This is a genomic window from Amycolatopsis iheyensis (assembly GCF_024703995.1).
GTDB classification, from domain to species: Bacteria; Actinomycetota; Actinomycetes; order Mycobacteriales; family Pseudonocardiaceae; genus Amycolatopsis; species Amycolatopsis iheyensis.
Window position 1 is genome coordinate 1 of sequence record NZ_JAMXQV010000039.1, and the last position, 56,376, is coordinate 56,376.

At 71.0% G+C, this 56,376-nt stretch carries 54 protein-coding genes and 1 rRNA gene (1 of these 55 only partly in view); 19 read left to right on the forward strand and 36 right to left on the reverse strand.

The features are described from left to right. From M8542_RS45060 to argC, 11 genes are all read right to left on the reverse strand, one after another. A 16S ribosomal RNA gene (locus tag M8542_RS45060) occupies positions 1–110 on the reverse strand; the annotation flags it as partial. A 345-nt stretch (positions 111–455) separates the two neighbouring features. Continuing rightward, on the reverse strand, positions 456–1,730 hold the full coding sequence (gene tyrS, locus M8542_RS45065) for a tyrosine--tRNA ligase (RefSeq protein WP_257926563.1): 1,275 nt from the start codon (positions 1,728–1,730) through the stop codon (positions 456–458). 32 nt (positions 1,731–1,762) lie between these two features. Further along, on the reverse strand, positions 1,763–2,392 hold the full coding sequence (locus tag M8542_RS45070) for a DNA-3-methyladenine glycosylase (RefSeq protein ID WP_257926564.1): 630 nt from the start codon (positions 2,390–2,392) through the stop codon (positions 1,763–1,765). Between the two features lie 37 nt (positions 2,393–2,429). Next, a complete protein-coding gene (gene argH, locus M8542_RS45075) occupies positions 2,430–3,845 on the reverse strand; it encodes an argininosuccinate lyase (RefSeq protein WP_257926565.1) in 1,416 nt (471 codons plus the stop codon). 30 nt (positions 3,846–3,875) lie between these two features. After that, positions 3,876–4,139 (reverse strand): argininosuccinate synthase, encoded by a 264-nt coding sequence (locus M8542_RS45080; RefSeq protein ID WP_257926566.1) that lies wholly within the window; start codon positions 4,137–4,139, stop codon positions 3,876–3,878. Then, positions 4,136–4,636 (reverse strand): arginine repressor, encoded by a 501-nt coding sequence (locus M8542_RS45085; protein ID WP_257926567.1) that lies wholly within the window; start codon positions 4,634–4,636, stop codon positions 4,136–4,138. The genes M8542_RS45080 and M8542_RS45085 overlap by 4 nt, the downstream gene beginning before the upstream one ends. Then, a complete protein-coding gene (gene argF, locus M8542_RS45090; RefSeq protein ID WP_257926568.1) occupies positions 4,633–5,559 on the reverse strand; it encodes an ornithine carbamoyltransferase in 927 nt (308 codons plus the stop codon). Before argF ends, M8542_RS45085 begins: the two co-directional genes overlap by 4 nt. Further along, a complete protein-coding gene (locus M8542_RS45095; RefSeq protein ID WP_257926569.1) occupies positions 5,559–6,761 on the reverse strand; it encodes an acetylornithine transaminase in 1,203 nt (400 codons plus the stop codon). The genes argF and M8542_RS45095 overlap by 1 nt, the downstream gene beginning before the upstream one ends. Next, positions 6,758–7,675 carry an acetylglutamate kinase gene (gene argB, locus M8542_RS45100; RefSeq protein ID WP_257926570.1) on the reverse strand — a complete coding sequence of 306 codons (918 nt, stop codon included), beginning with the start codon at positions 7,673–7,675 and terminating at the stop codon, positions 6,758–6,760. Before argB ends, M8542_RS45095 begins: the two co-directional genes overlap by 4 nt. Next, the gene (gene argJ / locus M8542_RS45105) at positions 7,672–8,832 is read right to left on the reverse strand and encodes a bifunctional glutamate N-acetyltransferase/amino-acid acetyltransferase ArgJ (protein WP_257926571.1); all 1,161 of its coding nucleotides are present in this window, start codon (positions 8,830–8,832) and stop codon (positions 7,672–7,674) included. The genes argB and argJ overlap by 4 nt, the downstream gene beginning before the upstream one ends. Next, positions 8,829–9,857: an N-acetyl-gamma-glutamyl-phosphate reductase gene (gene argC / locus M8542_RS45110; RefSeq protein WP_257926572.1), complete on the reverse strand. Its 1,029-nt coding sequence runs from the start codon at positions 9,855–9,857 to the stop codon at positions 8,829–8,831. The genes argJ and argC overlap by 4 nt, the downstream gene beginning before the upstream one ends. Before the next feature lie 83 nt (positions 9,858–9,940). On the opposite strand from argC, the gene M8542_RS45115 reads away from it, so the two are divergent. After that, entirely contained in the window at positions 9,941–10,906 is a 966-nt protein-coding gene (locus M8542_RS45115; RefSeq protein WP_257926573.1) for a helix-turn-helix transcriptional regulator, read from the forward strand. A 129-nt stretch (positions 10,907–11,035) separates the two neighbouring features. Here M8542_RS45115 and M8542_RS45120 read toward each other — a convergent pair whose 3' ends face one another. Together M8542_RS45120 and M8542_RS45125 are read right to left on the reverse strand one after the other, a co-directional pair. After that, entirely contained in the window at positions 11,036–11,533 is a 498-nt protein-coding gene (locus tag M8542_RS45120; protein ID WP_257926574.1) for a helix-turn-helix domain containing protein, read from the reverse strand. A 204-nt stretch (positions 11,534–11,737) separates the two neighbouring features. Continuing rightward, complete coding sequence (locus M8542_RS45125; protein WP_257926575.1) at positions 11,738–13,315, reverse strand: alpha/beta hydrolase; 1,578 nt, start codon at positions 13,313–13,315, stop codon at positions 11,738–11,740. Between the two features lie 193 nt (positions 13,316–13,508). Between M8542_RS45125 and M8542_RS45130 the strand changes: the two genes are divergently transcribed. Continuing rightward, complete coding sequence (locus M8542_RS45130; RefSeq protein ID WP_257926576.1) at positions 13,509–14,198, forward strand: DNA alkylation repair protein; 690 nt, start codon at positions 13,509–13,511, stop codon at positions 14,196–14,198. A 68-nt stretch (positions 14,199–14,266) separates the two neighbouring features. Here the strand turns inward: M8542_RS45130 and pheT are convergent, their stop codons facing one another. The 7 genes from pheT to infC form a co-directional block, all read right to left on the reverse strand. After that, on the reverse strand, positions 14,267–16,828 hold the full coding sequence (gene pheT / locus M8542_RS45135; protein WP_257926577.1) for a phenylalanine--tRNA ligase subunit beta: 2,562 nt from the start codon (positions 16,826–16,828) through the stop codon (positions 14,267–14,269). Then, entirely contained in the window at positions 16,828–17,889 is a 1,062-nt protein-coding gene (pheS, locus tag M8542_RS45140; protein ID WP_257926578.1) for a phenylalanine--tRNA ligase subunit alpha, read from the reverse strand. Before pheS ends, pheT begins: the two co-directional genes overlap by 1 nt. 124 nt (positions 17,890–18,013) lie before the next feature. After that, positions 18,014–18,847, reverse strand: coding sequence for a DUF6159 family protein (locus tag M8542_RS45145; protein WP_257926579.1), 834 nt, complete (start codon positions 18,845–18,847; stop codon positions 18,014–18,016). A 50-nt stretch (positions 18,848–18,897) separates the two neighbouring features. Continuing rightward, the gene (locus M8542_RS45150) at positions 18,898–19,713 is read right to left on the reverse strand and encodes a TrmH family RNA methyltransferase (protein ID WP_257926630.1); all 816 of its coding nucleotides are present in this window, start codon (positions 19,711–19,713) and stop codon (positions 18,898–18,900) included. After that, positions 19,710–20,084, reverse strand: coding sequence for a 50S ribosomal protein L20 (gene rplT, locus M8542_RS45155; RefSeq protein ID WP_257926580.1), 375 nt, complete (start codon positions 20,082–20,084; stop codon positions 19,710–19,712). The genes M8542_RS45150 and rplT overlap by 4 nt, the downstream gene beginning before the upstream one ends. 70 nt (positions 20,085–20,154) lie before the next feature. Next, complete coding sequence (rpmI, locus tag M8542_RS45160) at positions 20,155–20,349, reverse strand: 50S ribosomal protein L35 (RefSeq protein WP_086672342.1); 195 nt, start codon at positions 20,347–20,349, stop codon at positions 20,155–20,157. A gap of 68 nt (positions 20,350–20,417) precedes the next feature. Beyond that, positions 20,418–21,035 (reverse strand): translation initiation factor IF-3, encoded by a 618-nt coding sequence (gene infC, locus M8542_RS45165; RefSeq protein WP_257926581.1) that lies wholly within the window; start codon positions 21,033–21,035, stop codon positions 20,418–20,420. A 199-nt stretch (positions 21,036–21,234) separates the two neighbouring features. Between infC and M8542_RS45170 the strand changes: the two genes are divergently transcribed. Genes M8542_RS45170 through M8542_RS45180 form a run of 3 tightly spaced genes read left to right on the forward strand, consistent with a single transcriptional unit; the run spans position 21,235 to position 23,279 of the window. Beyond that, entirely contained in the window at positions 21,235–21,594 is a 360-nt protein-coding gene (locus tag M8542_RS45170) for a DUF1844 domain-containing protein (protein ID WP_257926582.1), read from the forward strand. Between the two features lie 48 nt (positions 21,595–21,642). Then, positions 21,643–22,287 carry a GntR family transcriptional regulator gene (locus tag M8542_RS45175; protein ID WP_257926583.1) on the forward strand — a complete coding sequence of 215 codons (645 nt, stop codon included), beginning with the start codon at positions 21,643–21,645 and terminating at the stop codon, positions 22,285–22,287. Then, entirely contained in the window at positions 22,284–23,279 is a 996-nt protein-coding gene (locus M8542_RS45180; protein WP_257926584.1) for a 1-aminocyclopropane-1-carboxylate deaminase, read from the forward strand. The genes M8542_RS45175 and M8542_RS45180 overlap by 4 nt, the downstream gene beginning before the upstream one ends. Before the next feature lie 15 nt (positions 23,280–23,294). On the opposite strand, the gene M8542_RS45185 is transcribed toward M8542_RS45180, so the two are convergent. Genes M8542_RS45185 through M8542_RS45195 form a run of 3 tightly spaced genes read right to left on the reverse strand, consistent with a single transcriptional unit; the run spans position 23,295 to position 25,368 of the window. Further along, positions 23,295–23,678: a RidA family protein gene (locus tag M8542_RS45185; protein WP_257926585.1), complete on the reverse strand. Its 384-nt coding sequence runs from the start codon at positions 23,676–23,678 to the stop codon at positions 23,295–23,297. After that, the gene (locus M8542_RS45190) at positions 23,678–24,436 is read right to left on the reverse strand and encodes an IclR family transcriptional regulator (RefSeq protein WP_257926586.1); all 759 of its coding nucleotides are present in this window, start codon (positions 24,434–24,436) and stop codon (positions 23,678–23,680) included. The genes M8542_RS45185 and M8542_RS45190 overlap by 1 nt, the downstream gene beginning before the upstream one ends. Then, positions 24,433–25,368 carry a sugar kinase gene (locus tag M8542_RS45195; RefSeq protein ID WP_257926631.1) on the reverse strand — a complete coding sequence of 312 codons (936 nt, stop codon included), beginning with the start codon at positions 25,366–25,368 and terminating at the stop codon, positions 24,433–24,435. Before M8542_RS45195 ends, M8542_RS45190 begins: the two co-directional genes overlap by 4 nt. Before the next feature lie 151 nt (positions 25,369–25,519). Here M8542_RS45195 and M8542_RS45200 point away from each other — a divergent pair, with 151 nt between their 5' ends. From M8542_RS45200 to M8542_RS45235, 8 genes are all read left to right on the forward strand, one after another. After that, positions 25,520–26,827 carry an amino acid deaminase gene (locus M8542_RS45200; protein ID WP_257926587.1) on the forward strand — a complete coding sequence of 436 codons (1,308 nt, stop codon included), beginning with the start codon at positions 25,520–25,522 and terminating at the stop codon, positions 26,825–26,827. Next, positions 26,827–28,413 carry an N-acyl-D-amino-acid deacylase family protein gene (locus M8542_RS45205; RefSeq protein ID WP_257926588.1) on the forward strand — a complete coding sequence of 529 codons (1,587 nt, stop codon included), beginning with the start codon at positions 26,827–26,829 and terminating at the stop codon, positions 28,411–28,413. The genes M8542_RS45200 and M8542_RS45205 overlap by 1 nt, the downstream gene beginning before the upstream one ends. Then, positions 28,410–29,798 carry a GntP family permease gene (locus tag M8542_RS45210; RefSeq protein WP_257926589.1) on the forward strand — a complete coding sequence of 463 codons (1,389 nt, stop codon included), beginning with the start codon at positions 28,410–28,412 and terminating at the stop codon, positions 29,796–29,798. The genes M8542_RS45205 and M8542_RS45210 overlap by 4 nt, the downstream gene beginning before the upstream one ends. A 46-nt stretch (positions 29,799–29,844) precedes the next feature. After that, a complete protein-coding gene (locus M8542_RS45215; RefSeq protein WP_257926590.1) occupies positions 29,845–30,966 on the forward strand; it encodes a lactonase family protein in 1,122 nt (373 codons plus the stop codon). Positions 30,967–31,044: 78 nt separating this feature from the next. Further along, positions 31,045–32,328 (forward strand): extracellular solute-binding protein, encoded by a 1,284-nt coding sequence (locus M8542_RS45220; protein ID WP_257926591.1) that lies wholly within the window; start codon positions 31,045–31,047, stop codon positions 32,326–32,328. Next, positions 32,328–33,272, forward strand: coding sequence for a carbohydrate ABC transporter permease (locus M8542_RS45225; protein ID WP_257926592.1), 945 nt, complete (start codon positions 32,328–32,330; stop codon positions 33,270–33,272). Before M8542_RS45220 ends, M8542_RS45225 begins: the two co-directional genes overlap by 1 nt. Then, on the forward strand, positions 33,263–34,111 hold the full coding sequence (locus M8542_RS45230) for a carbohydrate ABC transporter permease (protein ID WP_257926593.1): 849 nt from the start codon (positions 33,263–33,265) through the stop codon (positions 34,109–34,111). The genes M8542_RS45225 and M8542_RS45230 overlap by 10 nt, the downstream gene beginning before the upstream one ends. 1 nt (position 34,112) lies before the next feature. Continuing rightward, complete coding sequence (locus M8542_RS45235) at positions 34,113–35,483, forward strand: beta-N-acetylhexosaminidase (RefSeq protein WP_257926594.1); 1,371 nt, start codon at positions 34,113–34,115, stop codon at positions 35,481–35,483. Here M8542_RS45235 and M8542_RS45240 read toward each other — a convergent pair whose 3' ends face one another. The 3 genes from M8542_RS45240 to M8542_RS45250 form a co-directional block, all read right to left on the reverse strand. Beyond that, the gene (locus M8542_RS45240) at positions 35,484–37,232 is read right to left on the reverse strand and encodes a M64 family metallopeptidase (protein WP_257926595.1); all 1,749 of its coding nucleotides are present in this window, start codon (positions 37,230–37,232) and stop codon (positions 35,484–35,486) included. Between the two features lie 68 nt (positions 37,233–37,300). After that, positions 37,301–37,969 (reverse strand): response regulator, encoded by a 669-nt coding sequence (locus M8542_RS45245; RefSeq protein WP_093951962.1) that lies wholly within the window; start codon positions 37,967–37,969, stop codon positions 37,301–37,303. Further along, complete coding sequence (locus M8542_RS45250) at positions 37,966–39,540, reverse strand: sensor histidine kinase (protein ID WP_257926596.1); 1,575 nt, start codon at positions 39,538–39,540, stop codon at positions 37,966–37,968. The genes M8542_RS45245 and M8542_RS45250 overlap by 4 nt, the downstream gene beginning before the upstream one ends. Before the next feature lie 151 nt (positions 39,541–39,691). On the opposite strand from M8542_RS45250, the gene M8542_RS45255 reads away from it, so the two are divergent. Beyond that, entirely contained in the window at positions 39,692–41,050 is a 1,359-nt protein-coding gene (locus M8542_RS45255; protein ID WP_257926597.1) for a cation:dicarboxylate symporter family transporter, read from the forward strand. 142 nt (positions 41,051–41,192) lie between these two features. On the opposite strand, the gene M8542_RS45260 is transcribed toward M8542_RS45255, so the two are convergent. Continuing rightward, positions 41,193–41,594 carry a winged helix-turn-helix transcriptional regulator gene (locus M8542_RS45260; protein ID WP_257926598.1) on the reverse strand — a complete coding sequence of 134 codons (402 nt, stop codon included), beginning with the start codon at positions 41,592–41,594 and terminating at the stop codon, positions 41,193–41,195. Positions 41,595–41,716: 122 nt separating this feature from the next. On the opposite strand from M8542_RS45260, the gene M8542_RS45265 reads away from it, so the two are divergent. Next, positions 41,717–43,132 (forward strand): MFS transporter, encoded by a 1,416-nt coding sequence (locus M8542_RS45265; RefSeq protein WP_257926632.1) that lies wholly within the window; start codon positions 41,717–41,719, stop codon positions 43,130–43,132. A 109-nt stretch (positions 43,133–43,241) separates the two neighbouring features. Here the strand turns inward: M8542_RS45265 and M8542_RS45270 are convergent, their stop codons facing one another. From M8542_RS45270 to M8542_RS45285, 4 genes are all read right to left on the reverse strand, one after another. Then, complete coding sequence (locus tag M8542_RS45270) at positions 43,242–43,685, reverse strand: SRPBCC family protein (RefSeq protein ID WP_257926599.1); 444 nt, start codon at positions 43,683–43,685, stop codon at positions 43,242–43,244. Beyond that, a complete protein-coding gene (locus M8542_RS45275) occupies positions 43,682–44,404 on the reverse strand; it encodes an anti-sigma factor family protein (protein ID WP_257926600.1) in 723 nt (240 codons plus the stop codon). Before M8542_RS45275 ends, M8542_RS45270 begins: the two co-directional genes overlap by 4 nt. Then, complete coding sequence (locus M8542_RS45280; protein ID WP_026469270.1) at positions 44,401–44,952, reverse strand: sigma-70 family RNA polymerase sigma factor; 552 nt, start codon at positions 44,950–44,952, stop codon at positions 44,401–44,403. Before M8542_RS45280 ends, M8542_RS45275 begins: the two co-directional genes overlap by 4 nt. Positions 44,953–45,097: 145 nt before the next feature. Then, a complete protein-coding gene (locus M8542_RS45285) occupies positions 45,098–45,601 on the reverse strand; it encodes a hypothetical protein (RefSeq protein WP_257926601.1) in 504 nt (167 codons plus the stop codon). A 222-nt stretch (positions 45,602–45,823) separates the two neighbouring features. Between M8542_RS45285 and M8542_RS45290 the strand changes: the two genes are divergently transcribed. Then, positions 45,824–46,366 carry a fibronectin type III domain-containing protein gene (locus M8542_RS45290; protein WP_257926602.1) on the forward strand — a complete coding sequence of 181 codons (543 nt, stop codon included), beginning with the start codon at positions 45,824–45,826 and terminating at the stop codon, positions 46,364–46,366. Between the two features lie 3 nt (positions 46,367–46,369). Here the strand turns inward: M8542_RS45290 and uvrA are convergent, their stop codons facing one another. Both uvrA and M8542_RS45300 read right to left on the reverse strand, forming a co-directional pair. After that, positions 46,370–49,231, reverse strand: coding sequence for an excinuclease ABC subunit UvrA (uvrA, locus tag M8542_RS45295; protein WP_257926603.1), 2,862 nt, complete (start codon positions 49,229–49,231; stop codon positions 46,370–46,372). Between the two features lie 90 nt (positions 49,232–49,321). Next, positions 49,322–50,527, reverse strand: coding sequence for an acyltransferase family protein (locus M8542_RS45300; RefSeq protein WP_257926604.1), 1,206 nt, complete (start codon positions 50,525–50,527; stop codon positions 49,322–49,324). A gap of 110 nt (positions 50,528–50,637) precedes the next feature. Between M8542_RS45300 and M8542_RS45305 the strand changes: the two genes are divergently transcribed. The 3 genes from M8542_RS45305 (at position 50,638) to M8542_RS45315 (ending at position 54,303) form a co-directional block, all read left to right on the forward strand. Further along, the gene (locus tag M8542_RS45305) at positions 50,638–51,315 is read left to right on the forward strand and encodes an MBL fold metallo-hydrolase (RefSeq protein ID WP_257926605.1); all 678 of its coding nucleotides are present in this window, start codon (positions 50,638–50,640) and stop codon (positions 51,313–51,315) included. 128 nt (positions 51,316–51,443) lie between these two features. Continuing rightward, positions 51,444–53,696: a UvrD-helicase domain-containing protein gene (locus M8542_RS45310; RefSeq protein WP_257926606.1), complete on the forward strand. Its 2,253-nt coding sequence runs from the start codon at positions 51,444–51,446 to the stop codon at positions 53,694–53,696. 118 nt (positions 53,697–53,814) lie between these two features. After that, positions 53,815–54,303: an AMIN-like domain-containing (lipo)protein gene (locus M8542_RS45315; RefSeq protein WP_257926607.1), complete on the forward strand. Its 489-nt coding sequence runs from the start codon at positions 53,815–53,817 to the stop codon at positions 54,301–54,303. Here M8542_RS45315 and M8542_RS45320 read toward each other — a convergent pair. The 3 genes in view from M8542_RS45320 to M8542_RS45330 are tightly spaced (at most 20 nt apart) and all read right to left on the reverse strand, a layout consistent with a single transcriptional unit that may run on beyond the window. Beyond that, complete coding sequence (locus M8542_RS45320; protein ID WP_257926608.1) at positions 54,300–55,085, reverse strand: DUF1684 domain-containing protein; 786 nt, start codon at positions 55,083–55,085, stop codon at positions 54,300–54,302. The two genes, M8542_RS45315 and M8542_RS45320, sit on opposite strands and share 4 nt — an antisense overlap. Before the next feature lie 20 nt (positions 55,086–55,105). Then, entirely contained in the window at positions 55,106–55,720 is a 615-nt protein-coding gene (locus tag M8542_RS45325; protein ID WP_257926609.1) for a hypothetical protein, read from the reverse strand. 7 nt (positions 55,721–55,727) lie between these two features. Further along, positions 55,728–56,376 carry the 3' portion of a hypothetical protein gene (locus M8542_RS45330; RefSeq protein WP_257926610.1) on the reverse strand. The gene runs 317 nt beyond the window's last position, so the window shows 649 of its 966 coding nt (coding positions 318–966); the start codon falls outside the window, past its right edge; the stop codon is at positions 55,728–55,730.

The window sequence follows — 56,376 nt, forward strand, 5'->3', positions numbered from 1 at the left end:
ACTCACCCGTTCGCCACTCATCCCCGGCCGAAACCGGTTCAGCGTTCGACTTGCATGTGTTAAGCACGCCGCCAGCGTTCGTCCTGAGCCAGGATCAAACTCTCCAACAATGAACAGTTTAATCGAGACAATTTAATGCTCTCAAAGGAACCTCATACGAGGTTCAATACATAAGCTCTACTGGCTTAGTTCACTAGCACACTGTTGAGTTCTCAAGCAACACACCCCGAGTTCGCCGCGATCAAGCGGCTCGCTCGAAGCGAGTCATTCCTAGCAGTTTTTGGTGGGACACCCACTCAATCGCTTCTGCGAGAGCTTGGTTCGTGTCCCGGTCGGCCACCCGGTTTCCCTGGCGACTTGGAGAACTTTACACCCCGCCAGAGGGCCCGAAACAGGGGGGTACCTTAACCGCGTTCCCGCAGGTCAGGCCCCTGTTTCGGGCCACGGGAGGCCGGTCAGCCGCCGAGTGCGACGCCGGCGACGTTCCGCTTGCCCTTGCGGACGACGAGCCACTTGCCGTGCAGGGCGTCGCCCGGCGCCGGCTTCCACTCCTCGTCCGCGATCTTCACGTTGTTGACGTACGCGCCGCCCTCCTTGAGCGTGCGGCGGGCCGCCCCCTTGCTGTCCACCAGTCCGCCGGCGAGCAGCAGGTCGACGATCGTCGCGTCGCCGGCGGAGTCGACCTTGCCGTTCGGCACCTCGGCCATCGCCGCGTCGAGGGTGCGTTCGTCCAGCTCGCCGAGCTCGCCGCGGCCGAACAGCGCCTGGCTGGCGTTGATCACCTGCCGGGTCTGCTCCTCGCCGTGCACCAGGATCGTGAACTCCTCCGCCAGCCGCTTCTGCGCGGCCCGCAGGTGCGGACGCTCCGAGGTGTCCTCGGCCAGCGCCGCGATCTCCTCCTGGCTCAGGAACGTGAACATCCGCAGGTACCGGATGACATCGGCGTCGCCCACGTTCACGAAGTACTGGTACCAGGCGTACGGCGAGGTCATGTCCGGGTCGAGCCAGAGGTTGCCGCCGCCGGTGGACTTGCCGAACTTGCGCCCCTCGGCGTCGGTGACCAGCGGCGCGGTCAGCGCGTGCACGCCCGCGCCGTCGGTCCGGCGGATCAGGTCGACCCCGCCGACGAGGTTGCCCCACTGGTCGGACCCGCCGACCTGCAGCTTGCAGTCGTACTTGCGGTGCAGCTGCAGGTAGTCCTGCGACTGCAGCAGCAGGTAGCTGAACTCGGTGTAGGACATCCCGTCGCCTTCGAGGCGGCGCTTGACCGTCTCCCGGTTCAGCATGACGTTGATCGAGAAGTGCTTCCCGACGTCGCGCAGGAACTCCAGGGCGGTCTGCTGCCCGGTCCAGTTCAGGTTGTTCTCGACGATCGCGCCGGTCGTGGAGTCGTCGAAGTCCACGAACCGCTCGAGCTGGCCGCGGATGCGCCCGGCCCACTCGGCGACGACGTCGAGGGTGTTCAGGGTGCGCTCACCGGTGTCACGCGGGTCGCCGATCATCCCGGTCGCCCCGCCGGCCAGCACGATCGGCCGGTGCCCGGCGCGCTGGAACCGCTTGAGCATGAGCAGCGGGACCAGGTTGCCGGCGTGCAGGCTGGGCGCGGTCGGGTCGAAACCGCAATAGAGCGTCACGGGACCCTGGTCGAGCTCGCGCCGGAGGGCGTCGATGTCGGTGGACTGCGCGATGAGGCCGCGCCAGGACAGCTCGTCGAGGATGTGTTCGCTCACGCCTGTAGATCCTCCCGCACCTGGTCAACCGACTAACTGGCGGGTCGGACCCGGCGCTTCCCGCCGCGGCGGTAGGTGGACACGGCAGGCGAGCCGTCGACCCAGAACCGCCACGGCGTGTCCATCGCCATCGCGACGCCGACGCGTGGGCCGGTGCGGACCAGCTCGGCCGGCACGCGCTCGCCGACGTACAGCCGCACCGGCGACGCCGGATCGGTCAGGTCGACGCCGTTCTGCGCGCGGTCGACGCGCAGCACCGACGTGAGGATGGCCGGGCCCTTGGCCAGCTCGCCGGTGCCGCGTGCGTTCGGGCGCCGCTTGCGGACGAGGTCGAGGCCCGTGACGACCTCCCCCGCCCGCAGCAGCACCGCGCCGGGCATGCCCTCGTGGGTGCCGACGATGTTCGCGCAGAAGTGCATCCCGTAGACGAAGTACACGTAAAGGTGCCCGGCCGGCCCCCACATGACGGCGTTGCGCGGGGTCTTGCCCCGGTAGCAGTGCGACGCCGGATCGTCCTCGCCGCGGTAGGCCTCGACCTCCACGAGCCGGACGCCGACGGTGCCGTCGGGCCCGTCGGCCTCCAGGACCGAGCCGAGCAGCAGGTGGGCCAGGTCGACGGGGTCGAGCGCCAGCTCGTCACGGGTGAACAGCCGGTCGCGCACACCATCTCCCCTCACCCCGCCGAGCCTAGCCACCGGCTCAGTTCAGCCACGTCCGGGACGCGGTGACCCGCTCCTCGAGCCGCGCGCGCTGTTCGGCCACGCGCTCCGGCGCGGTGCCGCCGCGGGCGTTGCGGGACTTGACCGAGCCTTCGACGGTCAGGACCGCGCGCACGTCGGGGGTGAGCGCCGGGTTGATCTTCTCGAACTCCTCGTCGGTCAGCTCGTCCAGGCCGACGCCGCGGGCCTCGGCGACGCGGACGCTCTCGCCCGCGGCCTCGTGCGCGACGCGGAACGGGACGCCCTGGCGGACCAGCCACTCCGCGATGTCGGTGGCCAGCGTGAACCCGGCCGGGGCCAGCTCGGCGAGCCGGTCGGTGTGGAAGGTCAGCGTCGCGAGCATGCCGGCGATGGCCGGGAACAGGAGCTCGAGCTGCTCGACCGAGTCGAACACCGGCTCCTTGTCCTCCTGCAGGTCGCGGTTGTAGGCCAGCGGCTGCGCCTTCAGCGTGGCCAGCAGGCCGGTGAGGTTGCCGATCAGCCGGCCCGCCTTGCCGCGGGTCAGCTCCGCGACGTCCGGGTTCTTCTTCTGCGGCATGATCGAGCTGCCAGTGGCCCAGGCGTCGTCGAGCGTCACGTAGCCGAACTCGGCGGTGTTCCAGATGATCACCTCTTCGGCGATCCGGGACAGGTTCACCGAGAGCATCGCGACGGCGAAGGCGAACTCGGCGACGAAGTCACGCGAAGCGGTGCCGTCGATGGAGTTCTCGACGCTGGTCGCGAAGCCCAGTTCCTCGGCGACGGCCTCGGGGTCGAGCCCCAGCGACGAGCCGGCGAGCGCACCCGAGCCGTACGGCGACTCGGCCGTGCGGGCGTCCCAGTCCTGCAGCCGCGAGACGTCGCGCAGCAGCGCCTGGCCGTGGGCCATCAGGTGGTGCGCGAGCAGCACGGGCTGGGCGTGCTGCAGGTGCGTGCGGCCGGGCAGGATCGCGTCCGGGTGCCGCTTGGCCTGCGACACCAGCGCGTCGACGACCTCCAGCGTGCCGGCGACGATACGGCGGGCGGCGTCGCGCAGCCACATGCGGAACAGCGTGGCGACCTGGTCGTTGCGCGACCGGCCGGCGCGCAGCTTGCCGCCGAGGTCGGTGCCCGCGCGCTCGAGCAGGCCGCGCTCGAGGGCCGTGTGGACGTCCTCGTCGGCGATCGTCGGGGTGAACTCCCCCGACGCGACGTCCTGGGCGAGCGCGTCCAAGGCGGTCAGCATGCCGGCGAGCTCGTCTTCGGTGAGCAGGCCCGCCTTGCGCAGCACCCGGGCGTGCGCGCGGGACCCGGCGATGTCGTAGGGCGCCAGCCGCCAGTCGAAGTGCGTCGACGCGCTCAGCGCGGCCATGGCCTCCGCCGGACCGCTGGCGAACCGGCCGCCCCAGAGCTGCACCGGCTGCTCGTTCCCGCTCACTGTTCTCGCTTCTCCTCTGAGTTCGTGTGTTCAGGCGACCGTGATCCGGCCGTCGTACAGGACCAGGCGGACACTGGCACACCCGCCGCCCGTCCGCCGTTCGAGTGCGGCGCAGGCTTCGCCGCGTCCGATTCTCTGCGCTTCGCCACGTGCGCTCAGCATCCGGCGGGCTTCGGCGACGGAGACGGTCTCTCCGTCGATCGCCACCGGGATCCCGTGGTCGAAGGTGATCACGACCTCGTCCGGCGCGAGGAACTCGCCCTCGGCCGGGAAGATGTCGGCGATCGCGGTCATGGCGATCCTTCGTCCGCCGATCGCTGCGCGAGTGCGGCGAAGCGCTCCGCCAGTCCCTTGCCCGTCAAGGGTTCCCGGGCGATCACGGCGACGGTGTCGTCGCCCGCGATCGAGCCGACGACCTCTTCGAGCGCCGCCCGGTCGATGGCGCTGGCCAGGAACTGCGCGGCGCCCGGTGGTGTCCGCAGGACCGTCAGGTTGCCCGACGAGTCGGCCGACACCATCAGTTCGGCCAGCAGCCGGGAGAGCCGGGAGGTGCCGCCCTGCACCCCGCGGACGGGACTGCCGTCCTCGGGGATCACGTAGACGGGCGCGCCCGAGTCCGGCCCGCGCAGCTTGACCGCGCCCAGCTCGTCGAGGTCACGCGACAGCGTTGCCTGCGTGACCTCGATGCCTTCGGCGGCCAGCAGCTTGGCCAGCTCGGTCTGGCTGCGGATGGTCATCGTCGCGACCAGCTCGGTGATCCGCGCCTGCCGCCCCACCCGGCTGCTGGTCATCGTCGGCTCTCTTCGAACAGCCAGACGAGCAGGGCCTTCTGGGCGTGCAGCCGGTTCTCGGCTTCGTCCCACACCGCGCTGGCCGGGCCGTCGATCACCTCGTCGGTGATCTCCCAGCCGCGGTGCGCCGGCAGGCAGTGCAGGACGATCGCGTCGTCCGCGGCCTTCTTCAGCAGCTCGGTGTTGACCTGCAGGGCGCGGAACGGGCCGACCCGGTCGAGGCCGTCGTTCTCCTGCCCCATCGACGTCCACGTGTCGGTGACCAGCACGTCGGCGCCCGCGACCGCCTCGTACGGGTCGGTGAAGACGGTGGCCGTGCCGCCGGTCTCCTCGCCGCGCTTCTTCGCGTCGAGCATGACCTGCTGGTCGGGCTGGAACCCGAGCGGCGAGACCACGCGGACGTGCATCCCGGCGGTGACCCCGGCGAGCAGCAGCGAGTGCGCCATGTTGTTGGCGCCGTCGCCGAGGTAGACGAGGGTGAGGCCCTCGAGCTTCCCCTTGCGCTCGCGGATGGTCATCAGGTCGGTGAGGGCCTGGCACGGGTGGAACTCGTCGGTCAGCGCGTTGACCACCGGGATCGACGCGGCCGACGCCATCGCCTCGATGCGCTTCTGGGCGAAGGTGCGCCACACGATTCCGTCGACGTACCGCGACAGCACGCGCGAGGTGTCTTCGATGGTCTCTTCGCGGCCGAGCTGCATCGAGCGGCCGTCGACGATCACCGGGTGCCCGCCGAGCTGGCTGATGCCGACCTCGAAGGAGAACCGGGTGCGGGTCGAGTTCTTCTCGAAGATCGCCGTGATGGACTTGCCGGCCAGCGCCTTGGTGCCGAGCGGATCGGCCTTGAGCCGGTCGGCCCGGTCGAGGATGGCTTTCTGCTCGGCGGGACTGACGTCGTCGTCGCGGAGGAAGTGGCGGGGCATCAGTCGGAGTCCTTCGTGGTGGAGTCGAGCGCGTTCGGGAGGGCGGCGAGGAAGCCTTCGGCCTGGCCGGCGTCGAGCACGAGCGGCGGGGCGAGCCGGATCGTGTCGGCCGCGACCGGGTTGACGAGGTAGCCGGCGTCCTGGGCGGCCTTCGCCACCGCCGCCGAGACGGGCTTGCGCAGCGCGAGGCCGAGCAGCAGGCCCGCGCCACGCACCCCGGCGACCAGCGGGTGGTCCAGCGCCTCGACGCCCGCCGCGATGTCCTTGCCCAGCGCGGAGACGTGGTCGAGCAGGCCGTCCGCGGCGATCGTCCTGATGACCGCCAGGCCGGCGGCGCAGCACACCGGGTTGCCGCCGAAGGTGGTGCCGTGCTGGCCCGGCTTGAGCAGGTCGCCCGCCGCGCCGACACCGATCACCGCACCCAGCGGCAGCCCGCCGCCGAGGCCCTTGGCCAGGGTGATCACGTCCGGCACGACGCCGGCCTGCTGGTAGCCGAACCAGGTGCCGAGGCGGCCGAGGCCGGTCTGCACCTCGTCGAGCACCAGCAGCGTGCCGGTGGCCTTGGTGATCTCGCGGGCGGCCTGCAGGTAGCCGTCCGGCGCCGGGATCACGCCGGCTTCGCCGAGCACCGGCTCCAGGAAGACGGCCGCGGTTTCGGTGTCGACGGCGGCCTTCAGCGCCGCGACGTCGCCGTACGGGACGTGCTCGACGCCGGGCACCAGTGGTTTGAACGGGTCCCGCTTGCCGGGCTGGCCGGTGAGCGTCAGGGAGCCCATGGTGCGGCCGTGGAACGCGCCCTCGCAGGCGACGACCTTGGTGCGCCCGGTCAGCCGGCTGATCTTCAGCGCGGCTTCGTTGGCCTCGGCGCCGGAGTTGACGAAGAGCACCTTGCCGTTGCCGGTCAGGCCCGCGACGTCGAGCAGCGCCTCGGCGAGTTCGACGGTCACCGGGTTCACGTAGAGGTTCGAGGTGTGGCCGAGCTGCTTGATCTGCGCGGTGACGGCCTCGACGACGGCCGGATGCGCGTGGCCGAGCGCGTTGACGGCGATGCCGCCGACCAGGTCGACGTACTCCGTGCCGTCGGCGTCCCACACCTTGGCGCCTTCGCCGCGCACGAGGGTCAGCGCCGGGGTGCCGTAGTTGTCCATCAGGGCGGACTGCCAGTGCTGCTGGCCGTCCACATTGGACTTGAGGTCGGTCACGGGAGCTCCGTTTCGGGGAAGACCATGGTGCCGATGCCGCGGGAGGTGAAGACCTCCAGCAGCACCGAGTGGGCGAGGCGGCCGTCGATCACGTGCGCCCGGCGCACGCCGCCGCGGATGGCGCGCACGCACGCCTCCATCTTCGGGATCATGCCGCTGGCCAGGGTGGGCAGCATCGGCTCGAGGTGGTCGACGCGGATGCGATCGATCAGCGACGAGCGGTCCGGCCAGTTCGCGTAGAGGCCTTCGACGTCGGTGAGCACGACGAGCTTTTCCGCGCCCAGCGCGGCGGCGAGCGCCCCCGCGGCGGTGTCGGCGTTGACGTTGTGCACGACGCCGTCGATGTCCGGCGCGACGGTGGAGACCACCGGGATGCGCCCGGCGTTGACGATGTCGAGCACCGCGTCCGGGTTGACCTCGGCGACCTCGCCGACCAGGCCGATGTCGACCTGCTCACCGTCCACAGTGGCCTGCTTGCGCTCGGCGGTGAACAGCCGGGCGTCCTCGCCCGAAATGCCGACCGCGTACGGGCCGTGGGCGTTGATCAGCCCGACGAGCTCGCGGCTGACCTGCCCGGTGAGCACCATCCGGACGATGTCCATCGTCTCCGGCGTGGTGACGCGCAGGCCGCCCTTGAACTCGCCCGCGACGCCGAGGCGCTTGAGCATCGCGGTGATCTGCGGGCCGCCGCCGTGCACGACCACCGGGCGCAGGCCGGCCAGCCGGAGGAACACCATGTCCTCGGCGAAGGCCGCCTTCAGGGTGTCGTCGATCATCGCGTTGCCGCCGTACTTCACCACCACGGTGGCGCCGTGGAAGCGCTGCAGCCACGGCAGCGCTTCGATGAGGACTCCGGCCTTCTCGGCCGCCGTCGCCAGTCTCTCGTCCGCGGAAATCAGAGCCTCCTGGTTCATGAGGAGTACGCGCTGTTCTCTTCGACGTAGCCGTGCGAAAGGTCCGTGGTGTAGATCGTGGCGGCCTCGCCGCCGACGTTGAGGTCGACGACGATCTCGATGGCCCGGCCGGTGAGGTCGGCCTCCGTGCGGTCCGCCGCGGGCATGCCCTGGGCGAACAGGGTGACGCCGTTGATCGTGATCGACACCTGCTCCGGGTCGATGCGAGCCGGGACCCGGCCGAGCGCCATGGCGATCCGGCCCCAGTTCGGGTCGGAGCCGAACAGCGCCGTCTTCACCAGGTTGTCCTCGGCGATGGTGCGGGCGACCGCGATCGCGTCGGTCTCGGACTCCGCGCCCTGGACGGTGACGTTGACGTCCTTCGTCGCGCCTTCGGAGTCCGCGCGCAGCTGGAGGACCAGGTCGAGGCTGACCCTGGTGAGCAGCTCGGTGAGCTCGGCGTCGGTGGGTTCGACGCCGCTCGCGCCGGAGGCGAGGACCAGGACGGTGTCGTTGGTGGACGTGCCGCCGTCGACGTCGAGGCGGTCGAAGGTGACGTGGGTGGCCGAGCGCAGCGCCCGGTCGAGGGCCTCCTTGCTCACCACGGCGTCGGTGGTCAGGACCGAAAGCATGGTGGCGAGGTTCGGGGCGAGCATGCCGGCGCCCTTGGCGAAACCGCCGACGCTCCAGCCGCTTTCGGCCTTCGCGAAGGCCTGCTTCGGCTTGGTGTCGGTGGTCATGACGCCCCGGGCGGCGTTCAGGCTCGCCTCGTCGCTCGCGTCGAGGGCCTTGACCGCGGTGTCCACCCCGGACAGGACCGCGTCCATCGGGAGCCGCTCGCCGATCAGGCCGGTGGAGCAGACGGCGACCTCGATCGCCCCCGTGTGCAGGACCTCGGCGACCTTCTCGGCCGTGGCGTGGGTGTCCTGGAAGCCGCCGGGACCGGTGGCCGCGTTGGCGCCGCCCGAATTGAGGACGACGGCCTTCAACCGCTGCTGCTTGAGCACCTCCTGCGACCACAGCACCGGCGCGGCCTTGATGACGTTGCGGGTGAACACGCCGGCCGCGACGTCGAGCGGGCCGTCGTTGACGACCAGGGTGAAGTCGAGCGCGCCGGAGGCCTTGATCCCGGCGGCGATGCCGGCGGCGCGGAAGCCCTGGGGGCCGGTGACGGTCACGGTGCGACTCCTACGGTGGAAAGGCCGGTGATCTCGGGGAGGCCGAGGGCCAGGTTCATCGACTGGACGGCACCGCCGGCGGTGCCCTTGGTGAGGTTGTCGATCGCGGCGACGACGACCAGGCGCCTGGCGTCGGCGTCGACCGTGACCTGCAGCTGGACGTTGTTCGAGCCGAGCGTCGCCGACGTCGTGGGCCAGGCGCTGGCGGGCAGCAGCTGGACGAACGGTTCGGCGTCGTAGGCCTTCTCGTACGCCGCGCGGGCCGCGGCTTCGTCGACGCCTTCCTTCAGCGGGGCGCTCGCGGTGGTGAGGATGCCGCGGGGCATCGGCGCGAGCACCGGGGTGAAGGACACGGTGACCTTCTCCCCCGCGACCGCCGAAAGGTTCTGGGCGAACTCGGGGGTGTGGCGGTGGGCTCCGCCGACGCCGTACGCGCTCGCCGAACCCATCACCTCGGAGCCGAGCAGGTTCGGCTTGAGGCTCTTGCCGGCGCCGGAGGTGCCGGTGACCGCCACGACCGTGACGTCCGGCTCGACGAGCCCGGCGGCGAACGCCGGCGCGAGGGCCAGCGAACCGCCGGTCGGGAAGCAGCCGGGGACGGCGACGCGCTTGGCGCCCACGAGCTTCTCGCGGGCGCCGGGCAGTTCGGGCAGGCCGTAGGGCCACTGGCCGGCGTGGTCGCCGCCGTACCAGCGCTGCCAGTCGGCCGGGTCGGCGAGGCGGTGGTCGGCGCCCAGGTCGACGACCAGGACGTCCGGGCCGAGCTGCGCCGCGATCCCGGCCGAGTGCCCGTGGGGCAGCGCGAGGAACACGACGTCGTGCCCGGCCAGGGTCTCCGGCGTCGTCTCGGCGAGGACCCGGTCGGCGAGCGGGACGAGGTGGGGCTGGTGGCCGCCGAGTCTCGTGCCCGCGCTGCTCGCCGCCGTGAGCGCGCCGATCTCGACCTCGGGATGGGTCAGGAGCAGGCGCAGGAGTTCGCCGCCCGCGTACCCGCTGGCTCCGGCCACCGCGATGTTCACCGTCATACGCATGATTATGCACGCCCTTGCAAGGCTAAACAAACAGGATTCCCGGGAAGTGGTACCCGCCACCTTGGGATGCTGGGCGGATGACGGACACCCCGGCGCGCCTGCTCGGCCTGCTCTCGCTGCTCCAGACGCCACGGGAGTGGCCGGGCAGCGAGCTGGCCGGCCGGCTCGGCGTCAGCCCGCGCACGATCCGCCGCGACATTGACCGGCTGCGGGACCTCGGTTATCCGGTCGAGGCCAGCCGCGGCGTCGCGGGCGGGTACCGGCTGGTGGCCGGCGCCGCGATGCCGCCCCTGGTGCTCGACGACGACGAAGCCGTCGCGATCGCGGTGGGCCTGCGGACCGCCGCGGGGCAGACCGTCGCCGGGATCGAGGAGGCGTCGGTGCGGGCGCTGGCGAAGCTGGAGCAGGTGCTGCCGGCCCGCCTGCGCCGCCGGGTGGGCACGATCGGCACGGCGACCGTGGCCGTGCCGGCCGGCGGGCCCGCCGTCGACCCGGCGCAGCTGACGGTGTTTGCCGGCGCGATCACCAACCACGAGACCGTCCGGTTCCGCTACCGCGCCAACGACGGGACCGAAACCCGGCGCCGGGCCGAGCCGCTCCGGCTGGTCGCCACCGGCCGCCGCTGGTACCTGATCGCCTACGACCTCGACCGCGACGACTGGCGCATCTTCCGCGTGGACCGGGTCGAGGACGCCCAGGCGACCGGCGGCCGCGCAACCCCTCGCCGGCCGCCCGCGACCGACCTGGCGGCCTACGTCGTCGAACGCCTCTACGACCTCGCGCCGACCTACCGGGCGGTGGCGCTGGTGGCCGGATCGGCCGCCGAAATCGGCCCACGCCTCGGCGCGGCGGCCGGCGAGCTGACCGATGTGGACGGTGGTCGCTGCCGGTGGCGCAGCTCCGGGGACACGCTGGACTGGCTCGCGTTCCGGTTGCTGGGGCTCGGTTGCGCGTTCACCGTCGAGGAGCCTCCGGAGCTGGTGGCGCACCTGAAGGCGCTCGCGGACCGCGCCGCCGCGGCCGCTTCCGGCACGCGGGGTTGATCGGTCGTACGGCACTGCACGCTCCTCCTCTGCTGCGGGACTGCCGATCAGGAGTGCCGGATCAGTTCACGGCGCTGACCCGACGACGACGGCCGACCGGTCCACTGTGGACCGGCCGGCCGCCGCAGCTCAGCTCGGCTCGGCCGCGTCGAGGTCCGTGCGCCTGCTCGGCGGCACCGGCAGGTAGCAGCCCGGGTGCTCCGGGTCGCAGCCCACGCGGGGCAGCCGGGCGCGGATGCCGCCGGGGGTGCGTTCGAAGTACGCCGCGATCTCCGCGACGCCCTCCCCCGCGATCCACCGGTTCTCCAGCTCCGCGTCCATCTCCTCGTTCCACGGGCGGCCCTGCTGCGCAGGACGGCCCGCGGATCTTCGCCGCGGCACCCGGCCACCGCCGGTCGCGGACAGCAACTCGTCCGCGACCAGGTCGGCGACCGTGGCCGCCACCGCGACGTCCAGGTCGAGGCTGCCCTCGGCGACCGGTTCGCCGCCGGGACCACCCGCTTCCAGGGTGATCATCACCCTGGGGGTCGGCACGACGCGGTCCTCGTCCGTCCTGGTCGAGACCACGATCTGGTAGGTGTTCTCCTGGGCCCGGACCTCGGTCCGGCGCTCTTCGATGATCGACATGCCACGAAGCTAGCGCGCACCCCCGACAATTTTCGGCTACGCGCTGCTCACGGCCGACTTCGCTCGGAAATTGTCGGACCCCTCGCCTAACGTCCCTCCCCGACCACACCACGTGATCGGGAGGCGACGATGAGACACCGGCGGACAAGACGGTGCCCCGGTCCGGGCGAACCGGACCGGGGCACCGTGGGGAGCTTCGTCAGCTCAGAAATGCAGCAGCTGAGCCAGTTGCTTGTCCTGAGCGGCCTTCGCGGAGTTGTCCGACTTCTGCGCCGCGGCGCCGTCGGGCACCGGCGGCGGCACCGGGCTGCACTGCGCGTCCGAGTGGTTGCCGGGCTGACGCTTCGGCAGCGTGCCGTTCGCCAGGTAGTCGGCGATCTTGTCGTCCACACAGGACACCCCGGACAGCGACCCGGCGTGCGTCGTGCCACCCGGCGCGCTGATCAGGCTCGAGTTCGGGAACCGCTTCCGGACCTCGAGGCTGCCCGCGTACGGCGTGGCGGCGTCGAGCTCCTCGCTGATCAGGAGCGCCCCGGCGACCTTGCGGCCGTCGATGTCCACCGGCTTGCCCGCCTTCGCCGGCCAGTACACGCAGGGCGCGTTGAACCAGGCGTTGCCCCAGGTCTCGAACGGGGCCTTGAAGTAGGTCAGCCAGTTGTCGGCGCGCCACTTGTTCCAGTTGGCGGGCCACTGCACGTCGGTGCACTGCACGCCGAGGTAGACGGCGAACCCGTTGTCGTTGCCCGGCGGGTTCGAGTCGTCGTAGAGCGCCTTGAGCGTCTGCCAGTCACCCTTGTGCACGTAGCCGTCGAAGGCCTTGGCCATGTCGACCCAGCCGAAGACGTAGTAGCCGGCCTGCAGGAAGACGTCGGTCCACTCGTCGCCGCCGATGACGCCGCCCGCCGGGTTCTTGGCGAGCTTGCGCTGCGTGTCGTACCAGAGCTTCTCGACGGCGGAGCCGGTCTTGCCCAGGTGGTAGACGCTGTCGTAGGACGCCAGCCAGTCGAAGTAGATCTTGATGTTCTTGTCGAAGGCCACGTCCTGGTCGAGGTTGGCCTGGTACCAGACCTTCCGCGGGTCGACGTTGCCGTCGAGCACCATCCGGCGGACGTTCTTCGGGTACATCGTGCTGTACACCTGGCCGAGGTAGGTGCCGTAGGAGAAGCCGTAGTAGTTGATCTGCTTCTCGCCCAGCGCCTTGCGCAGGCTGTCCATGTCCTGCGCGACGTCGGTCGTCTTCAGGTGGTCGAGGATCTCGCCGTTCTTGCGGCACGCGTCGGCGTAGCCCTTCGAACGCGCGAGCCAGGTCTTCTCCAGCTTCGGCGTGGTCGGCACGTAGGCCGGCCGGTTGTAGCTGAAGTAGTTCCCGTCGCAGCTGATCGACGGCTTGCTGGACCCGACGCCCCGCGGGTCGAAGCCGATCCAGTCGTAGTTGTCACCCGCGTGGTTCGGCACGTACTTGCCGAGCACCGACAGGCCCAGGCCGGAGCCGCCGGGACCACCCGGGTTCACCAGCATGATCCCCTGCGACTGCGGGGTCTTGTGCTTGATCCGCGACACCGCGACGGAGACCTTCGTCCCACCCGGCTTCGCGTAGTCCATCGGCACCTCGAGGAAGCCGCATTCGGCGCCCGCGGCCTTCAGGCTCGCCGACGCGCAGGGCCCCCAGGCGATCGGCGCGGGGCTGAACTGCACCCCGGGGTCCGCCGAGGCGGCGGGCGCGGCGGCCATCAGCCCGGCCGCGAGGCCCGCGGCGGCGACGGCGGCAACGATTCTTTTCACAGTCGTCCTTTTCGTCCGCATTCGACAGAGTTCGCCAGATTTCGACGAAACTACCGGCAACTCTGGACAATCTCGTCGACGGCCGCGACTTCCGCCATCCGTCTTTCGTCGGTACCTGAGCCCGTCGTCGAGTCCCGGAACTGTCGGTGCCCGGCAGTACGCTCCGGGTCGCCGGAACGCGATGGGAGGCCCCATGAACACCGACGATCAGCTGGTCAAGGCGATCCGCGCCGGGCTGGCCGAGCTGGCGGACCCGGTGAAGGCACCGGCGATGCGGGCCTACATGAAGTCCGCGATGCCCTTCCGCGGGGTCGCGAAGCCCGAGCGGGCGCAGCTGCTGAAGCGGGTGCTCGCCGACCACATACTGCCGGATCGGGTGAACTATTCGACGACCGTGCTGGAGTTGTGGCGGGCCGCCGAATTCCGCGAGGAGCGCTACGCGGCGATCGATCTTTCCGGGCACCGGGCGTATCGGCAGTGGCAGGATCCGGGCCTGCTCCCGATGTACGAGGAAATGATCGTCAGCGGCGCGTGGTGGGACTACGTCGACGAGCTGGCCATCCGCCGCGTCGGCCCGATCCTGCGAGCCGACCGCGAGCGGGTCACGCCGATCATGCTGGCGTGGGCAGCCGACGCCGACTTGTGGCGCCGCCGCACGGCGATCATCTGCCAGGTCGGGGCCAAAGCGGACACCGACACGGACTTGCTCACCAGGACGATCGAACCCGCGATCGCCGAGCCGGAGTTCTTCCTGCGCAAGGGAATCGGCTGGGCGCTGCGCGAGTACGCGAAGACGGCGCCAGACTGGGTCCGGTCGTTCGTGGACGATCACCCCGGGCTGTCGGGCTTGTCGCGGCGGGAAGCGTTGAAGCACATCGGCTGAATCGGCCGGTGGAACGGCGAAGAGGGGCCGGTTCCCCGGCCCCTCCCCGTGTTCGTCGTACGCTGTGGCTACGCGCGCAGGGTTGCTTCGAAGCGTTCGCCCGCCGCAGCCACCGCGGCGTCGCGCGCCTTCGTGGCCTCATCGACGGTCAGGGTTCGGTCCGCCGCGCGGAAGCGGAGCTTGTACGCCAGCGAGCGCTTGCCCTCGCCCACCTGCTCGCCCGCGTACACGTCGAACAGCGTGATGTCCTCCAGCAGCTCGCCCGCGCCATCGCGCAGGACCGCGGCCAAGTCCGCCGACGGCACGTCCGCCGCCGCCACCAGGGCGACGTCGAGCAGCACCGGGGGGTAGCCCGACACGCTCGGCGCCGGGCGGGAGTCCGGGAGCGGGATCGCGTCGAGGTCCAGCTCCATCGCCACCGTGCGCGGCGGCAGGCCGAGGGCCTCCACCACCTTCGGGTGCAGCTCGCCCGCGTGGCCGACCGGCCAGTCGCCGACCCGCAGCTGGGCGCAACGGCCCGGGTGCCACGGCGGCAGGTCCGCCGCCTGCGTCGTCAGCTCGACCCCGGCGGCTTCCGCGATCGTGCGGGCGGCCTGCACCGCGTCCGCCCAGTTCGCCGGCTCGCCCTGGCCCCACCAGCCCGCGCGGCGACGCTGGCCCGCCAGCACCACTGCCACGTGCAGCGGCTGCTGCGGCACCGCGGCCTCCAGCACCGCCAGCTCCTCGTCCGTCGGCCGCCGGTCGACGCCGAGGTCCGGCACCTTCAGCGGGTTCGGCGCCGGGAGCACGACCTGGCCGATGTGGTAGAGCGAGACGTCCTTCATCCCGCGCGACACGTTGCGCTGCAGCGTGTCCAGCAGCCCCGGCAGCAACGTCGTCGCCAGCCGGTTGCGGTCGGCCTCCAGCGGGTTGCGGACCACGACCGTGTTGCGGCGGATGTCGTCGGCCGGCAGGCCGAACGCGTCCCACACCGAGTCGCCGACGAACGGGAACGGGCGCACCTCGATGTAGCCCGCCTCGGCCAGCGCCCGGGAAACGCCCCGGACCCGCCGCTGCGCCTCGGTCAGGCCCCGGCCGGCCGGGGCCGCGGGCAGGATCGACGGGATGCTGTCGTAGCCCTCCAGCCGCAGCACCTCTTCGACGAGGTCGGCCGGCTGGCGCAGGTCGCCGCGCCAGCTCGGCGGGATCGCCGTGACCAGGCCCGTGCCGTCGTCGCCCGTGCTGACCGAGACCTTGCAGCCGATCTGCGAAAGCCGGCGCACGGTGACACCGCGCTGGTAGTTCACGCCCGCGACCTTGTCGGGCAGGTTGATCGGCATCACGACCGCCGGGTTCGGCTCGACCGAGCCCTCGTCCGTGCGGCCGGGCTGGATCGCGGCGTCGCCGTACTGGCGCAGCAGCCGGGCGGCCAGCTCGACCGCCGCCGGGCACAGCTGCGGGTCGGTGAACCGCTCGAACCGCTTGGCGGCCTCCGAGAACAGCTTGTGCCGCCGCGCCGTGCGGCTGATGGCCGCCGGGTTCCAGTGCGCCGCCTCGAGCAGCACGTCGGTGCTCTCCGGCGTGATCTCGGTGCTCGCGCCACCCATCGTGCCGGCGAGCGAGATGACACCGCTGTCGTCGGCGATGACCACGTCGTCCGGGTCGAGCGTGCGCTCGACGTCGTCCAGCGTGGTCAGCTTCTCGCCCGGCTTCGCCCGGCGGACCACCAGGTCGCCCTGGATGGCCTTGGTGGCGAACGCGTGCAGCGGGTGCCCGAGCTCCAGCATCACGTAGTTGGTGACGTCGACGGCCAGGGAGATGGACCGGATGCCGGCCAGCATCAGCCGGCGGCGCATCCACCACGGGGTCGGCGCGGTCGCGTCCAGGCCGGTGACGCGCCGCAGCACGAACCGCGGGCAGCCTTCCGGGTCCTCGACGTGCACCGGCCAGGCGTCACCCTCGGCCGCCGGGACCTCCAGCAGCGCCGGGTCGCCGAAGGGCACGTCCAGCGCGTTCGACAGCTCGCGCGCGAGGCCGCGCACGGACAGCGCGTAGCCGCGGTCCGGCGTCGGGGCCAGCTCGATCACCGTGTCGTCGAGACCGAGCAGCTCGCGGGCGTCGTCACCCGGGCTCGCGGTGCCCGACGGCAGCACGAGGATGCCGGTGTGGTCATCGCCGAGGCCGAGCTCGCGGGCCGAGCAGATCATGCCGTCGCTGATCCGGCCGTAAGTCTTGCGAGAGGCGATGGCGAAGTCGCCGGGCAGGACCGCCCCGGGCAGCGCGATCACGACCAAGTCACCTTCGACGAAGTTGCGCGCGCCGCAGACGATGCCGCGGGTCCGGATGCCGTGCGGGCCTTCGTCCTCGAGCTCGCCGTCTTCGTCGTCCTCTTCCTCGTCGTCCTCGGCGGCGACGGGCTCCTCGGCCTCTTCGCCGACGTCGACGCGGCAGAACCGGATCGGCTTCTTGAAGTCGGTCAGCTCTTCGATCTCGGCCACCCGGCCGACGACCAGCGGGCCGGTGACCGGCCCGAGCTCCTTGAGGTCGTCGACCTCGATGCCGATCCGCACGAACGCGTCGGCCAGGTCCTGCGGCGTGACCTCCTCGCCGATGTCGAGGTGTTCGGTCAGCCAGCTGACGGGGACTCGCACTACGCCTCCGTTCCGAAGGGAAGGGTGAAGCGGACGTCGCCCTCCACCATGTCGCGCATGTCCGGGATCCCGTTGCGGAACTGCAGGGTGCGCTCGATGCCCATGCCGAAGGCGAAGCCCGAGTACACGTCCGGGTCGACGCCGCAGGCACGCAGCACGTTCGGGTTGACCATGCCGCAGCCACCCCACTCGACCCAGCCGGGGCCGCCCTTCTTCTCCTCGAACCAGACGTCCACTTCGGCGGACGGCTCGGTGAACGGGAAGAAGTGCGGACGAAGGCGGGTCTTCGAGTTCTCGCCGAACATCGCGCGGGCGAAGGCGTCCAAGGTGCCCTTGAGGTGCGCCATGGTGATGCCCTTGTCCACCGCGAGGCCTTCGACCTGGGTGAACACCGGGGTGTGCGTCGAGTCCAGCTCGTCGGTGCGGTACGTGCGGCCCGGGCAGACGACGTACACCGGCAGGTCGCGGTGCAGCAGCGTGCGGGCCTGCACCGGCGAGGTGTGCGTGCGCAGCACCAGGCCGGAGTCCTCTTCGCCGACGTAGAAGGTGTCCTGCAGCTGGCGGGCCGGGTGGTCCTTGCCGAAGTTCAGCGCGTCGAAGTTGAACCACTCGGCTTCGAGCTCCGGGCCCTCGGCGATCTCGTAGCCCATCGCGACGAACGCGTCCGCGACGCGCTCGGAGACGGTGCTGATCGGGTGACGGGCACCCCGCGGGACGCGGTTCCACGGCAGCGTGACGTCGACGGCCTCTTCACGCAGCACGCGCTCGTCGCGCTCCACCTGGAGCTCGGCGCGGCGGGCGTCGAAGGCCGCCTGGACGGCCTGGCGGGCCTCGTTGACGCGCTTGCCGGCTTCGGCCTTCTCCTGCTTGGGCAGGGCGCCGATCTCGCGGCGGGCCAGCCCCACCGGGGCCTGGTCACCGAGGTGCGCCGGCTTGACCTCGGCCAGCGCCTCGAGCCCGGTCGCGGCGGCGAACGCGGCTTCGGCGGCCTTGACCGCCTCCTGCAGCGTCTCGGGGGCCAATACCGCGCCCTGGGCTTCCTTCTCCTTGGCTCCGGACATAACTCCTCGGCGTCCGCTGGGACTGGTCGTTCGCACGCCGCCGGACACGCGGCGCACGAGAGGTCAAAGGCGTGAAAAGTCTATGGGATCGGGTCCGCGCCGCCCCGCGCGGCCTCGCGCCCGGTCAGCGGGTGCGGAACGCGTCCGCGAAGTCGACCGACGCGAACTCGCCCGGGACGACGCCGTCGGCGGCGTAGCGGTAGAGCGCGGTCTGGTAGATGCCGGTCAGGGTCGTGACGAAGACGGCCACCAGCAGCGTCCAGACGATCGCCAGCCCGACGCAGACGAACACGGTGGCCGTGCCACCGAGCAGGAAGCCCGCGCCCAGGAACACGGCGTAACCGACGAGGCTGAGCAGGAACCCGACCACGCCGATGCCCGCGTTGCCCGCGACGTTCTCACCCCACGTGCGGCGGAACAGCTCGACCGAGCGCTTGACGCCGTCGCGGACGCCGGCGCCCTCCAGCATGACGATCGGCAGCACGAGGAACGTCGTGAGCCGCCAGGCCAGCCCGACCAGGCTGCTGACGATCTGGCCGAGGAAGCCGAGCCGCTCCTCGAGCGTGCGCAGGACCAGGCTGACGGTCGCGGTGACGCCGGCCCAGCCGAGCAGCACCGGCCACCGGCGGCTCGCCGCGGCCAGGCCCGCGCCGACACCCGGGATGCCGCCGTCGCCGCGCAGCGCGATGTCCGCCTGGGAGATCAGGGCGGCGTTGAAGAAGATCGTGACGAACGCCGAGACGACGTAGAACGCGGCGAGCAGCACCCAGGTGCCGACGGTCGGCTGGGCGTTCCCGGTCTGGACGTGCGCGGTGAAGAAGGCCGGCGTCAGGAACGCCCCGGCGACCAGCAAGCCGGCGATTCCGGCGAGCACGGGGAACCACGTCAGGCCTTTGTGGGCGCGCAGCACCCGCAACGACGCGGAGAACAGCTTGAACGAAAGGGCGAGCCGGCCCATGATTTCCCCCAGGTGACCACAATGGATGTCCGTGGCAGCCTAGCGGCTGATCAGCGCCGGGCCGCCATCGCGCTCGTGTACACGCAGACGGCCGCCGCGGTGGCGAGGTTGAGGCTTTCGGCCTTGCCGTACAGCGGGATCCGGACCGCGAGGTCGGTGCGCTCGAGGACGTCGGCGGGCAGGCCGTGGGCCTCGTTGCCGAAGACCCACGCCGTCGGCTCGGTGAGGTCCACCCGATCGAGTTCGGCGTCGGCGTAGCCGTGCGCGGCGAACGTGCGCAAACCCGCCGTCGAACAGGCGGACAGGGCGGCCGAAACGTCGCGGACGCGCGTGATCGGCAGGTGGAAGAGGCTGCCGGCGGCGGCGCGGACGCACTTGCCGTTGTGCGGGTCGACGGTGTCGCCGGCGAGCACCACGGCCTCGGCGCCCGCCGCGTCGGCGACGCGGATCACCGTGCCCGCGTTGCCGGGGTCGGCGACGTCGACCAGCACCACGACGAGCCGGGCGCCCGGCGTCACGGCTTCTTCGAGCGGCCGGTCGAGCAGCGCGCAGACGGCCACGATGCCTTGGGGCGTCACGGTTTCCGACAGCCCGTCGGCGGCGCGGTCGGTCATCGGCGAGACCCCGACGCCGGCCGCGCGGGCGGCGTCGACCAGGTCCGCGTGCTGCTCCGCCGCGCGTTCGGTGACGAACAGCTCGTGCACGGTGCCGTGCTCGAGCGCCGCTTCGACGGCATTGGCGCCTTCGGCCAGGAACCGGCCGGTCTTGTCGCGTTCCGCGCGCCGCGTCAGCTTGCGCGCAGCAACGACCCGGGGGGTCCGTTCGGTGAACGGATCCGCCCCGGGTCGGGAGGAGCTGCCGGTCAGGCCGACTTCTTCTCGGTGTTCACGTTGGCCTTGGCGAGCTCGGCCAGCGCGGTGAAGGCGGCGGCGTCGTTGACGGCGAGGTCCGCGAGGATCTTGCGGTCGACCTCGACACCCGCGGCCTTGATGCCCTGGATGAACCGGTTGTAGGTCACGCCGTTGGCGCGGGCGGCCGCGTTGATGCGGGTGATCCACAGCTGGCGGAAGTCACCCTTGCGGGCACGGCGGTCCCGGTAGGCGTAGTTGAGCGAGTGAAGCGTCTGCTCCTTGGCCTTGCGGTACAGCCGCGAACGCTGGCCGCGGTAGCCGCTGGCCAGTTCGAGAGTTGCGCGACGCTTCTTCTGGGCGTTGACCGCCCGCTTGACGCGTGCCACGGGTCCATCCTGTCGATCTCAGGGGGCGAAAAGGAAACGCCCCGGGGTGGTTACAGCAAGTTCTGGGGGATCAGATGCCGAGCAGGCGCTTGACGCGGCCGGCCTCGGTCTTCGCGAGCTCGGTGGTGCCCTCGAGCCGGCGGGTGAGGCGGTTCGACTTCTTCTCCATCAGGTGGCGGCGGCCGGCCTTCTGGCGGCGCAGCTTGCCCGTGCCCGTGACACGGATCCGCTTGGACGTCCCGCTGTGGGTCTTCATCTTCGGCATTTCAGTCCTCTTTCGTGCGGCGGCTCACCGGAGATTCCGGTGAGCCGCTGACTCGTGCTGGTCGGCGCCTACGCGTCGGTGGTCGGCTCGGGAGCCGCCTCGGCCTTCGCCTTCGGCTTCACGTTCTTGTGCGGGGCCAGCACCATGATCATGTTGCGACCGTCCTGCTTCGCCGACGACTCGACGAAACCCAGTTCGGTGACGTCTTCGGCGAGCTTCTGCAGCAGCCGGTAGCCGAGCTCCGGCCGGGACTGCTCGCGACCGCGGAACATGATCGTGACCTTGACCTTGTTACCCGCCGCCAGGAACCGCGACACGTGACCCTTCTTGGTCTCGTAGTCGTGCTGGTCGATCTTCGGGCGCAGCTTCTGTTCCTTGATGACGGTCAGCTGCTGGTTGCGCCGGGACTCGCGGGCCTTCTGCGCGCTCTCGTACTTGAACTTGCCGAAGTCCATGAGCTTGCACACGGGCGGGCGTGCCTGCGGCGCGACCTCGACGAGGTCGAGATCGTTCTCCTGCGCCAGGCGCAGCGCATCCTCGATCCGGACGATGCCGACCTGTTCACCGTTCGGCCCGACGAGTCGGACCTCCGGCACCCGGATTCGGTCGTTGATGCGTGTCTCGGAGCTGATGGGGCCTCCTTGGTCCGAGGAATGTTTCCTGTTCTCGTTCGACCTGGTGCCCACATAGCGAAGGCCCCGACACCGTTCGGTGCGCGGGGCCCACTCTGTTTCCGATCGTGTCCCGGAGGACACTTCTTCACCCTGGACTGGCGTCCGGGCGAGACCGGACCCGGCCACCTGTACGGTGACGCGGGTGGGAGCGGGGCTCCACTTGCCGCCCCCGATCGCTCGAGGGCTGGTCGCTCGTGGAAGGGTACCAGACGTGTCAGATCAACCCGCCGAACAGCCCCCCTATTCCCCTGATGACCGCCGGCTGGCCGAGATCCCCAGCGTGGAGGTGATCAGCCGCGCCGCGGTCATGCTGCTGTCGGCCGGCGCCGAGCGGCTCGGTCTCGCCGACGCCGACCCCGAGAACTCCCCGCACCGCGACCTCGACGAAGCCCGCCGCCTGATCACCGCGCTGGCCGGGCTCGTCACCTCCTCGGCGGAGTACCTCGGCCTGCACGCCGGCCCGTTGCGCGACGGCCTGCAGACGCTCCAGAAGGCCTTCCGGGAGGCTTCGGCCGTGCCCGACGAGCCCGGCAAGGGGCCCGGCGAAAAGTACACCGGTCCCGTTTACTGACGTCCCGCTCGCCCGGTTCCTTGCCGGACGAGCTTGGCGACAGGTAACATGTTAGATGTGAGTCTCTCAAAGGTCACCCGCCCGCTCCTGCGCGACGAGGCGTACGACCGCATCCGGCACGCGATCGTCGACGGCTCCCTGCCCCCGGGCACTCCCCTGCGCGACGGCGACCTGGCCGACCAGCTCGGCCTCTCCAAGGCACCGGTCCGCGAGGCGCTGCGAAGGCTGGCCGACGACGGCCTCGTCGACTCCAAGCCGCAGAGCTACACGCGGGTCTCCGAAGTCATGTCCCCGGACGTCATCGACGCCCGGCAGCTCGTGCGCGTGCTGCACGAGTTCGCCGTGCGGGAAGCGGTCCGGCGCTGCCGCCCGGCGGACATCGCCGCCATGCGGGCGGCCAACGACCGGTTCGCGAAGGCCATCGAGGCCCGCGACATCGAGGCCGCGGTCCGAGCCGACGACGAGCTCCACGACATCCCCGTGCGCCTCGCCGGCAACGCCGCCGTCGCCGCCACCCTCGACCGCTACACACCGCTGCTGCGCCGGCTGGAGCACGCCCGCTTCAGCTCGACGCTGGCCTGGAACTCGGTGGAACGCCACACGCGGCTGATCGACGCGCTCGAAGCCCGCGACACCGGAACCGCCGTCTCCGTGATCTCGACCATCTGGACCGACCTCCTGGAGGAGCGATGAGCCTCGCCGGCTTCCCGCGTTATCCCCTGCTCTTCGGCCCGTCGCCGGTGCACCCGCTCGAGCGGCTCACCGAGCACCTCGGCGGCGCGAAGGTCTGGGCCAAGCGCGAGGACGTGAACTCCGGGCTCGCGTTCGGCGGCAACAAGACGCGCAAGCTCGAGTACCTGGTGGCCGACGCGCTGAAGGAAGGCGCCGACACGCTCGTGTCCATCGGCGGTGTCCAGTCCAACCACACCCGGCAGGTCGCGGCCGCCGCGGCGCGTGCCGGGCTGAAGGCCGTGCTGGTGCAGGAAAGCTGGGTCGACTGGCACGACCCGCTCTACGACAAGGTCGGCAACATCCAGCTCTCGCGGATCCTCGGCGCGGACGTCCGGCTCGTCCAGGCGGGCTTCGGCATCGGCTTCAAGCAGGCGTGGGAGGAGGCCGTCGCCGAGATCAAAGAGAAGGGCGGCAAGCCGTACGCCATCCCGGCCGGCGCGTCGGACCACCGGCTCGGCGGGCTCGGCTTTGCGAACTGGGTCGTCGAACTCGAAGCGCAGGAAGCGGCACTGGGTGTCTTCTTCGACACCGTGATCGTCTGCTCGGTCACCGGCAGCACCCAGGGCGGCATGGTCGCGGGGGTGGCCGCGAACAAACCCAGGCGCATCCTCGGCATCGACGCCTCGGCGAAGCCCGGCGAAACCCGCGAGCAGGTCACGCGGATCGCGCGCAACACCGCCGAGCTGATCGGCGCCGGGGAGATCGCGGACGTCGAGCTGGACGACCGCTACCACGCGGGCGTCTACGGCATCCCGGACAAGTCCACTGTGGACGCCATCGAGACGTGCGCCCGGCTGGAGGGGATGATCACCGACCCGGTGTACGAGGGCAAGTCCATGGCGGGACTCATCGACCTCGTCAAGAACGGCGAGATCGCCCGCGACTCGAACGTCCTCTACGCCCACCTCGGCGGGCAGCCAGCCCTGAACGGCTACACGAGCGTCCTGGGCTGACCGCCCGGCACCGGGTCAGTCCAGCACGCAGAGCACGTCGATCTCGACGAGCAGCTCGCCCGGGAGGCCGACGTAGACCGTCGTGCGCGCCGCGTGCGGGGCGTCGCCGATCAGCTCGTTGTACACCTCGTTGAACGGCGCGAAGTGCGCCGTGTCGGTCAGGTACACCCGGACCATGATCGCGTCGGCCAGGCTCGCGCCCGCCTCCGCCAGCACGGCTTCGATGTTCTTGAACGTCTGCCGGGTCTGGCCGACGACGTCGTCGCCGACGATCGCGTTCGTGGCCGGGTCGAAGGCGACCTGGCCGGCGACCTGCAGCAGGTTCCCCTTGCGGACGGCCTGCGAGAACTTCGCCGGCGGCTTCGGCGCGTTCTCGGTGGAAACTGCCGTCTTGCTCATCAGTGCCCCTTTCCGTTCTCCGTCCATCCGCTGTGGACGGAAGCTTCCGTGGTCGCGGCCCGCAGATCCGGGACCAGCGCCAGCAGTCCTTCGTAGTCGAGCAGCACCTTCGGCACCGACATCGACGCGGCGGCGAGGACTTCGCCGCCCGTGCCCCGCACCGGCGCCGCGATGCAGTGGATGAAGTCCTCGTGCTCGGCGTTGTCGACGGCGTACCCGAGCCGGTCCACCCGCGCCAGCTCGGCCAGGTAGGCCTCGGGCGTCGTGATCGTGTTCGGCGTGCGCACCGGGTACTCGATCGACCGCGCGATCTCCTCGCGCCGCGCCGCGGGCATCGCCGCGACCAGCACCTTGCCCACCGCGGTGCAGTGCAGTGGCGCGCGTTTGCCGATGCGCGAGTACATCCGCACCGAATGCCGGCCTTCGAACTTGTCGATGTAGACGACTTCGCCGTCCTCGTAGCTGGCCAGGTGCACGGTGTGCCCGGTGCGCGTGTTGAGGGCGGCGAGCGCGGGATGGGCGCTGCGCCGGACGTCGAAGGAGTCGAGCGCCTGGTTGGCCAGGTCGAACATCGCGCTGCCGAGCCGGTAGTGCCGGGTGCCCTCACGGCGGACGAAGTGGTGCTGTTCGAGGGTGCGCAGCAGGCGCAGCACGGTCGACTTGTGCACGCCGATCTCCTCGGCGAGGTCGTCGAGGGTGCGCGCGTCCTGCGAGATCGAGGTCAGCAGCGTCAACGCGCGGTCCAGGCTCTGGCTCACGTGAGCACCACGCCCTCTCCGGTCAGCCGCGCCGAACGCCACTCGTCCGGCCCCGCGTTCAGCAGGGTAGCCACGACGTCGGCGGGCAGCGGCACCCCGACGTCGTCGTGGGTGAGCAGGGTGACGGCGGCCTGCAGGTGCCCCTGCCGCAGCCGCTCCAGCGGCGCGGCGCCCCGCAGGGTCGCGGCGAGGAAGCCGGCCGCGAACGCGTCTCCGGCGCCCACCGGCTCGACGACGTCGACGCGCAGCGCGGGCGAGAACAGCGGCTCCCCCTCGACCAGGGTCGCGCCGCGTTCGCCGTGCTTGACGACCAGCGTGCGCGGCCCCGGCAGCAGGGCACGCAGCTCGGCGGGGTCGCCGGTCCCCCAGACGTGCTGGGCTTCGTCGTCGCCGGTCAGCACGATGTCGGCCTGGCCGGCCAGCTCCGCGAGCAGGCGCGGGTCGCGGCCGGTCCAGAGCGCGGGCCGCAGGTTGACGTCGAACGAGATCAGCCGGTCACCGCGTGGCAGCGCCAGCAGCGCGCGCACCAGCGCGAGGCAGCTGTCGGACAACGCCGGCGTGATGCCGGACAGGTGCAGCACGCGGACGCCGTCGAGGTCGAGCCGGTCCAGCAGCTCGGGCCCCATCCCGGAGGCGGCCGAACCCGACCGGTAGTAGCGCACCGGGCTCCCGCCCGCGCCGCTTTCCTTGATGTACAACCCGGTCGGGCGCAGCGGGTCGACATAACACGCACTGACGTCGACCCCCTTCGCAGCGATCTCGCGAAGCATGGCGCGGCCGAACGGGTCGTCACCGACCGCGCTCACCCAGCCGCTGCGCAGCCCGAGCGCGGGCAGGTTGCAGGCCACGTTCGACTCGGCGCCGCCGATCGTGCGCAGCCAGCGCTTCACCTCTTCCGGCGGACCGGCTTCGGCGGGCACGAACATCGCCATCGACTCGCCGACACACAGCACCTCGGGCCCGCTCGTCACGTTCCGTCTCCCTGCCCTTCACCCCGTTGACCTGTGGCGACCCGGATGCTACACCTATGGCACTCAAAATGCGCAACAGTCGTTGCAACATACGCAACCGAGGTCGCCGCCCATGACAGCACACGCCGCTTGCCTGATGGACGCCGCCGCACTCGATGCCCTCCGTCAGGAGCGGATCGACTGGCACTTCCGTTCGGCCGCCCCCGCCCTGACCGGGCTCACTCTCGAGGAGGCCGCCGACCGGCGGCTCAACCTGTTCTCCGACGGCTTCTTCGGGCCGTTCGTCGTGCTCGACGACGAAGCCCTCGAGCACAACCTGCAGACGATGGCCGGCTGGTGCGCCGCCCGCGGCGTCGTCCTCGCCCCGCACGGCAAGACGACCATGGCGCCGCAGCTGTTCGCCCGCCAGATCGAGCACGGCGCGTGGGGCATGACCTGCGCGAACGCCGGACACCTGCGGATCTACCGCGCCTTCGGCGTCTCCCGGATCATGCTGGCCAACCAGCTGCTCGACCCGGCCGGCCTGCGCTGGCTGGCCGCCGAGCTGGCCGCGGACCCGGACTTCGAGTTCGTCTGCTGGGTCGACTCGGTCCGCGGCGTCGAGCTGATGACCGAAGCTCTCGAAGGCAGCGAACGACCGGTCGACGTCCTGCTCGAACTGGGCGCCGACGGCGGCCGCACCGGCGTCCGCGACACCGCGACCGCGCTGGCCGTCGCCGAGGCGGTGCACGCCAGCCCGGCGCTGCGGCTGCGCGGCACCGGCGGCTACGAGGGCGCGCTGTCGCACGACACCGACGAAGCAGCCCTCGCCAAGATCAGCTCCTATGTGGACGGTCTGCGCGACCTCGCGATCACGTTCGCGGACAAGGGGATGCTCGACGGCCAGATCATCGTCACCGCCGGTGGGAGCGCCTACTTCGACCAGGTCGCGAACGAGCTCACCAAGCCGTGGCCGGCCGGTCTCGACGTGCTGCCCGTGCTGCGCAGTGGCGCGTACGTCACCCACGACGACGGCTTCTACCGCGAGATCTCCCCGCTCGGCGACCACCCGCGCATCGACGGCGTCGAGTCCTTCCGGCCGGCGCTGCGAGCCTGGGCGCAGGTGACGTCGAAGCCGTCGGACGAACTGGCGCTGCTGACCATCGGCAAGCGCGACGCGTCCTTCGACGAGGGCATGCCCGAGCCACAGCTGCGCCGCCCGCCGAACGGCCCTGCGGAAAAGCTGGCGGGCCACGTCGTCGCGAAGATGAACGACCAGCACGCGTTCCTCACGCTGCCCGCCGGGTCGCCGGTCGAGGTCGGCGACTGGATCGGGCTCGGCCTCTCGCACCCGTGCACGGTGTTCGACAAGTGGCCGCTGCTGCCGGTGACCGCGGCCGACGGCGAAACCGTCGTCGACCTGGTCCGGACGTGGTTCTGATGGACGTCGTCGTCAAGAACGCGCTGGTCGCGGACGGCACCGGCGAGCCGCTCACCCGCCGCGACGTCGGGATCGCCGACGGCAAGATCGCCGAGGTCGGCTCGCTCACCGGCGGCCGCACGATCGACGCCGACGGGCTGGTGCTCGCGCCCGGGTTCATCGACATGCACTCGCACTCCGACCTGCAGCTGCTGGCCAACCCGGACCACCCGGCCAAGATCACCCAGGGCGTCACGACCGAGGTGCTCGGCCAGGACGGGCTCTCCTACGCGCCGGTCGACGACGCCGTCCTCGAAGCGCTGCGGCAACAGCTCGCGGGCTGGAACGACGACCCGGCCGGGTTCGACTGGAACTGGCGCTCGGTCGGCGAGTACCTCGACCGCCTGGACCAGGGTGTCGCGGTCAACGCGGCGTACCTGGTGCCGCAGGGCACGGTCCGGATGCTCGCGGTCGGTTTCGACGACCGGCCCGCCACCGAAGCCGAACTGACGCGCATGAAGGAACTCGTCGCCACGGGGCTCGCCGAGGGCGCGATGGGGATGTCGTCCGGGCTCACCTACACGCCGGGAATGTACGCCGACACGGGCGAGCTGGTCGAGCTGTGCCGCGTGGTCGGCGAAGGCGGCGGGTTCTACAGCCCGCACCACCGCAGCTACGGCAAGGACGCCCTGGAAGCGTTCGCCGAGATGATCGACGTGAGCAGGCGCTCCGGCTGCCCGCTGCACCTCGCGCACGCGACGATGAACTTCTCGGTGAACAAAGGGAAAGCACCCGACCTGCTGAAGCTGCTGGACGACGCGCTCGACGACGGCTGCGACGTCAGCCTCGACACCTACCCGTACCTGCCGGGCGCGACGTACCTGAGCGCGCTGCTGCCAAGCTGGGCGTCCGAAGGCGGGCTCGACGCCACCCTCGCCCGACTGTCCGATGTGGACGAACGGGAGCGGATCCGCGAAGCGATCGAAGAGTCCGGTTCGGACGGTGCGCACGGCGTCCCGATCGACTGGGACGCCATCGAGATCAACGGCGTTCGCAACGACCACAACGCCCACCTGGTGGGGCACAGTGTCGCCGGTTCGGCGCGCGCCGCCGGCATCGAACCGGCGACACTGTACTTCGACACGCTGCTCGACGAAAAGCTCGGCACGTCGTGCCTGATGCACGTCGGGCACGAGGAGAACGTCCAGGCGATCATGCGGCACCGCACGCACACCGGCGGCAGCGACGGCCTGCTCGTCGGCGCGCGGCCGCACCCGCGGGCGTGGGGCACGTTCCCCCGCTACCTCGCCCGGTACGTCCGCGAGCTCGGCGTGCTGGACCTCGCCGAGTGCGTTGCCCACCTGACCGGGCGGGCGGCCCGGCGCCTGCGGCTCACCGACCGCGGCCTGGTCCGCCCCGGGTACGCCGCCGACCTGGTGCTGTTCGACCCCGACGCGGTCGCCGACACCGCCACCTTCGACGACCCGCGGCAGCCCGCCGCGGGGATCAGCCACGTCTTCGTCAACGGCGTCGCCGCCCTCGACGACGGCCGTCCCACCGGCGCCCTCGCCGGCCACTCCCTGCGCAACCCCCGGAGAGCCCGATGATCCACTGGCTGCAACACACCACGGGCGGTCTGCTGACGCTCGCCGCCGTCTCGATCGCCGTCCTGCTGCTGTTGATCGTCAAGCTCAAGGTCGAGCCGTTCATCGCGCTGATCGTCGTCGGCCTGCTCACCGCGCTGGCGGCGGGCCTGCCGGTCGGCACGATCGTCGGCACCGCCCAGAAGTCGTCGGACTCCTTGCTGGAGAAGGGGTTCGGCAGCATCCTCGGGCACATCACGGCGATCATCGGCCTGGGCACCCTGCTCGGGTCGATCCTGGAACGCTCCGGCGGCGCGAAAGTCCTGACCGGCGCGCTGCTGCGCGCGTTCGGGGAGAAGCGCGCGCCGCTGGCGATGGGCATCGCCGGATTCATCTTCGGCATCCCGGTGTTCTTCGACATCGGCATCTTCGTGCTGGCGCCGCTGGTGTACGTCGCGGCGCGGCAGGGTAAGCGCTCCCTCGTGCTCTACGCGATGCCGCTGATCGCCGGCCTCTCGATCACCCACGCCTTCCTGCCGCCACACCCCGGCCCGGTGGCCGCGGCCGGGCTGCTGCACGTCGAGCTCGGCTGGATCATCCTGATGGGCCTGGCCTGCGGTGTCCCGGCGTTCCTCATCGGTGGCGTGCTGTACGCGACCTGGATCGGCAAGCGCATCGACATCGCGGTGCCCGAGGACATGATCGTCGCCGAGGAAGAGGGTGAGCAGGAAGAAAACGTGCCGTCGCTGGCGCTGGTCGGCTCGATCATCGCGGTGCCACTGGTGCTGATCCTGGCCGGCACGTTCGGCAGCATCTGGCTGCCGAAGGGCTCCGCGCTCTCCGGCGTCGCGGCGTTCATCGGGACACCGGCGGTCGCGCTCACCATCGCCGTGCTGCTCGCGTCCTGGCTGCTCGGGCTGCGGCGCGGGTTCACCGGCAAGGACCTCAACGAGCTGGCCGCGAAGTCGCTGCGGCCGGTCGCGATGATCCTGCTGGTCGTCGGCGCCGGCGCGTTCTTCGGCGCGGTGCTCTCGGCCACCGGCATCGGCAAGGCCGTCGCCGACTCGCTGCACGACGCCGGGCTGCCGGTGCTGCTCGCGGCGTACGTCATCAGTTGCGGCATGCGCATCGCGCAGGGCTCGGCGACCGTCGCCATCGTGACCACCAGCGGGATCGTCGCGCCGACCGTGGCGCAGCTCGGGTACTCCCAGGTGCAGCTGGCCCTGCTGGTCATGGCGATCTCCGCCGGGTCGATCATCGCCTCGCACGTCAACGACGGTGGCTTCTGGATCGTTTCGCGGTACTTCAACATGAGTGTCGTCCAGACGTTGAAGACCTGGACCGCACTGGAAACCGTGCTTTCCCTTTCGGGTTTCGGGGTTTCGGCATTGCTCATGGCCGTGGTCTAGACCATAATGGGGTAAGCCGCCGACCCGAAAGCACTGGGAGACAATGATGACCGGACTTTCCCGTCGCACGTTCCTCGGCGCCGCCGCGGGTGCGGGTGCCGCAACCGTGCTCGGTTCGCAGCTCGCGTCCGCGGCCACCACCACCAAGGGCTGCATCGCCGGAGCGACCGTGTACATCGGCAGTTACACCAGCGGGGCGAGCGGGCACGGCCTCGACGTCTCGAACCGGACCGGCGCCACGCTCGGCCCGGTGAAGACGGTCCCCGGCATCACCGACACATCGTGGTTCGACCGCCTCGCGAACACCCTCTACGTCACCAACGAAGGTGATCCGAACGGGTTCGTCTCGGCGCTCGACATCTCCGACGCCACGAAACCCAAGCTGCTCAACAAGGTTTCCTCGAAGGGCGGCGCGCCGACGCACCTGAGCGTGCACTCCAGCGGGAAGTACGTGCTGGCGGCCAACTACAGCTCGGGCAGCGTCGTCGTGCTGCCGGTCCTGGCCGGCGGCAAGCTCGGCGCGGCCACGGACCTCGTGACGCACCACGCCGATTCCGGGCAGGCCCACGCCCACCAGGTCGTCAACGACCCGACCGGGCGCTGGGTGCTGTCGGTCGACCTCGGCGCCGACTCGGTGTACGTCTACTCCCTCGACGTCGCGACCGGGAAGCTCGCGCTGCACCAGCAGCTGAAGCTCCCGGCCGGCGCCGGACCGCGGCACCTCGCCTTCGACAAGACCGGGAAGTTCGCCTACATCCTGCAGGAGCTGCGGCCGGAGCTGACGGTCGCGAGCTGGGATCCGGCCACCGGGACGCTGAAGGCGCTTTCCGTCGTCCCGGCCGTGCCGCCGGGCAGCACCGGCGACCTGTTCCCCGGCGAGATCACCCTGTCCAAGGACGGGAAGTTCGCCTACGCCACCGTCCGCGGGCCCAACACCGTGGCGACGTTCTCGGTCGACGGGGCGACAGTGCGGCTGGTGTCCACTGTGTCCAGTGGCGGCAACTGGCCGCGCCACCTGGCCCTGGACCCCGGCGAAAACTGGTTCTACGTCTCGAACCAGCGCTCCGGCACGGTCACCTGGCTGCCGCGCGACCCGGCCACCGGACTGCCCGGCGCCGTGGCCGGCAGCCTGGCCGTCCCCGACGTCAACTCGGTCTACTTCGCCTGAGCCCCACCCCGGTCGTGAGTGTTTAGGGCGGTTCTAACCGCCCTAAACACTCACGACGGGTACCTACTGGAGGATTCCATGAGACTGCGCCGCACCCTGCCCTTGATCGCCGGGCTGGCCCTGCTGGCCGGCTGCGCGCCCACCCAGTCCGCGCCCGCCGGCTCCGGCGGGGACGAGAAGACCGGCACCGTCCGCGTCTGGCTGTTCGACGAGGCCAACCGCGCGCCGAAGGAAGCCGCGGTCAAGGAGGCCATCGCCGAGTTCAAGGCCGCGCACCAGGGTGTCGAGGTCGACGTCCAGTGGGTGCCGGTCGAAGGCCGCGCGGACAAGTTCTCCGGCGCCTTCAACGACCCGAACAACGCGCCGGACGCCGCGGAGTTCGGCAACACCGACGTCTCCAGCTACGCCGCCACCGGTGCGCTGGCCGACCTGACCGGCGACCTCGCGTCGTGGCGCGAGGGCAAGGACCTCATCCCGACCGTGGTGGACACCGCGAAGTCCGGCGGCAAGACCTACGGTCTGCCCTGGTACACCGGCATCCGCGCGTTGTACTACCGCACCGACGTCTTCACCGAGCTCGGCCTCAAGCCGCCGGCCACGCTCGCCGAGCTGACCGACGACGCCCGCAAGATCCGCGCCGCGAAGCCGGACCTCTACGGCATCTCCGTCGGCGGCAAGTACACCTACGCGATGCTGCCGTTCCTCTGGGCCAACGGCGGCGAGCTCGCGCAGGAAGCCGACGGCAAGTGGAAGTCCGCTGTCACCGGCGAGCAGGCCAAGGCCGGCGTGACGCAGTACGCGAACCTGCTCAAGGACGACATCTGCCCGCCCGCGCAGTGCGCGAACCTGACCGGCACCCAGAGCGTCACCGCGTTCGCCGGCGGTAAGGCCGGGATGACCATCGGTGGTGACTTCAACCGCAAGGCCGTCGAGCAGGGCGCGGTGAAGGGGAAGTACGCCGTCGTGCCGATCCCGGGCACGACCGCGGGCAGCACCGCCCCCGCGTTCGCCGGCGGCAACCTGCTCGGCGTGTTCAACGCGAGCAAGCGCCGCGGCCTCGCGCTGGAGTTCATCGAGCTGCTGGGTGGCGCGAAGTACCAGGAGAAGATGTACACCGCGATGGGGAACCTGCCGACGCTGAGCAGCGTGCAGCAGAAGCTCGCCGCGAACGACCCGTTCCTCAAGCCGTTCGTCGACACGCTCAAGGCGGGCACGAAGTTCGTCCCGGCGACCCCGGCGTGGTCGAAGATCGACAGCCAGAACGTGCTGCCCACGGCCGTGCAGCAGATCGCCACCGGCGGCAAGGACCCGTCGGCGGCGCTCACCGACGCCGCGGCGGCCATGGACAAGGCCTTCGGCTAGTGGTCGCGCAAGACGTCCGTCCCGTCGCCGCGCCCCCGAAGGCGCGGCGACGGCGGCGGGACGGCCGGGCCGCCGCGCTCTACCTCGCCCCGGCGGGCATCCTGCTCGCGGCGATGCTGGCCTACCCGATCTACCAGCTGGTCCTGATCTCGTTCTACGACTACGGCCAGCCGCAGGCCGCGGGCAACGCGCCGCTGGTGTTCCTCGGCTTCGCGAACTACGCCGACCTGCTGTCCCAAGCGCAGTTCTGGACCGTGCTCGGCAAGACGGTCGGGTTCGCCGCGGCCTGCGTCGTCGGCTCGCTCGTCGTCGGCACCGGGCTCGCCGTGCTGGCCAGCCGGGTGCGCTCACTCCCCCGGACGCTGCTGTTCCTGGCCGCGCTGGGCGCGTGGTCGACGCCGGCGATCGCGGGGTCCTACGTCTGGCTGTTCCTCTTCGACACCGACTTCGGCCTGGTCAACGAGGTGCTCTCGGGGATCGGGCTGCCGTTCGAACACCACTCGTGGACCTTCGGCACGCTCGGCGCGTTCGGGCTGGTCGCCGCCGAGGTGATCTGGTGCTCGTTCCCGTTCGTGCTGGTCACGATGTACGCGGGGATCAAGGGCGTCCCGGACGAGGTGCTCGAAGCGGCGTCGCTCGACGGCTCGTCCGTGTGGCGCACCACCTGGTCGATCGTGCTGCCGATGGTGCGGCCGCTGCTGATGATCGCCACCGTGCAGTCGATCATCTGGGACTTCAAGGTGTTCACCCAGATCTACGTAATGACCAACGGCGGCGGCGTCGCCGGGCACAACCTCGTGCTCAACGTCTACGCCTACCAACAAGCTTTCGCCGGGCAGGAGTACGGCCTCGGCTCGGCGATCGGAGTCGTGATGACGCTGTTGCTGCTGTCGGTCACCGGGCTGTACGTCCGGTCGCAGCGCCGGAGCGCGGCATGGTTGTGAAGCGCCCAGGGCGCCTGATCGCCGAAGTGATCACCGTGGTCATCGCCGGGATCGTCGCGTTCCCGCTGTACTGGATGCTGCTCTCGGCGTTCAAGTCCCCCGGCGAGATCCAGTCCGCGAACCCGAAACCGTGGACGTTCAGCCCGTCGTTCGACAGCTTCACGCGTGTGCTCACGGTGTCGGGCTTCGGGCGGTTCTTCGTGAACAGCCTGGTCGTGGCGCTGGTCGTCGTGGTGTTGTCGCTGTTGCTGTCGTTCCTCTCGGCGGTGGCGTTGACGCGGTTCTCGTTCAAGGGCCGGACCGTGCTGCTGGTCATGATCCTGGTCGCCCAAATGGTGCCGGTGGAGGCGCTGACCATCCCGCTGTTCTTCCTGATGCGCCAGATCGGCGGCGTCGCGCCGGCGTTCGGGCTGAACGAGCTGGGTTCGCTGGTGCTGGTGCACCTGGCGTTCAGCCTGCCGTTCGCGATCTGGATGCTGCGCGGGTTCGTCGCCGCGGTGCCGGTGGAGCTCGAAGAAGCGGCGAAGCTCGACGGCGCGTCGCGGATGCGGTTCACCTGGCAGATCCTGTTCCCGCTGGTGGCGCCCGGGCTCGTGGCCGTGAGCGTGCTCGCGTTCATCCACGCCTGGAACGACTTCCTCTTCGCCAAGACGTTCATCATCTCCAAGACCGAGAACCAGACGCTGCCGCAGGCGATCCTGGTCTTCTTCAAACCCGAAGACACCGACTGGGGCGCGGTGATGGCGTCGTCGACGTTGATGACGATCCCGGTGCTGGTGTTCTTCGTCCTCGTGCAACGACGGCTGGTGTCCGGGATGGCCGGCGCCGTGAAGGGCTGACATGTCTTTCGATTCCCTGCTCCCCCGCCCGGTTTCCGCGACGCCCGCTCCGGGCACGTGCCCCTGGCCGTCCACTGTGGACGTCCAGGCCGCTTCGCTGCCGGCCGAGGGCTACCGGCTGGAGATCTCCCCGGCCGGCATCGTGCTGCACTGCGGTGACGCGGCCGGAGAGTTCTACGGGCGGCAGACCTTGCGGCAGCTCGTGGGCCCGGACGCCTTCCGGGCCGCGTCCCTCGAAACCGGGCTCACGGTGCCGTGCGGCGTGGTCGAGGACCACCCGCGGTACGGCTGGCGCGGCTGCCTGCTCGACGTCGCCCGGCACTACCGGACCAAGGCCGAGGTGCTGCGGTTCGTCGACCTGCTGGCCGCGCACAAGCTGAACGTCCTGAACCTGCACCTGACCGACGACCAGGGCTGGCGCTTCGAGGTTCCCGCCTACCCCGGGCTGACGTCGGTGGGCGGCTGGCGGCCGTCGTCGATGGCGGGCAGCGGGGGCGAGCAGGACGGCCGGCCCCACGGCGGCTTCTACACCGGCGACGACCTGCGTGAGATCGTCGCGTACGCGGCCGCGCGCGCGATCACCGTGGTGCCGGAGATCGACATCCCCGGGCACGCCCGCGCGGCGCTGGCCGCCTATCCGTCACTGGGCACCGAAGAATCGTACGAAGTCTGGACCGGGTGGGGCATCAGCACTTCGCTGCTCGATCCCTCCTCGTCCACTTTGGACTTCTTCCGAGCGGTGTTCGACCACCTGCTGGCGATCTTCCCCTCGCCGGTGATCGCGTTGGGTGGTGACGAGACGCCGGGCGCGACCGACGAGCACCGGAAGTTCGTCCGGCTGCTCGCCGAGCACCTGGTTTCCCGCGGCCGGACGCCGATGGGCTGGGACGAGGTCCTCGACATCGCCGGCCTGCCGCCGATGGTGATCGGCTCGTGGCAGAACGAGGAAGCCGGCGTCCGCGCCGCTTCGGCCGGGCACGACGTCGTGATGTGCCCCGAGCAGCACGTCTACCTGGACCACCGGCAGTCCGCGCACCCGGACGAGCCGGTCCCGGTCGGCTGGGTCCACACGCTGGAGGACGTCTACACGTACGAGCCGGCGTTGACCGGACCGCGGCTGCGCGGGGTGCAGGCGCAGGTGTGGAGCGAGCACCTCGACGACGTCCGGCGGGTGGACTACATGGCGTTCCCGCGGCTGTCGGCGTTCGCCGAGGTCGCGTGGAGCAGCGGGACCCGGGACTACGCCGAGTTCCTGCCGCGCCTGCGCGAGCACCACCTGCCGCGGCTGGACGCGCTCGGCGTCGAGTACCGGCCGCTCGACGGGCCGCACCCGTGGCAGACCCGGCCCGGGGTGCCGGGCCGGCCGCGCTGATCACGGCAGCAGCGTCACCACGAACGACCGCGTCGGGCCGACGTTCCCGGCCGCGTCCACCGACCGGTACTCGATGCGGTGGCGGCCGTACCCCGGCTCGCGGTCGCTGAACGGGGACACCGTGAGCCCGCCCGAACCGAGGTTGCCGTACGCGAGGCCGTCGATCTCGGTGCCGCGCGCGGTGAACAGGTACGGCGCGTTCGGGTCGGTCGGCCAGCCGTAGTACTTGTGCCAGCCGTCGCCGTCCACGCGGAACTCCGGCAGCCCGTCCGACGGCGTCAGGCGCATGGTGAACGAGCCGTGGAACACCGTGCCCGCCGGCAGCTCGGCGGTCGTCGTCGGGCCGTCGGCGTCCACCCGCCACGTCAGCGTGGTGCCACCGGTGGTCGCGGTGAGGGTGTGCGCTCCGCGTGACTCGTCGAGGCTGAAGTCGGAGCCGGTCCCGGCCGGCTTCCCGTCGAGCGCCCACCGCACCGCCGGGATCGACCCGGTCGGCTCGCCGGTTTCGACGTAGACGACGTCGTGGCCGCCGACCGGGGCCGCGGTGGGCGTCGAGGCGACCACGGCCGGTCCCCCGGCGGGCGGTGTGCCGACCGCGGTGTCGACGGTCCAGGTGCGCGTCGCCGTCGGCCGGACGGCCGGGTCGCGGACGAACGGCGTCGGATCGGTGACCTTCGCCGTCAGCGTGTGCTTGCCCGGCTTGACGTGGGCCTGGCGCAGGTCGAGCGCGTCGGCGCCCCGCAGCGGGCGGCCGTCGAGGGTCCAGGTGACGTCGAGGCGGTGACTCACCGGGCGCATCGGGCGCACCCACACGACGCGGTCGGCGCCGATCGTGCCGGCCGGGGTGCCGCCGGCGATCAGCGGCACCTTCGCCGAGATCCGCTGGGTCATCCGCTCGCGGCCGACCTGGTCGAAGGCGTAACCGAGAGTCTTCATCATCGAGTGCTCGCTGGGCCGCCAGACGCCGGTCTGGGTGTAGAGGCCGCCTTCGTACCGGCCGAGCCGGCCGCCGGACTCGCTGGGCTCGCCCAGCCAGCGCCACCACTTCGCGTGCTGGGCACGCATCTGCGGCTCGGTCAGCAGGGTGTGGTGGATCGAGTCCGGCTCGCCGCCTTCGTAGGCGCCGCCCGGGACGTTGCGGGCGTAGTAGTCGTACTCGTCGTCGAGGCCGCCGAGCGAGTGGCCCAGCTCGTGCGGCGAGATGAGCGCGGAAAGCGCGTTCCCGCCGGACGCCGTCGCGTACGCACCGCCCGCGCCGCCGTAGGTGTCGCTGTTGGCGAGCGCGAGGATCTGCCGGTTCGCACGTGTGGTGCCGGGCACGAGGTCGGCGTACCGCTGGGCCGCGTCGTCGTCGACGGTCAGCAGGCGCTGCACGCTCTGGGCGTTGCAGCCACCCCAGAACCCCATGTTCAGCGGGGTGTTCCGCCGCGGCGCGTCGAGCGCCGGGTCACAGTCCACACCGGACTCGGGCGAGGCGATCGAGATGGCGTAGACGTTGAAGTAGCCGCGGTAGGACTTGAAGGGTTCGAGCGACCAGAGGGTGCTCACGTGCCGCTGGACGTCGGCGAAGAACTTCGGCTGCTCCGCGGCCGTGTAGCCGTCCCCGAGCACGACGAGGTTGAACCGCTGCGCGACCGTCCCGGTGACCTGGACGTCGGTGACGCTCGCGGCCGGCTCGTCGGCGTACGCCGGAGTGGCGGTGGCGGCGGTGATCAGCAGTGCGGCGAGGAATCCGGCCCACTTCGACATGATCCCGGTCTACCGCAGTGCTCCCGCCGCCGGAACCGCCGGAAGTCGGAGGCTGGCGGTATAGGGCGTTATACGCGAGTCAGCCGGTACCAGACCTCGGGCCGCCCGACCTGGCCGTAGTGCGGCTCGCGGTGCGCCATCCCGTTGTCCGCCAAGTACTCCAGGTACCGCCGCGCGGTCACCCGCGACGCGCCGATCGCGCTGGCCGCCGCGCCCGCGGAAAGCCCTTCCGCGGCGCCGGACAGCGCGTCCGTGATCGCCTCCAGGGTCTGGACGCTCATTCCCTTCGGCAGCGGCGGCTGCTCCGTCGTGCGCAACGCGCCCAGGGCCCGGTCGATCTCGGCCTGGCCCGTGACCTCGCCCGACGCGTCGCGGAACTCCGCGTAGCGCTCCAGCTTTTCGCGCAGGGTGGCGAAGGTGAACGGCTTGAGCAGGTACTGCACGACCCCCACCGACACCGCGGCCTTCACCAGGCCCAGGTCGCGCGCCGAGGTCACCGCGATCACGTCGATCGGGAGCCCGGCCGCGCGCAGGGAGCGGCACACCGCCAGGCCGTGCGTGTCGGGCAGGTAGAAGTCCAGCAGCACCAGGTCGACCGGCTCGCGCTCGCAGAACCGCAAGGCCTCGCCGCCAGAGTGCACGACGCCGGCCACCGAAAAGCCCGGCAGCCGTTCGACGTAGACGCGGTGCGCCTCGGCGGCCACCGGCTCGTCCTCCACCACCAGCACCCGGATCACCGGTCCGCCTCCGATCGCGGCAACCGCACCGTGAACACCGCGCCGCCGTCCCGGCCGACCTCGACCGTGCCGCGGTAGCGGCGCACCGCCTGGCCGACGAGCGCCAGCCCCAGACCGTGGCCGTCCTCGGCCTTCGTCGACCAGCCTCGGCGGAAGACGTCCGCGTCTTCCGGGACGCCGGGCCCGGTGTCGGCCACGCGCAGCAGCAACCCTTCGGCGTCCGACCGCGCGGTGACGACCACCGCCGGCCGGCCGGTGCCGCGCACCGCCGCGTCGAGGCCGTTGTCGATCAGGTTGCCGAGAATCGTGACCAGGTCACGGGACTCCACCCCGAGGGAGACGTCGTCGATCACCGTTTCCGGCGTCACCGTCAGCTCGACGCCGCGTTCGCTCGCCTCGGCGGCCTTGCCCAGCAGCAACGCGGCGAGCACCGGCTCGGCGACCGCGCCGACGACGCGGTCGGTCAGCTCCTGGGCCAGCGCGAGCTCCGCGGTCGCGAACTCGACCGCCTGCTCGGGTTTGCCGATCTCCACCAGGGAAACGACGGTGTGCAACCGGTTCGCGGCCTCGTGCGCCTGCGACCGCAGCGCCTCCGCGAGGCCGCGGGCGGTGGTCAGCTCCCCGGTCAGCGTCTGCAGTTCCGTGTGGTCGCGCAGCACGACCACGGTGCCCTGCGAGCGACCACCCGCGCGGACGGCGGTCGTGCTGACCAGCAGCACCCGCGCGTCGGTCAGGTGCAGTTCCTCCGCGCGGTTTTCGGCCGACCCGAACGCTTCCGCGAGCTCGTCCGGCAGGCCCAGCGACGTCAGCTCGCGCCCGACCGGGTCGGCGTCGAGGCCGAGGAGGGCCCGCGCGCCGTCGTTGCAGAGCCGGATCCGCCCGTCGCGGCCGACGAGCAGGACGCCCTCGCGGACCGAGTGCAGCACGGCTTCGTGGTATTCGAAGAGGTTGCTCAGCTCGTCCGGCGCGACCCCGCGCGTCTGGCGCCGCAGCCGGGCGCTGATCAGCCAGCCACCGAGCGCGCCGACCAGCACCACCCCGCCGGCCACGCCGAACAGCGGCCACAGCCGCTCGCGCAGCTCCGCCGAGATCGCCGCGACGATGATCCCGACGGCGACCAGCGCGACCACTTCGTGCCCCGGCCCGAACACCGGGACGACCGTGCGCACCGACGGGCCGAGCGAGCCGGTGTAGGTCTCGGTGTAGTCCTGCCCGCGCTGCGCCTGCTCGATGGTGCCGATGTAGTGCTGGCCGATCAGCGCCGGGTTCGGGTGGGTGTAGCGGATCCCGGCCGGGCTCATGATCGTGATGAAGTCGACGCCGGTATCGGCCTGCACGCGCACCGCGTACGGCTGCAGCGTGGCGCTCGGGTTCGCGGTGGCGACCGCGTTGACGACGGTCGGCGCGTCGGCCACCGTCGAGGCCACCGCGCGGACCTGGTCGCGCGCGTTTTCGTTCACCGCGCGCGAGGCGTCCAGGTAGGCGAACGTGCTGCCGGCGCCGGCGAGCACGCAGAGGACCGTCAGCTGCAGCACGAGCAGCTGACGGGCGAGGCTCCAGCGGGTCCGCATCGTCGGGGGCACCTCCTCATACCAGCACACTCGCGCTCCGCCGGTGTCCGAAGGGGACGGTGCGCGAACTCAATGAACACAAGTGAGCCGGATCACCGAACTGCGCCTACAGTGTGCCGCAACCTGGAACACCCCTGAGCTGGAGGCAACGGTGCCGACCCCACCGACCACCGAGGAGACCCCGCGCAAGCGGGACAAGACCCACTACCTGTACCTGGCCGTGATCGTCGCGGTCGCACTCGGGATCCTGGTGGGCTTCCTCTTCCCGGGCTTCGCCAAGGGCCTCAAGCCCCTCGGCGACGGCTTCGTCAACCTGATCAAGATGATGATCACGCCGATCATCTTCTGCACCATCGTCATCGGCGTCGGCTCGGTCGCGAAGGCGGCCAAGGTCGGCAAGGTCGGTGTGATGGCCTTGGTCTACTTCATCGTCATGTCGACCTTCGCCCTCGCGATCGGGCTCGTCGTCGGCAACCTGCTGCACCCGGGCACCGGGCTGCACCTGAACCCGGCGGACGTGAAGAGCGTCCAGAAGTCCGCCAGCGGCGCCGAAGGCCCGGTCGACTTCCTGCTCGGCATCATCCCGAAGACACTCGTCTCCGCCTTCACCGAGGGCGAGGTCCTGCAGACGCTGCTCGTGGCCCTGCTCGTCGGGTTCGCGCTGCAGAAGCTGGGCCCGAAGGGCGCCCCGATCCTGCGCGGCATCGAGCACATCCAGAAGCTGGTCTTCCGGATCCTGGCGATGATCATGTGGGCCGCCCCGATCGGCGCGTTCGGCGCCATCGCGGCGGTGGTCGGCGCGACCGGCTGGGCGGCGTTGAAGAGTCTCGCCGTGATCATGCTCGGCTTCTACGCGACCTGCATCGTGTTCGTCTTCGTGATCCTCGGGATCGTGCTGTGGCTCGGCGCCCGCGTCAACATCCTGCAGCTGCTGCGCTACCTCGGCCGTGAGTTCCTGCTGATCCTGTCGACGTCGTCGTCGGAGTCGGCGCTGCCGCGGCTGATCGCGAAGATGGAGCACGTCGGCGTCGGCAAGTCGGTCGTCGGCATCACCGTCCCGACCGGCTACTCGTTCAACCTGGACGGCACCGCGATCTACCTGACCATGGCGACGCTGTTCATCGCCGCCGCGCAGGACGAGCCGCTCTCGCTCGGCGCGCAGATCGGCCTGCTGGTGTTCATGATCATCGCGTCGAAGGGCGCCGCCGGCGTCAGCGGCTCGGGCATCGCGACCCTGGCGAGCGGCCTGCAGTCGCACCGGCCGGAGCTGGTCAACGGCGTCGGCTTCATCCTCGGCATCGACCGGTTCATGTCGGAGGCCCGCGCGCTGACGAACTTCGCCGGCAACGCCGTCGCGACCGTCCTCATCGGGAACTGGGTGAAGGAGTTCGACCGGGAGAAGGCACAACGCGTCTTCGCCGGCGAAGAACCGTTCGACGAGGCGACCATGCTCGACGACGACGGCCACGGCGCCAAACCCGAGCCAGAGGGCGAAAAGGTCTCGGCTTGATCCCTTTCGTTCGTGCTCACTGCCCCCGCTGAGCACGAGCCATGACGGGCCGTCGCGCGAGTCTCCCCGACCTCGCGCGGCGGCCCGTTTCCACGTGCCGAGAGCGGCACTTTCACGTGAAAGTGCCGCTCTCGGCACGTCTTCAGCCGGGGATGTTGGCGTCGTAGACGACGCGCGCGGCGGCGATGTCCTCGCGGTGCTGCTCGGCCCACCCCATCAGGCCGCTCAACGACTGGTACAGCTCCTTCGCCATCGGCGTGGCTTCGTACTCCACGCGCGGCGGGACGGTCGGGTAGATCGTGCGCGCCAAGAGCCCGTCGCGCTCGAGGTTGCGCAGGGTCAGCGTCAGCATCCGGCGGCTGATCCCTTCGACGGCCCGCTCCAGCTCGGTGAACCGCACCGGGCCCTGGATGGCCTCCAGCAGGATGCCGATCGCCCACTTGCCGCTGATCCGGTTGATGACCTCGAGCACCGTGCAGACGTCGAGTTTCGCCGGGTCGATCTCGGTGGCCTGGACGGGTACACCGATGTTCCCCTGGGACATGGAAGTGCCTCCTTACGCGCGCTCCCATGGTCACACATGATGGGCACTGTTACAAGAAGTGCCCTGGTATCGACCAGGGAGAACGCTCGACTGGAGGGCCTGCTGTGCCGTTCGACAACACCGTGGCCGAGAACCGTCCCATCCGCTCCCGCGGCCTCGCCCTCGCGGTGCTCTGCGCCGCGTCGCTGATGGTCGTGCTGGACAGCAGCATCGTCGCGGTCGCGCTGCCGGCCATCCAGGCCGACCTCGGCTTCTCCCCCGCGGGCCTCGCCTGGGTCGTCACGGCCTACCTGGTGGCCTTCGGCGGGCTGCTGCTGATCTCCGGGCGCCTCGGCGACCTGCTCGGCCGCCGCCGCGTCTTCCTCGCCGGGCTGACGCTGTTCACCTTCGCCTCCCTGGCCGCGGGGCTTTCCGAAGACGCGGGGGTGCTGGTCGTGTCGCGGTTCGCGCAGGGCGTCGGCGGCGCGCTGGCGTCGGCGGTCGTGCTCGGCATGATCGTCACGATGTACCCGGAACCGCGGCCCCGGGCGCGCGCCATCGGCGTGTACAGCTTCACGCAGGCCGCGGGCGCGTCGATCGGGCTCATCGCGGGTGGCGCGCTGACGCAGGCGCTGAGCTGGCACTGGACGTTCTACGTCAACCTGCCGATCGGCGTGGTGGCGCTGGTGCTGGCGGTCCGGGTGGTCGCGCCGGACCGCGGCACGGGCCTGCGGGCCGGCTTGGACGTCCTCGGCGCGGTGCTGGTCACCGCGGCGGTGATGCTGGGCGTGTACGCGATTTCGTCGGCGGCGTGGGGCGCGCTGGTCTCGGCTGTCGTTCTGCTGGCCTTGTTCGTGGTGCGGCAGGCGAAGGCCCGCACGCCGTTGCTGCCGCTGCGGCTGTTCCGGGTCCGCGCGGTGACCGGCGCGAACCTGGTGATGGTGCTGATGGTCGCCGGGATGATGGGCTTCCAGTTCGTCACGGCGTTGTTCCTGCAGCAGGTGCTGGGCCTGGACGCACTGCACACCGGAGTCGCGTTCCTGCCGGTGCCGCTGGTGATCGCCGTGGCTTCGCTGGGCTTCGCGGACAAGCTGGCGGCGCGGTTCGGGCCGCGGGCCGTGCTGCTTTCGGGCCTGGGCCTGGTGATCGTCGGGCTGCTGCTGCTCACGCGGGTGTCCGGCGCGTACTTCACCGGCGTCCTGCCCGCGCTGCTGCTGATGGGCCTCGGCGCGGGCCTGGCGATCCCGGCGCTGATGGGCCTGGCGATGGCGGACGTCGCCCCGGCGGACACGGGTGTGGCGTCCGGCCTGATCACCACGACCCAGCAGGTGGGCGCGGCGATCGGCACGGCGGTGCTGGCCTCGGTGGCCGCGTCCCGCACGGCGGGCCTGGGATCGCTGGACCACCGCGAGGCGCTGGCCTCGGGTTTCCGGCTGGCGTACGGGGCGAGCGCGGGCTTCCTGGCGGCCGCGATGGTCCTGGGTGCCCTGGTCCTGGCCCGCCGCAAGCGCCGAGAAGAGGTTGTCGAGGAGCGCGAGGTCTGCACCAGCCAAGCCTGACCCGCCTCATGCGCCCCAATGTGGCGTTCGGTGCGTCCAACGCACCGAACGCCACATTGGGTGCGTTCAGCGCACCCAACGCCACATTGGGGCGCTCTGAGCCGGGGTGTCAGGCCAGGTAGGCCGACAGGCCACGGTGGCCCCGCCGCATCATCAGCGCGTGGTTCGCGCGGAAGAGCGGCCGGGCCACCGCGTCGAGCCGCCGCAGCAGCTCCTTGCGAGCCTGGACTTCCTGGGTGATCTCCAGGAGCGTGCCCGCGCCCGCCGCGCGGACCGCTCCCGCCAGCACCCCGTCCAGGTCGCCGCTCAGCCTGACCCGCAGCAGTCCCGCCCGCTCGTCCTGGTGGTCGCGGTGCATGCGGACCACCAGGCGGAACGGGAGCCGGGACCGGCAGACCAGCTCGGCGGTGTCGTCGTCGACCCGGCGCACCGTGCGGACGTCCGACCACCACCGCGGGTAGCCGGCGAGGTCGGTGACCGCGCCGAACACCCGGGCGGGCGCGGTACCGGGCAGCAGCCACGTGCTGCTGAACCGGTAGCGCGCGCCCGTCATACCTGGGCCGAGACCAGCTTCCGGCCGTCCACCGTGACGATGTCGACCGACTTGACGTCGTCGGGCGCCACCAGTGCGGAGCCGTCGAGCGAGAAGCCCGAGTTCTCCCACTTCTCGGAGACCTGCCAGCTGCCGGCCGTCACGGACTGGCCGCCCTTGGTCGTGACCTGCAGGAGGCACTTCTCCCCGGCCTTGACGCCCTTCACGTTGACGTCCACCTTGACCCAGCCCTGGAACGGGCTCACCGACGCGGCCAGCTGCACACCGGTGGTCGGGTCCCGGCCTTCGATGCTCTTCGTGCCGGGCACGTTCGTCTGCGGCGAAGGGATCGGCAACGCGGTGTCGTTGGACGTCGTCTGCCGTCCCACCAGCACGCCGCCGCCGAGAGCCGCCACGACAAGCACCGCCGCCGCGACCAGGGCGAGGCCCCGGCGAGACGTCGAGCGGCCCGAGCGGACCGGCGCCGACTCTTCTTCGTCGCGCACCCGGCGCAGGGTCTTCTGCAGCAGCAGGTCCCCGCCTTCGGGCGGCCCGTCGAGGAACGCCTCGGGCGGCACCTCGTCGAGCGATTCACGCAGGGCCACGAGCTCGTTCAGGTCGAACCGGCACTGCGCGCAGGTCTGCAGGTGCCGCCGCTCGAAGTCGGCCGCCTCCCCGGGATCGAGCGCGCCGAGGGCGTACGCGCCGAGCTGCGTGTGACTCTCGTCCACCGAGTTCATCGCGCCACCTCCGTTCCACTCGAAATCATCGCTGCTCTCAGTGCTCTCAGTGCGTAGTACGACCTTGATTTCACGGTACCGGGTGCGACGCCCAGTGTTCTCGCCGCTTCGGCCACCGTCCGTCCCCGGTAGTAGATCTCCACCAGGACCTCTCGGTGCTCGTTCGAAAGGCCGTCCATCGCGCCGAGCACCGTCATCGAGTCGACCACGCCTTGGGCGTGATCGCGCTCGACGGCCGGCGTCGGCACGCCTTCGGCCGGTTCGGCCACTTCCTGTGGCCGGGCCGCCCGGGCACGTGCCCGGTCGGTGACCAGGTTGCGCGCGACGGTCAGCAACCAGCCGCGCACCGAGCCTTTCCCGTCGTTCTGCAGGTCGTCCGCGTGCTTCCACGCTCGGACCAGCGTCTCCTGGACCACGTCCTCGGCTGCCGCCCGATCACCGGTCAGCCTCGTCGCGTAGGCCAGCAGGCTTCGCCCGTGTTCGGCATAGAGCTGCCGGATCAGGTCCTCGCCTTTGGCCTTCTTAGGCCGCCTGCCTCCTATGGCCACCCTCGTCCTCCCGACGGTGTTCTGAGTCGGCGAGGACAGTACTGCAACCCGCAGCGCCACCGGCGGTGCGTGCGTCGAGCGCAGCGCGACCATGGTGTTCATCGGCTGCCCGTCCTTCCTCGTTCTGCCCGGAATCCGTCGGTGGTCAGTACCCGGAGCTGCCGGTCTTGCCACCCCCGGTGATCTTGCTGCCGTCCGGCCCGATGGCGAACCACGTGCCGTTCGCGCCCTGGCCGTTCGCGTCGCCCGGCGCCTTGTCGCCGGAGAACTCGTACAGCGCCCAGCCGTTGAGGGTGAGCTGCTTGCTGCCGTCCTTGCGGGTCAGCGTGCCGACCTGGGTGTCCTGGATGCCCTGGAGCATCGGCGCGGCCTCCCCGGCCAGCGCCGGCGGCCAGCTCGTCGCGCAGGCGCCGTCGCAGTTGGACGTCGGCGGCTGGGTGGTGTCCTTGTCGAAGCGGTAGAGCGTCTTGCCGGCGGCGTCGGTGACGGCCGCGCCGAGTCCGTTGACCGTCGTCACGGCGAGCATCACGTGCCCGGGCTGGCCGTGCTCCGGTCCCTGGGCCCCGGAAGCCATGTCGCCGCAGGCGGAAAGGGGTGCGGCGACGGCGATCGCGGCGGCGCAGAGTGCGGCCGTCCGGATACGGTTCATGACGTTCTCTCCTCGGTGAGGGCGGCACCGCCGTTCGGCGGACCTCGACACCTGAGACACGGACGGTTGCGGAAAACGGTTCAGCGGGTTTGCCCGCCGTTCGGTGCCGGTTCGCGGCCGGATTGGTGCGTCCCGGTGATCGGCACGATCTTGTCGCCGTGCGGGCCGGGTTCCTAAGCTGATCGCGTTCGCCCCGCCGCCCCGTCGCGTTCGGGAGCCGCCGTGTCCGTGAAACCCCTCGTGCTGCTCGCGCTGCTGGCCGCGGGCTGCTCGGCCGCCACGCCACCGCCGCCGTTCGCCGCCGCGCTGACGTCACCGACCGACGTGGTGCTGACGTGGCCGGACGACGGCGCCGGCCACCGCGTCGAGTACGCGAACGACCCCGCCGGGCCGTGGACGACGCTGCGGTTCCTGCCCGCCCACGCGACGAGCTACCACCACCCGGACCTGATCCCCCAGACGCCGTTCTACTACCGGGAGCAGCCGTTCACCGGCCCGGTCTCGACGGACCTGCGCTCGGCGGTTTCGGGCGACACGGTGACGTTCACGTGGGCCGACCGCTCGAGCGACGAAGCCGGGTTCCTGCTGGAGATCCGGCGCCCGGGCGCGCCGGAGTTCGACCCGGTCGAGGTGACCGATCCGGACGCGACGACGTGCGCGCTGTCGCTGCTGCCCGGTGAGGAGCACTCGGAGTTCCGGCTCCGGGCGCTGCACTACGGCCCGCTCTCCCCGGTGGTCCACCAGACCACCGGGAAGGAGCGGTAGCCGCTACTCCGCGGTGAGGACGTGGCGCAAGAACTCGCCCGTGTAGCTGCCCTCGACCCCGGCGACGTGCTCCGGCGTGCCCTCGGCGATCACCGTGCCACCGCCGTTGCCGCCCTCGGGGCCCATGTCGATGATCCAGTCGGACGTCTTGATCACGTCGAGGTTGTGCTCGATCACGATCACCGAGTTGCCCTTGTCGACCAGGCCGTTGATCACGCCGATCAGCTTGTTGATGTCCTCGAAGTGCAGGCCGGTGGTCGGCTCGTCGAGGATGTACACCGTCTTGCCGGTCGAGCGCTTCTGCAGCTCGCTGGCCAGCTTGACGCGCTGCGCCTCGCCGCCCGACAGCGTCGGCGCGGGCTGCCCGAGCCGGACGTAGCCGAGGCCGACGTCGACCAGCGTCTGCAGGTGGCGGTGGATGGCCTTGATCGGCTCGAAGAACTCCGCGGCCTCCTCGATGGGCATGTCGAGCACGTCCGAGACCGTCTTGCCCTTGTAGTGGACCTCGAGGGTTTCCCGGTTGTACCGCGCGCCCTTGCAGACCTCGCAGGGGACGTAGACGTCCGGCAGGAAGTTCATCTCGATCTTGATCGTGCCGTCACCCGCGCACGCCTCGCAGCGACCGCCCTTGACGTTGAACGAGAACCGGCCCTGCTGGTAGCCGCGGACCTTCGCCTCGGTGGTCGCCGCGAACAGCTTGCGGACGTGGTCCCAGACGCCGGTGTAGGTGGCCGGGTTGGACCGCGGGGTCCGGCCGATCGGCGACTGGTCGACGCGCACCAGCTTGTCGACGTTGTTCAGGCCGTTGACCCGGGTGTGCCGGCCCGGCACCTGGCGGGCGCCGTTGAGCTTGTTCGCCAGCACCGTCGCGAGGATGTCGTTGACCAGCGTCGACTTGCCCGAGCCGGAGACGCCGGTGACCGAGACCAGGGCGCCCAGCGGGAACGAGACGTCGAGCCCGCGCAGGTTGTGCTCGCGGGCGCCGACGACGGTCAGCTGCCGCTTCTTGTCGATCGGCCGCCGGATCGCGGGCACCTCGATCTTGCGCCGGCCGGACAGGTACTGCCCGGTCAGCGACTCCTTGCTCTTGAGCAGCTTCTTGTACGGTCCACTGTGGACGATGTGGCCGCCGTGCTCGCCGGCGCCCGGGCCGATGTCGACCACCCAGTCGCTGGAGCGGATGGTGTCTTCGTCGTGCTCCACGACGATCAGCGTGTTGCCCAGGTTCCGCAGCCGGGTCAGCGTCTCGATCAGGCGGTGGTTGTCGCGCTGGTGCAGGCCGATCGACGGCTCGTCGAGCACGTACAGCACGCCGACCAGCCCGGAGCCGATCTGCGTGGCCAGCCGGATCCGCTGCGCTTCACCACCCGAAAGAGTGGCCGACGCGCGGTCGAGCGAGAGGTACGTCAGGCCGACGTCGAGCAGGAAGCGCAGCCGGGCCTGGATCTCCTTGAGCACCGCGCCGGCGATCATCGACTCGCGCTGCCCGAGCTCCAGCTCGTCGAGGAACTGCGACGCCTCCGCGATGGACAGCCCGCAGACCTCGGCGATCGACATGTCACCGCGGGTCTTGTGGGCCAGCGTCACCGCGAGGATCTCCGGCTTGAGCCGGGTGCCCTGGCAGGCCGGGCACGGCACCTCGCGCATGTAGCCCTCGTACCGCTCGCGCATGTACTCGGACTCGGTCTGCTCCTGGCGCCGCTCGAGGAACGGGATGACGCCCTCGAAACTCGCGTAGTACGACCGCTGGCGGCCGTAGCGGTTCTTGTAGCGGACGTGGACCTGGTCGTCGACGCCGTGCAGGACCGCCTTCTGGGCGCGCGCGGGCAGCCGGCGCCACGGCGTGTCCATCCGGAAGCCGATGGTCTCCGACAGCGACTCGAGCAGGCGGATGAAGTAGTCCGCGCTCTGCCCGCCCGACCACGGCGCGATGGCGCCCTCGGCCAGCGAAAGCTCGTCGTCCGGGACCACCAGCTCCGGGTCGACCTCCTTGCGGATGCCGATGCCGGTGCACTCGGGGCAGGCGCCGTAGGGCGAGTTGAAGGAGAACGAGCGGGGCTCGAGGTCCTCGATGGCCAGCGGGTGGCCGTTCGGGCAGGCCAGGTTCTCGGAGAAGCCGCGGATGCGGTGCGGGTCGTTCTCCGGGAGGTCGACGAACTCCAGCTCGATCAGCCCGTCGGCCAGGCGCAGCGCCGTCTCGACCGAGTCGGTGAGGCGCTGGCGCGAAGACGACTTCACGCTCAGGCGGTCGATGACCACGCCGATCTGGTGCTTTTCCTGCTTCTTCAGCTTCGGCGGGTCGGTGAGCGCGTGGACCGTGCCGTCGACGACCACGCGCGCGTAGCCCTGCTGCTGCAGGTTCTCGAACAGGTCGACGTACTCGCCCTTGCGCCCGCGCACCACCGGCGCGAGCACCTGGAAGCGGATGCCTTCGTCCATCTCCAGCACCTGGTCGACGATCTGCTGCGGGGTCTGCTTGCTGATCGCCTCGCCGCACTTGGGGCAGTGCGCCTTGCCGGCGCGGGCGTAGAGCAGGCGCAGGTAGTCGTAGACCTCGGTGATCGTGCCCACGGTCGAGCGCGGGTTGCGCGAGGTGGACTTCTGGTCGATCGACACCGCGGGCGAGAGGCCCTCGATGAAGTCGACGTCCGGCTTGTCCATCTGCCCGAGGAACTGCCGGGCGTACGCCGACAGCGACTCGACGTAGCGGCGCTGCCCTTCGGCGAAGATGGTGTCGAAGGCGAGGCTCGACTTCCCGGACCCGGACAGTCCGGTGAACACGATCAGGCTGTCGCGGGGCAGGTCGAGATCCACGCCGCGGAGGTTGTGCTCGCGGGCACCGCGAACAACGAGGCGATCAGCCACGCCAGGGTCCTCTCAATGTCATTCTCTGCTGCGGTCGCCGACCCGGTCTTTCGTGCCTCGATCAGGCTGCACGGGTGGCCGCGATCCATGCTACGAGCCACCACCGACAAAAACGGGTTCCGCGTCCTTGACCTGCGGTTCTTCGGGCTTTCGACGTCTGGTGAGCCACCGGTGGACCGGGCGTTCGACCCCCGCGGTGACCGCCCAGCCGGCCAGCACGGCGGCGGCCACGACCAGCGGGAGGCGGAGCCAGCCGGGGAGGCCGAGGTCGAGGAGCGCGCGGGCCAGGATGTAGCCCAGTTCCTGGTGCACCAGGTAAAGACCATACGAGATGCCCGCGAGCCAGGTGACGGCCGGGGCGATCCGGGCGAGGCCGGGGAACCGCCAGTCCGGGCCGCGGGCGGCCACGCACACCAGCACCAGGAGCACGGCGAACCCGATGGTGGACGGCCAGCGCAGCGCGTCCTGCGGCAGCGCGACGTGGAACGGGAAGACCTGCAGGTCCTGCGCGGCGACGGCGGCGACGACGAACAGCGCGGCGTGCCACGTCTTGAGCCGCCGCTGCGCCCACAGCCAGACCGCGATGCCGATCGCGAAGACGTGCAGCCGGTGCAGGCCCAGGCCGTAGTAGAAGGTCTCGACGACCGGGCTCGCGGTGCCCGGCGGGAAGACGAGGAAGCGCAGCACGAGCGGGCCGAGGATCAGCGCCCAGAGCAAGGCGACGGTCAGCCGGTGGGTGCGCCACGACCGCGGCCAGAGCAGGGCCGCGCCGGTGAAGGCCAGCAGCTGCACCGGCAGCGTCCAGTACGAGCCGTCGAGGTAGTAGAAGGAGGCCGAGCGGATGCCCCACTCCTGCACCATGCCGAGGTTGGTGAGCAGGTCCAGCCAGGTGGGGATGTACCACGGCGACGGGTTCGTCGGCGGGCCCTGCGGCACGCCGAAGAGGAAGCCGGTGAGCCCGGGCGGGTAGGGCAGGCCGCTGAAGGAGATGGCGGCCCACCGGGTGATCACGTAGGTCAGCAGGACGGCGACCAGGTAGGCCGGCACGAGGCGCGCGACGCGGTTCCACAGCCACCGGCGCGGATTGCCCTTGCGGAGGCTCGCGCAAACGAAGTAGGCGGAGATCACGAGCAGGATCGCGGCGCCGAACTGCGCTGTCACCCGCACGGGGTACCCCGTGAGCTCCGGGTGGAGAAGCGCGCCCTGGTGGGTGACGTGCCCGAGGATCACCGCGAAGACGGCGACGACGCGAAGGAGGTCCCAGCTGATCCGGCGCGGCGTCGGGGAGGTGGGCACGGTCGTCCTGAGGTCGGCTCGGCTGGGGGTCGCCGTGAGCCTACGGGGCGGCGCGGGAGGGTGCTTGTGCGGGTGGAACCGGTTGGAGTGAAACGACTACCGTGTGCACGGTGAACATCGTGGAGACCTACACGGGGCACGTCGACCCCGGCGGCGACGCCGCCCGGCGGACCCTGGACGCGCTGACCATCACCAAGCTGTCCGTCGGCCCGATGGACAACAACACGTACCTCCTGGTGTGCCGGGCATCGCAGGAAGCCCTGCTGATCGACGCGGCGAACGACCCGGAGCGCATCTCGGACCTGATCGGCCACGGCCCCGACCGGCCTTCCTTGAAGACCGTTGTCACGACTCACCAGCACCAGGACCACTGGCAGGCGCTGGGCGCGGTGGCGGGGGCGAACGGCGCCAACACGGCGGCCCACCCGTTGGATGCCTCGCCGTTGCCGGTGCCGCCGGACTTCCTGGTCGAGCACGGGGACACGCTGTCGGTGGGGCAGGTCACTCTTTCGGTGATCCACCTCCGGGGGCACACGCCGGGGTCGATCGCGCTGCTGTACCGCGATCCGTCGGGCCACCCGCACCTGTTCACCGGGGATTCGCTGTTCCCTGGCGGGGTGGGGCGGACCACGTCGCCGGAGGACTTCTCGTCGTTGGTGGATGACGTTTCGGCGCGGATCTTCGACGAGCTGCCGGATGAGACCTGGTTCTATCCGGGGCACGGGGATGATTCGACGTTGGGGGTCGAGCGGCCGAAGCTGAAGGAGTGGCGCGAGCGCGGCTGGTGATTCCGGCGTCCTGCGACATTCGAGTGAGTTGTCGCTGACTTTCCCCGCGTGACGGCAGCCCGCAATACGTTGGCTACCGAAAGTCACGCCGGGGAGGGTCAGTGAACTTCAGCAACCATGCTCGGCGGGTGCGTCAGCAGACCGCTTCCGCACTGGTGAAGGACTACTTTCCCGAGCTCGACCCGGACCGGCGCCGGGTGCTCGGCGGGTTGCTCGCCGAGACCACCACCGCCCGGCACCTCTTCGTGCGCGCCGACCTGGCCGCGGACCGACCGCAGGCCGACGTCTTCCTGATCGGCGCCGAAGGCGTCTTCGCGATCACCATCGCCGCCGAACCGCCGCGGCCGCCCTCCCTGCACCAGCTCGTCCGGCACGCCGAGGAACGGTGCGCGGGCATCCGGGACCACCGCGGCCGGGTGCTGCCGAGCAGCGCCGTCCACTTCGTGCTGCTGGCGCCGGGCCCGGCGCCCCGGGCCGCGCGGGCAGCCGGTCCCTTCAGGGTGATCGCTGAACCGCAGCTGTCGCGGTTGTTCGAACGCGGTTCGCCGCACCTCGACCGCCGTCAGGTCGAAGCGGTCGGCGAGCAGGCCGGCAAGCTCCTGGCCGGTTACCTTCCCCTGCGGGTCCAGGCCCCCGGACGCGACCGGGCGGCGGACGCCTTGCTGGACCCGGACACCTTGGTGGCCGGCGAAGTCGCCGCGGCCCAGCTACGGCCCTTCGACACGTGGCTGACCTTCCTGCACCCGCACCAGCGGGCGATCGTCAACCGGGACTACAGCGGCCCCGCCCGGATCAGCGGACCGGCCGGCACCGGCAAGACCGTGGTCGCGCTCCATCGGCTCCGCCGCCTCGCTCGCCGGAGCACCGGTCCGTTGCTGTTCACCACCTTCGTGCGCACCCTGCCGGCAGTCCACGAAGCCGCTTTCCGCCGCCTCGCGCCGGAATTGGCCGAGCGGGCCGAATTCCTCCACCTGCATGCGTGGATCCGCCGGTTCCTCGCCGACCGCGGAAGGGGAGTCGACGTCGACGCGCGTGGCGTGCGAACGGCTTTCAGCCGGGCGTGGGGCCGCCACCGCGCCGTGCTGGAACCGATCGAACGGCACGACGAATACTGGCGAACCGAAATCGACCGGGTCATCAGAGGCCGCGGATTCACCTCGCTGGCGGAGTACAGCGTCCCGCGCCGGCGCGGGCGGACCGTACGGCTGAGCGCCGAGCAGAAAGCGGCGGTGTGGCGGCTCTACGAGACCTACCGGGAAATGCTCGCCGAGCGCGGCCTCCACGACTACAACGACCTGATCGACCTGGCCTTGGCCGAACTACGCCGTCAGCCGCTCGAAGACCGCTACGCCGCCGTGGTGGTCGACGAGGTGCAGGACATCACCCTCAACGGGCTCCGGCTGATCAGGGAGCTGGCCGGGACCGGCCCCAACCAGCTGCTCCTGGTCGGCGACGGCCAGCAGCAGGTCTACCCGGGCGGTTGGCGGCTCTCGGACGCCGGGATCCCCATTCAGGGCCGCGGTGAGGTGCTGCGGGTCAACTACCGGAACCGAGCCGAGGTGCTCACCTTCGCCCAGCGTTTCGACGCGAAGAACGAGGTGGACGATCTCGACGGCGAAGCCGGCATCGCGTTGCACGACGCCGAAGGGGCGAGCACCGGCGGCACGACCGCGGCTTGGCGCGGCTCGGAAGCCGAACTCGCGGAAGAGCTGCCGCGGCGCGTCGCCGGGCTTCCGGCTCCCCTCGGGCAGACGGCGCTGATCCTGTTCCACCGCGGCGATCTCACGCGCTGCCGGCGGATCCTGCGCACGGCCGGCATTCCGTGCCTGTCTCTCGACGACTACTCCGGTGAGCCCGGCGACTGCCTCAAAGTCGGCACCGTGCACCGGGCGAAGGGGCTCGACTTCCAAGCCGTGCTGGTCGTCGAGTTTCCCGGCAAGCCCACCGAAAACGGTGTCGCGGCCGAGGAGGCGCCGGAGCTTCGCGACCGCCAGCGGCTCGTCGCGGCCACCCGGGCCCGCGACTACCTGTGGTGGGGTGTCGTCGAGCCGGCCGGCGAACAGGTGCCGGACCGAGCACCGACGCCGCCTGCCGCGGACGACAGCGAATGCGTGCACCAGATGCCGATCGCCTGGTGCGCGCACTGCCGCAAGCCTCCGGCCGACGTCCTGCCGCACGGCTACCGGACGAAGGGCGGGAACGCCTACCACAACGATCCGGACTGCACCTGGCTGGACAAGGGGCAACGCAGCTCGGCCCATCGAGGACAGACCGTGCACCCGAAGGAGCGGATCGCGTGGGGAGCGGTCACGCCCGGTGAGCTGGAACCCTGCGAGGCGTGCTGCACCGAAGCCTGGCTGCGTCGGCACGGCCACCGGTGACCCGGCCACGTTCGGAGCACCGGGGTAACGATACGGGACACCCAGGCAACTTCCCGGACGAACCGGACGTCCCCAGCGAACCCAGCGCTGGGACTTCCATCCGTTCAGGAGGCCCACCATGTCCAGACCCGTCCGACGCGCACTCGTCGCCGTCCTCATCACCGGAGCCGGCACTCTCACCGCCGCAGCCCAAGCCCAAGCCCAAGCCGCGCCCACCATCCCGGCCATGACCGCCATCCGGACCGGGAACAACACCACCTTCGACCGGATCGTGCTCGATCTGACCGCCGGGCCCGCGCCCGCCGTCAGCTACCAGCTCACCGATGAACTCACCGCCGATCCGAGCGGTGAGGTCGTCTGGCTCACCGGGCAGTTCTTCGTCAACGTCACCGCGACCCCGGCGGCGGCGCACGACGTCAACGGCACGCCCACCTACACCGGGCCGTCGAAGTTCCGGACGCGGAACCTCGGGAACGTCATGGCCGTCGCCGTCACCGGGGACTTCGAAGCCCACCTGAGCGTCGGGCTCGGGGTGCGGTCGCGGACCGCCGTGAACGTCTTCACGCTCACCGCACCGAACCGGGTCGTCATCGACGTGGCGCACTAACCGCGTTCGTGCGGGGTCTTCTCCCCCGCCGCCACCGGGAACGGCAGGTGGTTGCCCGCCGGCGGGAGCGGGCACGTCGCGAAGTCGGTGAACGCGCACGGCAGGTTCAGCGCCCGGTTGAAGTCCAGCGTCACCGTCCCGTCCGGGGCCGGCGGACCCACCGGCAGCGAGCGGTTCGCCGCGTACGTCGTGACGCCGCTCGTCTCGTCCGTGAACAGGATGTTGAACCCGCCGCTCTCCTTGCCGTTGAACGCGGTCAGCGTGTGCGCCACCCCGTCGCGGGTGAAGTGGATCAGGCCTGGCGCCGTGTAGACGTGGCTCAGGCCCTCCACCACCGCGCCCACCGTGGTCGGCCGGGGCGTGTCGAACGGCTCGAACCGGCCGGTCAGCACCCAGTCCGGCGACGGCTCGTACGCCGGGACGCCGTGGAACGCGCGCAGCACCTCGGCCTTCGGGTCGTGGACGCGGATCAGGTACCCCGAACGGCGGGCCACCTCGATCTCGACGTCGCCGGCCAGCACCCGGGTGCCCGCGCCGCTGTTGACCAGCTCGAACCGCCGGACCTCGGTGAGCGGGGCGCCGTCGTGCTCGAGGGACGCGCCGGCCGGGTCGACGTACGCCGCGGTCTCGTCCTGCCACCAGCGGCCCGGGATGCCGGGGTACTCGCGCGGCTGCTCGCCCAGCCAGTCCAGCGACACCAGCGCCAGCCAGCCGTGCGGCGCGGCGAGGTCCGTCTCGCGCCGGGTCTTCCAGTCCTGCCAGTCCTGGGTGAACGTGCTCATCGCGAGGCCCTTCCCGTCGGCTACGACGGTGCCAACCCGTCGCCCGCGCCGGTATTCCGCGTCCCAGTATCCGGGCGCGTCCGCAACCACGCGATCTCGCGCTCGCCGCCGGCCGGGACGACGACCCGCCGGAACTCCGCCGGGTCCAGCTCACCGGCGATCGCGGTGAAACAGCGGTCGGACAGGATCAGCAGCTGGTCGTGTTCCGGCGCGGCGGCCATCGCCGCCTTCAGCTCCGCCGCTTCGCACAACCAGACCGCCAGCGCGATCGCCGCCCCGCCGAAGTGCGGCGGCCGCAGCACGACGTCGCCGTGGTCGACGGCCAGCCGCAGCCGCAGCCTGCCGAACTCGTTGAGGTGGCGGTTGCGACGCCGCAGCGCGCCGTCCACCAGGCCGGCGAGCCCGAGCACGACCCATGCCGTCGGCACCGTCGGCGGGATGACCAGCGTCGTGTTGTCCCCTTCCGGCCGCCGGTACCAGGTGGGGTTCCGGTAGGGCACTGGGACCTGGTCGAACACCTCGTCCAGCACGCCGTCGAGGGTCGTGCCGAGGTGGACCGCGCGGGCGGTCCGGCCCCGGCTCGGGGCGACGATCCCGATCCGGACGACGGTCGCGGCCACCGGGACGGTGCGCATGGCCTCCTCAGTCCTCCCGGGGGTCGAACGACCACTGCAGGCCGTAGCCGAGGCCCTGGTGCAGCTCGTGGAACTCGAGCCCGACCTCGCCGACCCGGTTGACGGTCAGCGCGTCGCCCGAGTCGACGCCGTCGTCGATCACCCGGCCCGGCACGCCGTTGAGCCGCCACACGCGCGAGGGCGGGGCGGCGCGGTCGAACCGGACGCGCACCGAGAACTCCTCGCAGCGCCGCAACGGGGTCAGGACGTAGTAGGGCCGCAACGCCGTGCGCCGCGGCGCGAAGCGGATGCCGTACTCGTGCCGCTGGCCCAGCCGCAGCGGGCTCGGCAGCCGCATGACGAACTGCGCGTGACTCGCCGACACCTGCCGCGCTTCCACGATCTCACCGCCGAACAGCACGTCCGCGGTGATGTCGGGCACCGGGTCACGGCCCGGCTCGGCCGGCGCGCTGAACGAGAGCACCAGTTCGTCGAGCTCGTCGACCTCCGCGACGATCCGGCGTTCCTCCTGCAGGTCCGCGGGTTCGCGGTCGAGCCGGAGCATCGCCTTCATCGACTCGACGTACCAGCCGGTCAGCGGGTGCGGGTCGCGCTCGCGCGCGGGTGTGCCGAGCAGCTCGTCGAGCCGCCGGAAGGCGAGGTCGATCCGCCGGCGC

Excerpts from the sequence above, each read along its gene's own strand:
- M8542_RS45080 (WP_257926566.1), bottom strand. The coding sequence starts at position 4,139 with ATGACCGCGATCGCCGACATCTTCCCGGCCGAGGGCGAGTTCCTCGCG.
- M8542_RS45085 (WP_257926567.1), bottom strand. The coding sequence starts at position 4,636 with ATGACCAGCAGCCGGGTGGGGCGGCAGGCGCGGATCACCGAGCTGGTC.
- argF (WP_257926568.1), bottom strand. The coding sequence starts at position 5,559 with ATGCCCCGCCACTTCCTCCGCGACGACGACGTCAGTCCCGCCGAGCAG.
- argB (WP_257926570.1), bottom strand. The coding sequence starts at position 7,675 with ATGAACCAGGAGGCTCTGATTTCCGCGGACGAGAGACTGGCGACGGCG.
- argC (WP_257926572.1), bottom strand. The coding sequence starts at position 9,857 with ATGACGGTGAACATCGCGGTGGCCGGAGCCAGCGGGTACGCGGGCGGC.
- M8542_RS45115 (WP_257926573.1), top strand. The coding sequence starts at position 9,941 with ATGACGGACACCCCGGCGCGCCTGCTCGGCCTGCTCTCGCTGCTCCAG.
- M8542_RS45120 (WP_257926574.1), bottom strand. The coding sequence starts at position 11,533 with ATGTCGATCATCGAAGAGCGCCGGACCGAGGTCCGGGCCCAGGAGAAC.
- M8542_RS45130 (WP_257926576.1), top strand. The coding sequence starts at position 13,509 with ATGAACACCGACGATCAGCTGGTCAAGGCGATCCGCGCCGGGCTGGCC.
- pheS (WP_257926578.1), bottom strand. The coding sequence starts at position 17,889 with ATGTCCGGAGCCAAGGAGAAGGAAGCCCAGGGCGCGGTATTGGCCCCC.
- M8542_RS45145 (WP_257926579.1), bottom strand. The coding sequence starts at position 18,847 with ATGGGCCGGCTCGCCCTTTCGTTCAAGCTGTTCTCCGCGTCGTTGCGG.
- rpmI (WP_086672342.1), bottom strand. The coding sequence starts at position 20,349 with ATGCCGAAGATGAAGACCCACAGCGGGACGTCCAAGCGGATCCGTGTC.
- M8542_RS45175 (WP_257926583.1), top strand. The coding sequence starts at position 21,643 with ATGTTAGATGTGAGTCTCTCAAAGGTCACCCGCCCGCTCCTGCGCGAC.
- M8542_RS45180 (WP_257926584.1), top strand. The coding sequence starts at position 22,284 with ATGAGCCTCGCCGGCTTCCCGCGTTATCCCCTGCTCTTCGGCCCGTCG.
- M8542_RS45185 (WP_257926585.1), bottom strand. The coding sequence starts at position 23,678 with ATGAGCAAGACGGCAGTTTCCACCGAGAACGCGCCGAAGCCGCCGGCG.
- M8542_RS45195 (WP_257926631.1), bottom strand. The coding sequence starts at position 25,368 with ATGGCGATGTTCGTGCCCGCCGAAGCCGGTCCGCCGGAAGAGGTGAAG.
- M8542_RS45200 (WP_257926587.1), top strand. The coding sequence starts at position 25,520 with ATGACAGCACACGCCGCTTGCCTGATGGACGCCGCCGCACTCGATGCC.
- M8542_RS45205 (WP_257926588.1), top strand. The coding sequence starts at position 26,827 with ATGGACGTCGTCGTCAAGAACGCGCTGGTCGCGGACGGCACCGGCGAG.
- M8542_RS45210 (WP_257926589.1), top strand. The coding sequence starts at position 28,410 with ATGATCCACTGGCTGCAACACACCACGGGCGGTCTGCTGACGCTCGCC.
- M8542_RS45215 (WP_257926590.1), top strand. The coding sequence starts at position 29,845 with ATGACCGGACTTTCCCGTCGCACGTTCCTCGGCGCCGCCGCGGGTGCG.
- M8542_RS45220 (WP_257926591.1), top strand. The coding sequence starts at position 31,045 with ATGAGACTGCGCCGCACCCTGCCCTTGATCGCCGGGCTGGCCCTGCTG.
- M8542_RS45230 (WP_257926593.1), top strand. The coding sequence starts at position 33,263 with ATGGTTGTGAAGCGCCCAGGGCGCCTGATCGCCGAAGTGATCACCGTG.
- M8542_RS45235 (WP_257926594.1), top strand. The coding sequence starts at position 34,113 with ATGTCTTTCGATTCCCTGCTCCCCCGCCCGGTTTCCGCGACGCCCGCT.
- M8542_RS45240 (WP_257926595.1), bottom strand. The coding sequence starts at position 37,232 with ATGTCGAAGTGGGCCGGATTCCTCGCCGCACTGCTGATCACCGCCGCC.
- M8542_RS45250 (WP_257926596.1), bottom strand. The coding sequence starts at position 39,540 with ATGCGGACCCGCTGGAGCCTCGCCCGTCAGCTGCTCGTGCTGCAGCTG.
- M8542_RS45260 (WP_257926598.1), bottom strand. The coding sequence starts at position 41,594 with ATGTCCCAGGGGAACATCGGTGTACCCGTCCAGGCCACCGAGATCGAC.
- M8542_RS45270 (WP_257926599.1), bottom strand. The coding sequence starts at position 43,685 with ATGACGGGCGCGCGCTACCGGTTCAGCAGCACGTGGCTGCTGCCCGGT.
- M8542_RS45275 (WP_257926600.1), bottom strand. The coding sequence starts at position 44,404 with ATGAACTCGGTGGACGAGAGTCACACGCAGCTCGGCGCGTACGCCCTC.
- M8542_RS45285 (WP_257926601.1), bottom strand. The coding sequence starts at position 45,601 with ATGAACCGTATCCGGACGGCCGCACTCTGCGCCGCCGCGATCGCCGTC.
- M8542_RS45315 (WP_257926607.1), top strand. The coding sequence starts at position 53,815 with ATGTCCAGACCCGTCCGACGCGCACTCGTCGCCGTCCTCATCACCGGA.
- M8542_RS45320 (WP_257926608.1), bottom strand. The coding sequence starts at position 55,085 with ATGAGCACGTTCACCCAGGACTGGCAGGACTGGAAGACCCGGCGCGAG.
- M8542_RS45325 (WP_257926609.1), bottom strand. The coding sequence starts at position 55,720 with ATGCGCACCGTCCCGGTGGCCGCGACCGTCGTCCGGATCGGGATCGTC.